Genomic DNA, 56,811 nt, shown 5'->3' with positions numbered 1-56,811 from the left:
AGGGAGAACGCCCTGCTGCGGGCACTCGGTGCGGTGCGCGGCCAGGTGCTCGGTGCGACGCTGGCGGAGGCGCTGGTCGTCGGCGTGCTGGCCTCGCTCGGTGGGTTGCTCGCCGGGATCGGCGTGGCCGCGGGGCTCAAGGCGCTGTTCTCGGTGCTCGGCTTCTCCCTGCCGACGGGCGGCATGGTGATCAGTACGGCCGCGGTGGTGTCGCCGTTGCTCGTCGGCACGCTGGTCGCGATGGGATCGGCGCTGCTGCCGGCCGTCCGGGCCGGCCGCACCGCGCCGCTGGCGGCACTGCGTGAGACCGGAGTGGACCGGGCGGCCGAGGGGTGGTCCGGCAGGGTCCGGGCTGTGCTCGGCGGACTGCTGGTCGCGGTGGGAGTCCCCGCCGCCGTCCTCGGTGCGACGGACGGGCCGTCGGTCGCGCTGACCACCGGCGGTGCACTGGGCGTCCTGGCCGGGATGGTGGTGCTCGGTCCCGTTGCCGCCGCCCTCGCGGTTCGGGTGCTGGGCGCGCCGCTGCCCAGGCTGCGCGGGGTGTCCGGCACACTGGCCCGGCGCAACGCGGCCCGTCAACCTCGTCGCACGGCGGCCACGGCGAGTGCCCTGATGATCGGCGTCGCGGTGGTCACGTTGTTCACGGTGTTCGGTGCCTCCGTCAAGGCCACCCTGGACGCCACGGTGAACTCGTCCTTCGCCGGAGATCTCGCCGTCACCGCGCCCTCGTTCGGCGCGGGCGGCAGCGGGGTCAGTCCCAAGCTGGCGGACGCGCTCGCCCAACTGCCGGAGGTGCGGCAGACGGTGGGTCTCGGCCGGGGCGTCGCACGGATCGACGGCCACGGGCGGGTGCTGGACGTCACCGACCCGGCGCGACTGGCCGGGATCGTCGATCTCGGGCGCGTCGACGGCACTCTCGACGGGCTCGGCACCGACGGTCTGGCGGTCGCGCGCAGTGAGGCGGACCAGCGCGGCTGGCGGCTCGGTCAGACGGTGAACGTCGCCTTCGCGGACGGCGCGAGCGGCCCGTTCACCATCCGAGCCCTCTACGAGAGCGAGGGTTTGGCCGGTGACTATCTGATCACCCGCCAGGCATGGGCCCCACACCGAGGGCAGGACGCGGACACCATGGTCGCGGTCGGGCTGAAGGATTCGGTGTCGCTCGGCGCGGGCCGGGCCGCCGTCGAGAAGGCCGCCGCGCCGTTCGGGAACCCGCGGGTGCAGGACCGGGACCAGTACGCGGAGAGCGCGGCCGGCGGGGTCGACATGATGCTCTCGGTGGTCTACGCGCTGCTGGCGCTGGCGGTGCTGATCGCGCTGCTCGGAATCGCCAACACGCTGACGCTGGCGGTGCACGAGCGGACCAGGGAGCTGGGGTTGCTGCGGGCGGTCGGTCAGACCCGGGCCCAGCTGCGGGGGATGGTGCGCTGGGAGTCGGTCCTGGTGGCAGCCTTCGGGACGATCGGCGGGCTCGGCCTAGGGGCCTTCCTCGGCTGGGCGCTGGTGCGGGCCTCGGACAGTGCGGGGATGGGTGCGTTCGCGATCCCGCCGGGGCAGCTCGCGGTGGTGCTCATAGCCGGGTTGGCGGCGGGTGCGGTCGCCGGTCTTCGCCCGGCGGGCCGGGCGGCGCGGCTGGACGTGCTCCGGGCGATCGCGACGGACTGAGGAACCCGTACCGAGGAAGCCGTGTCGAGCAACCCGGACCGAGCAACCCGGACCGAGGAACCGGGATTGAGGAAGCCGGCGAAGCAACCCGAACCGAGGAAGCCGTACACGAGGAACCCGGGGCAGGACCGGGCCACCCGCTCCCGCTCGGGCCCCCGGGCCCGGCCGGGGTCGGCACCCAGCGGCGGCTGGTGCTCAGCCGTCCTGGGGAAAGACCTGCCGCAGCAGCGGGTCCGGCAGGCCGCGGCGGTGCCACTCGCGCGGGTAGCCCAGCGAGACCTCCTCGAAGCGGACGCCGTCGTAGCTGGTCACCCGGGGGATGTGCAGATGGCCGTAGATCATCGCGGCGGTGTTGAAGCGCCGGTGCCAGTCGGCCGTCAGCTCGGTGCCGCACCACTGGGCGAACTCCGGGTACCAGAGGATCTCGGTGGGGTGGCGGACCAGCGGGTAGTGGTTGACCAGGACCAGCGGCAGCTCCGGGTCGCAGGCCGCCAGCCGCTTCTCGGTGAGCCGGACGCGCTCGCGGCACCAGGAGTCGCGGTCCGGGAACGGGTCCGGGTGGAGCAGTCGCTCGTCCGAGCAGACCACGCCGCTGTTGTACGCGGCTTCCAGCGATTCCTTCTTGGTGGTCGTGCCGGGGGCCCGGAAGGTGTAGTCGTACAGCAGGAAGAGCGGGGCGACGGCGACCGGTCCGCCGGCGCCTTCCCAGACCGGGTACGGGTCCTCGGGGGTGACGACACCGAGGCGGCGGCAGAGTTCCACCAGGTACTCGTAGCGGGCGACGCCGCGCAGCTGGACCGGGTCGTCGGGGTGGGTCCACAGCTCGTGGTTGCCGGGGGCCCAGATCACCCGGGCGAAGCGCTCGGCCAGCAGGCCGAGGGACCACTCGATGGTGGTGCTGATCTCGGCGATGTCACCGGCGACGATCAGCCAGTCGTCGGGGGAGTCGGGTTGCAGCTTCGCCACCAGGTCGCGGTTCTCCTGGTAGGAGACGTGCAGGTCGCTGACCGCGAGCAGTCGGCCTGCCCGCCCGGGGCCTCCCGTCCGCCCCGACTGCGCGTCACTCTGGTACTCGGTCGTCACTCCAGCCCCCATGTCGTCACCCGGCCGATGTCGCCACAGTACGGGGGCGGACGGGCTTCGCGCCGCAGGTTGGCTGGATCAGTCGTTCGAGCGGCTCGGTTCCGCCGTTGGTCCGGGCGCGTGGCCGTCGGGGCGGACCGCCGGGGCGGCCGGAGCGAACTGTCGGGCGTGCCGAAGGGCTGGCGTGCCGGAGGGCCGGAGGGCCGAGCGCACGAGCGCGCGGTCTCGGACGCCGGCTCAGTCGCCGATCTGCCAGAGCACGCCGTGGTCGGCCACCGTGGTGACGGCGAGGACGGCCAGCCCGGCGATGCCGAGGACGACGCCGAGGACGGCGCGCCCGCGGCGACGGGTGCCGCGGGCCAGGGCGAGCGTGCCGAGGGTGATGGCGAGAGGGCCCAGGACGATGTTGAAGAGCAGCAGACCGGGCAGGCCGAGGAGGAAGGAGGCGACGGCCAGGTCGTCGGCCTCGGCGGCGCGGCGGCGAGGCCGAGCGGTCGTACCGGTCGCGGTTCCCGCGCCGGTGCCGATGGGGGAGGAGGTGTTGGTGACGGTGCTCATGACGGCGGCGATCCTTCCGGGACGGTGACGCGGTGAGGGGTCAGCGGTGCCGCAGACGGGCGAGGCCCTCACGGGCGCCGAACGCCAGCAGCCAGGCGGTGATGGCGGCGGAGGCGGCGAGGAAGACCGGGAGCGAGGTGTGCGCGGCGGCGCCGACGAGGACGCCCATGGCGACCAGGGCGGTGAGCAGGATCATGGCGGGTCCTTCCGGTGGCTTCCGCCACCTTGGGTTTACAAGTGTTCGCTGAATCCTCCGTCACTCTACGCCGGGCTGGCCATTTTCGGCAAACACTTGTTTACTGAATGACGTGAGTCACACCGTTGGGGTCAGACAGGCCCAGAAGCAGCAGAGTCGGCGCGCGTTGCTGGACGCGGGGCTGCGCCTGTTGGCCGATCAGAACCTCGCGAGCCTCGGTGTCCGCGAGGTCACCCGGGCCGCCGGGTTGTCCCCGGCCGCCTTCTATCGTCACTTCCCGGACCTCGCCGCGCTCGGGGTGGCTCTGGTCGAGGAGTCGCTGGCCAGCCTCCATGTGATGATCCGCTCGGTGCTGGCCGAAGCCGGTGGGTCCGAGGAGCTGATCGACCGGGCGGTGGACGTCATCGAGCAGCATGTGCGCGAACACCGGCCGCATGTGCGCTTCCTGGCGCGGGAGCGGCACGGGGGTGTGCGGCAGGTGCGGGAGGCGATCGACGTCGAGCTCGGACGCTTCGCCGCGGAGGTCGGCGAGGCGCTCGCGCTCCAGTCCGTGTCGCGCGGATGGAGTGACGAGGACCTGCGGATGCTGGCCGAGCTGTATGTCGACCATATGGTCTCCACGGCCGCCGCCCTGCTGGAGGCCCAGGAGGGCGGCCCGGCCCGCGAGCGGCGCATCGCCACGACCGCCCGGCTCCAGCTCCGCCTGATCAGCCTCGGTCGCCGCCATTGGCAGGGTGGTTGACGGCGCCAGGGGCGTTCCGGGGGCGTTCGGGGCGTGTTCCTGGTGCGGTCGAGACACCGGCGGGCTCGGGGTGCCGAGTGTGCTCCCGCGCCCGACCTCCTCGGGTCGGTCGAACTCTTGACATCTCGTCATGTCCGCGCCAGTTTTGGTGCACCCCCACAACGAGAGGTCTCTCATGAAGAAGCCGCTCATAGGCATGTTCGCCGCGCTCCTGTTCGCCGGGGCCACCGCCCTCGCCGGTGCTCCCGCCGCGGTCGCCTCCTCACCGGCGGAAGCGCGGACCGCCCTCACACAGACCGCCGTCACACAGACCGCCCTGGCGCAGGCCGAGATCCTGGCGCAGCCCGACGCCCTGGCGCAGGCCTCGTCCCAGGACCAGCAGGCGCCGGCCGCCGTGAACTTCGCCGGGACGGTGGCGCTCAGCAACTGTTCCGGCTCGCTCGTCCGGCTCCCGAGCTCCGCCGCGACGGACCCGGCACTCATCCTCTCCAACGGCCACTGCCTGGAGACCGGCTTCCCCGGCCCCGGTGAGGTGGTCGTCAACCAGTCGTCCAGCCGCACGTTCTCGCTGCTCAACGGCGCCGGCTCCAAGGTCGCCACGCTGCGTGCGACCAAGGTGGTCTACGGGACGATGACCGACACCGATGTGTCGATCTACCAGCTGAACACCACCTACGCCGCGATCCAGTCGAGCTACGGCATCGCCCCGCTGACCGTCTCCGCGAGCCACCCCGTCCAGGGCACCTCGATCAAGGTCGTCTCCGGGTACTGGAAGAAGATCTACTCCTGCTCGGTCGACGGCTTCGTCTACCGGCTCAAGGAGGGCTCCTGGACCTGGAAGGACTCGGTCCGCTACACCTCCAGCTGCAACACCATCGGCGGCACCTCCGGCTCCCCGGTGGTCGACGCCGGTACCGGCCAGGTCGTCGCCGTGAACAACACGGGCAATGAGGACGGGCAGCGCTGCACGGACAACAACCCGTGCGAGGTCGACCAGAACGGCGTGGTGACCGTCCGCCAGGGCATCAACTACGCCCAGGAGACCTACGGCATCCCGGCCTGCTTCGCCGCCGGCAACCGCCTCGACCTCACCCGCTCCGGCTGCACCCTGCCGCGCCCCTGACCAGCACATCTTTCCCCGGTGGGCCATCCGCGATCCGCGGGTGGCCCACTCGGCCGTCTACCGGACGGCCGACTGTCCGGCGGTCGGGTGCCGACTGCCGGACAGTGTCGAACAGTTCCGTTGACCCGATGGAGAGTTGATGTCCACCAAGCTCAGAAGGCTCCTGGTCGCCGTTCTGCTGATGCCGCTGCTCGGTCTCGGCCTGGCGACGCCCGCCCTGGCGGCCGGCACCGGCGCGGAGGCCGTCGCGGTCGGAGGCTCCGCCGGAGGCTCGGCCGCCGACAACCCCGCGGCCGACATCAAGGACCGCCTGGCGGCGATCCCGGGGATGACCGTCACCGAGGAGAAGCCGACCACCACCGGCCACCGCTACTTCCTGCTCACCTACACCCAGCCGATCGACCACTTCCGCCCGTGGCTGGGCACCTTCCAGCAGCGGTTGAGCGTGCTGCACCGGGGCTACGACCGCCCGACCGTCTTCTACACCAACGGCTACACGCTCGGCACCAACCCCTCGCGCACCGAGCCGACCCGGCTGACCGACGGCAACCAGGTCTCGATCGAGTACCGCTACTTCACGCCGTCCCGCCCGGAGCCCGCCGACTGGACCAAGGCCGGCATCCAGCAGGCCGCCACCGACTCGCACCGGATCATCACCGCGCTCAAGCGGATCTACCAGCGCGCGTGGCTCTCGACCGGGGCCAGCAAGGGCGGCATGTCCTCGACCTACCACCGCCGCTTCTTCCCGGACGACGTGGACGGCACCATCGCCTACGTCGCGCCGAACGACGTCGACGACCGCGAGGACTCCGCCTACACCGAGTTCTTCCGGACCGTCGGTACGCCGGAGTGCCGCGCCACGCTCGCCGCCGCGCAGCGCGAGCTGCTCGTCCGCCGGGACCGCCTGGAGGCCCGTTACGTGGCCGACAACGCGGCGGCCGGGTCCACCTTCACCACCACCGGCAGCGCCGACCGGGCCTACGAGGCCGGCGTGCTCGACGTCGTCTGGGCGTTCTGGCAGTACAGCACCGAGGCGGACTGCGCCGCCGTGCCGGTGGCGGCGACCGCCACCGACGACCAGCTGTACGCGTGGTTCGACGCCCAGTCCGGTATCACCGGCAACAGCGACCAGTCGCTCGCCAAGTACACCGCGTACTACTACCAGGCGGGTACCCAGCTGGGTTCCCCGTCGTTCGACGTCTCGCACCTGAAGGGCCTGCAGCACTACGACTACAAGGAGCTGTACTCGCCGCGCACCTACGTGCCGAAGAGCATTCCGATGCGCTTCGACCCGTCCGCGATGCGCGACATCGACCGCTGGGTGAAGCACTCCGCCGAGCGGATCATCTTCGTCTACGGCCAGAACGACCCGTGGGGTGCCGAGCCGTTCCGCTTGGGCTGGGGCAGTGAGGACAGCTACGTCTACACCGTGGCCGGGGGCAACCACGGCTCCAACATCGGCAAGCTGAAGGCCGACGAGTCGGCCCAGGCCACCGCGAAGGTGCTGGAGTGGGCCGGTCTGGCCGACCCGGCCGCTGCCCGTTCCCTCGCCCAGGCCCAGCAGATCCCGCCGTTCGGGCCGCTGGACGAGGAGGGTCTGAAGCTGGAGCGCCACCGGCTGTAGCGCGGCCGGCCCCACCGGGGCCGCACCGCTCGGGCCGTATCGCCCGGGGCCACCCGTCGCAGGAGCGGCGGGTGGCCCTTCGGCGTCCACGCCCACCCCGTGGAAGCCGGAAGCCGGAAGCCGGAAGCCGGGAGCCGCAAGCCGGCGAGCGGCTCACGCGAACGCTGAACGGCGATCGGCCGACGGAGACCGCCGCGCGCCCCCTCCCCGAAGCAGTGAATCGGTGCTTCAATACTTTCATGGCCTACCGACGCACCCCCGCCGTACAAGCCCGTCTGGACGCCCAGCGCGAGGCGGTCCTGCAGGCTGCGGTCGGGTTGCTCGCCGAGCGCGGCTACGGCGGCTGCTCGATGGCCGCCGTCGCGGACCGCGCCGGGATCGCCACCGGCAGCCTCTACCAGCACTTCGCCAACAAGGCGGAGCTGTCGGTGGAACTGTTCCGCCGGGTGGTCACCCGGGAGATCGACGCCGTCACCGAGGCCGTGGCCCGCCACGAGACCCCACGGCGGCGGATCGCCGCCGTGGTCGAGACCTTCGCCGCCCGCGCCCTGCGTGCGCCCCGGCTCGCCCATGTGCTGCTGGTCGAGCCGGCCGACGCCGTGGTGGACGCCGAACGCCTGGTGTTCCGGCGGGCGTTCCGCGATGTGATCGCCGTCGAGATCGCCGCCGCCGTGGCGGCCGGCCAACTGCCGCGCCAGGACCCGGAGCTGACCGCCGCCGCGCTGGTCGGCGCGGTCGGCGAGGCATTGGCCGGCCCGCTCGCCGCGGCCCACGCACCCGTTTCCGGGGACACCCTGCCCGAGGTGGTCCCCGCCCTGGTCTCCTTCACCCTGCGTGCCCTGGGAGGACGCGATGACAGCGACGCCTGACCCGACCACCCCCGTAAAGGCCACCCCCACCGAGGCCACCCCCGCCGAGGCCGCTCGCACGGCCCCCCGGACGCACGAGGTCACCAATCAGGTGCCCCTGCCGTACGGGCACGACACCGCCGCCGACCCGGCCCTGCTCGCGGCCCTGCACCGCTCCGGCGCCGGCTGGGCCGAGGCCGAGCTGCACGGGCTCGGCCGCCTGGCCGGCTCCGAACAGGCCGCCGAATGGGGCCGGTTGGCCAACGAGCACCCGCCCGTTCTGCGTACCCACGACCGCTTCGGCCACCGGATCGACGAGGTCGAGTTCCATCCGTACTGGCACGAGCTGATGCGTACCGCCGTCGGCCACGGTCTGCACGCCGCCCCCTGGCGGGACGGCCGCCCGGGCGCGCACACCGCCCGGGCCGCCAAGTTCTTCGTCTGGAGCCAGGTCGAGGCGGGCCACACCTGCCCGATCTCGATGACCTACGCCGCCGTCCCCGCCCTGCGCGCGAACCCGGCACTGGCGGCCGAGTTGGAGCCGCTGCTGGCCGCCACCACGTACGACTTCGGGCTGCGCGAGCCGCGCGGCAAGCGTGGACTGATCGCCGGCATGTCGATGACCGAGAAGCAGGGCGGCTCGGACGTCCGGACCAACACCACCACCGCCGCGCCGCAGGCGGACGGTACCTACCGGTTGACCGGCCACAAGTGGTTCACCTCGGCGCCGATGTCGGACCTCTTCCTGACGCTCGCCCAGGCGCCGGGCGGGCTGAGCTGCTTCATGCTGCCCCGTGTCCTGCCGGACGGCACCCGCAACCGCCTGCACCTCCAGCGGCTCAAGGACAAGCTGGGCAACAAGTCGAACGCCTCCGCCGAGGTCGAGTACGACGGCGCGGTCGGTTGGCCGGTCGGGGAGGAGGGGCGGGGGATCCGGACCATCATCGAGATGGTCAACATGACCCGCCTCGACTGCACCGTCGGCGCCGCGGCCGGCATGCGTCTGGGGGCCACCCGGGCGGTCCAGCACGCCCTGTACCGGCGGGCGTTCGGCAAGGCGCTGGTCGACCAGCCGCTGATGCGCAACGTGCTCGCCGACCTGGTGGTGGAGTCCGAGGCGGCCACCACGGTCGCGATGCGCCTCGCCGAGGCCACCGACCGGGCGCTCGCGGGGGACGGGACCGAGGCGCTGGTGCGCAGGCTGGGGCTCGCGGTCGCCAAGTACTGGGTCTGCAAGCGCGGTCCGGCACACGCCGCGGAGGCGCTGGAGTGCCTCGGCGGCAACGGCTACGTCGAGGAGTCCGGCATGCCCCGGCTCTACCGCGAGGCGCCGCTGGTCTCGATCTGGGAGGGCTCCGGCAACGTCGCGGCCCTGGACGCGCTGCGCGCGATGGTCAAGAGCCCCGAGACCGTCGAGGCCTTCCTCGGCGAGCTGGACGCCGCGGCCGGCGCGGACCGCCGGCTGGACGCCGCCGTCGCCGAACTCCGCAAGCAGCTCACGGACCTGAGCGATCTGGAGTACCGGACGCGTCGGCTCGTCGAGGCGATGGCGCTGGCCTTCCAGGGCTCGCTGCTGGTGCGCCACGGCGACCCGGCGGTGGCCGACGCCTTCTGCGCCTCCCGCCTCGGCGGCGACCACGGCGCCGCCTTCGGCACCCTGCCCGCCGGCCTCGACGCCGGGGCGATCATCGACCGCGCCCGACCGGTGCCGGCGTGAGCACGGACGGGACGGCGGCGGCCCGGGAGGCGGAGACGGCGGAGACAGCGGAAGCGGTGGAAGCGGCGGAGGTCCGCGGCTTCTGGCAGGCCCTCGGCCTCCCCGGCCTGGTCGACGTGCACACCCACTTCATGCCGAAGAACGTCCTCGACAAGGTGTGGGCGTACTTCGACGCGGCCGGTCCGCTGGTGAACCGCCCGTGGCCGATCACCTACCGCGTTGCCGAGGCCGAACGGGTCGAGCGGCTGAGGGAGTTCGGCGTCCGGGCGTTCACGTCGATGCTGTACCCGCACAAGCCGGGCATGGCCACCTGGCTGAACGCCTGGGCCGCCGACTTCGCCGCCCGCACCCCGGACTGCCTGCACACCGCGACCTTCTTCGCCGAGCCGGGGGCGCCCGCCTACGTGGCGCGGGCGGTCGAGGAGGGCGCCCGGGTGTTCAAGGCACACCTCCAGGTCGGCGGGTACGACCCGACGGACCGGCGGCTGGACGAGGTGTGGGGGGTGCTGGCCCGGACCGGCACCCCGGTGGTCGTGCACTGCGGGTCCGGCCCGGTGGCGGGCAAGTTCACCGGCCCCGGCCCGATCGGCGAGGTACTGGACCGGCACCCGGGGCTGGTCCTGGTGGTCGCCCACCTCGGCATGTCCGAGTACCGCGACTTCCTCGACCTCGCCGAGCGCCACCCGTCCGTCCGGCTGGACACCACCATGGCGTTCACCGACTTCGTCGAGGCCGAGGACCCGTTCCCGCGCGCCGAACTGCCGCGGCTGCGCGCGCTCCGGGACCGGGTCCTGCTCGGCAGTGACTTCCCCAACATCCCCTACCGGTACGCCCACCAGCTGGAGGCCCTGGCCGGCGCCGGCCTGGGGGAGGAGTGGTTGCGGGCCGTCTGTCACGACAACGCGGCCGCGCTCTTCGGCCTCGACCCGGCGGGCTGATCACCGCACCGCCCGTGGGCAGATCACCGCACCGCCCGCAGGACCTCCAGCACGTCCGCGTGCAGCCCGGGCGCGGCGGCGAGGAAGCTGTCGGAGCGGGCCGTCCAGGCCGCCCCGGTGGTGTCCGTCACCGTCGCGCCCGCCTCGGCCGCGATCAGGGCACCCGGCAGCAGGTTGCCGGCGTCCGCCCCGTACTCCCAGAACAGCGCCAGCTGGCCGGAGCCGACCTGGGCGACCTGCAACGAGGTCGGCCCGAGGGCGCGGATCGCGGGCACCGCGCCCAGGACCGCCGTCAGCGACTCGCCCGCGCGGCGCAGCGCCACCGGGTCCGAGGCCACCAGCGGCGGCTGGGCGGTCCCGGCGACGGCCGCCGACAACTCGCGCTCCAGCGGGCCGACGGGCCGCCCGTCCAGCTCGGCGCCGCCTCCCCGCACCGCGCGGAAGGTCCGCCCGCCGAGCTCCGGGGTGTGCACCACGGCCAGCACCGCGACGCCGTCCCGGACCAGGGTGGCGGTGACCGCCCACTGCGGCTGGCCGAGCAGGTACTGCACGGCGCCGTCGGTGGCGTCGCAGAGCCACCACTCGCCCTCGGCCGGCACCGTGCCCGCCACCTCGTCCGTGGCCCAGCCGGCCCGCGGGCGCAGTGCGCCCAGCCGGGCCCGCAGCCGGCCGTCGGCCGGCTCGTCCACCTCGGCGAAGCGCGTCATCAGCTCCGCGATCGTCCGTCCGGGGGTCGGTTCGGCGGGCCGCGTCGCCGCCAGCCGTGCGCCGACCTCGCGCACCGCCGCCTCGACCCCGGGCAGCAGCGCCTTGAGCTCCTGGACCTCGTCCATGGCCGTTCTCCGATCCGTCGCGGGCCGGCGGGCTCTCCCCGGCCGTGCAGGACAAGGAGTACCGTCGCCACTGCCGAACAGGACGATCGACCGGCTGCCGATGGCGGAGAACGGACACCATGGACCTCTCGACCGCTGATCCGGACACCGTGCTGGACCTGCTGGACCGCCGCCTGGTCTGCGCCCTGCAGCTCGACGGCCGGGCCGAGACCGGCCGGATCGCCGAGGTGCTCGGCGTCTCCGCCCGGACCGTCACCCGTCGGCTGGCCCGGCTGCGGCAGGCCGGGCTGCTGCGGGTGGTCCGGCTGCCCGAGGTCGAGGACGCGGCCGTCGGTGCGCTGCTGCTGCGGGTGCGGGTGCTGCGCGGCAAGGTCGACACCATCGCGCAGGCCCTGGCCGATCGCCCGGACGTCCCGTTCGTCGACGTCATGCTCGGGGGCCAGGAGGTCGGCGCGGTGATGCTGAGTGACGCCGGCTCCCGGGACCGGCTGCTGTACGGGCAGTTGCCCGCCACCGCCGCGGTCACCGAGACCACCACGTACACGGTGCTGCACGCCTTCTCCGACGCGGGGCAGTGGCAGGCCGGCTACCTGGACGAGGCCGAGGTGGCCGCCCTGACCCCGCCCGGTCCCGGGGCCGAAGCCGCGCCCGAGCCCGAATCCGAGCCCGGGCCCGGGCCCGACCCCGCACCCGACCCCGCACCCGACCCCAGGTCCACCCCGCCTGCGGCCCGGTCCCGGGAGAATCCTCCGCCCGACGCCCTCGACCGGGCCCTGCTCGCCCGACTCTCCGTCGACGCCCGGCAGTCCCACGCCGCCCTGGCGGCCGCCGTCGGCGCACCCGAGTCGACCGTCCGCCGCCGGCTGCACCGGCTCGCCGCCGCTGGCCTGCTCCGCACCCACGCCACCGTCGACCCGCGGCTGTTGGGCATGGCCGTGGACGCCAACCTCTGGCTGGACGTCCCGCCGGGCCGGCTCGCCGAGGTCGGCGCGGCACTGGCCCGTCACCCCCAGGTGCACGGGGTCTTCGCCACCAGTGGCCCGACCAATCTGCTGGCCACGCTGTTCTGCGCGGACCACGGCGGCCTCTACCGCTTTCTCACCGACACGCTCGGCCCGCTCGGTGTGGACCGCGCCGAGACGGCGATCGTCGCCCGCGCGGTGAAGCGGGCGGGCGTCCCGTTGCGGTGTCCGCAGCCGCGCCCGCGGCAAGCGCCCCTGAGCCGCCCCTGACCCGCCCCGGCCCCGGTGCCGCCGTCCGGCGACTCCGGTCCGAGGGCTCATGGGTCCGAGGGCTCGTGGGTCCGAGGGCTCAGGCGCCGGTGGTCGAGCCCGGCCGGATCACCATCAGGACGACGACCACGGCCCAGAGCAGGTTGAACACCCCGGCCGTCATCGGCAGCAGCCGCAGGCCCTGGACGGCCTTGCCGTGCTCCGGCGCCTCGGAGCCGAGGTCGAGCGCGTCCACCGCCGCCTGCTGCGCGGGCAGGACGAACAGCAGCAGCGAGAGCGCCGCGAGCGCGGTGAGGACCATCGAGACGATCAGCCAGGACTGCCCCAGCACGTCCATCACCTGGGCGACCCCGATGCCCAGCACCGGCACGGCTATCCCGAGCAGCGCGTAGAGCTGGGTGATCCGGTGCAGCAGTCGCAGGGTGCCGGCCTCGGCGGCCCGGTCCGGGCCGCCGGCCAGCGCGGCCCGGGCCCGGCGCGGGAACATGCTCACCGCCACCGCCACCGGGCCGATGAACAGCACCGAGGCGAGGACGTGCAGGCTCAGCAGGAACTTGGCCATGGCGGGGACACCCTTTGATCCAACGGGGGCTGCGCGCCGGGGACGCGGCGCGGGCAACCGGGGCGTCCGGTTCCGAGCCCCGAGCAGGCACGCTAACACCCGCTTATCCGGGCCCCCGTCGCCCGGGTGGGGCCACCGTTCACGGGCCCCGCGGCCACCCCGGGCGCGCCCGCGTACCCGGTGGCGCTCAGCCCGCCGGCGGTGTCAGCACCTCGACCCGCGGTGCGGTGGTGCTGACCACCGAGACGACCGCCCCCAGCCGGGCGTCCGCCCAGTCGAGCAGGTGCAGGTCCTGGTGGCGGCTGCGCAGCGGCCGGTCCGCCGGGACGTCGAGCGGCAGGGCGGAGAGGTCGACGGCGGCGAGGGTGTCCAGGCCGGCCCGTCCGAGCTTGATCAGCGACTCCTTCCGGACCCACAGCCGCAGGAACGCCTTCCCGGGCTCCGGGTGCGCCTCGACCTGCCGCAGTTCGGCCGGGCTGAGGACCCGTCCGGCGACATCGAGGAGCGCGCCGCTGCGGTCCGTCAGCTCGACGTCGACGCCGACCGGCTGGTGTCCGGCGGCCGCCGCGACGACCCCGCGGGTGTGCGAGAGGCTCACCTGGACGTCCGGGTGGTCCGGCAGGTAGGGCCGGCCGTGGTCGCCCTTCCCGCAGTCGGGGCAGTTCTGGGCCAGCGTCAGCCCGGTCACCGGCACGCCGAGCAGCCGGGCGGCGCAGAGCCGGACCAGGATGTGCGCGGCGGTGAAGTCCTCCCGCCCCGACGCGAGGCGGAAGCGGGCGGCGCGCTCGCGCTCGACGCTGGTGAGCAGGTGTTCGCCGGCTTCGGGGTGCCGCAGGACATCGGCACTCGCCGAGACGGCGGCGAGCGGAGCGTGCGGGTCCTGGTCCTCGGGAGTCATGGAGCCAACCTAGCGGGGGCCGGCCGGAGCGCGGTCGCCCGGTCGCCCGGACTGCTTGGGATCGGTCCTGATGGTCTGTAGGGTATGGATCGTCCGATTTGGTGTTGGATGTACCGGATGTGTCGGGTATCGGCCGGGATCAACTGAAACGCGGCAGGTTGTGCGACCTGCCGCGTTCTCTCTGTGCGGAGGAATGTGTCGATGGATCAGGGCATGGGCTCGTCGGATCTCAGAAGAACCGCCCCGAGGACGCCGGCCGCCCGTAGGCGCCGCAACGTCCGGCTGGTGGTGGCGACCGCCGTCGCGGCGCTCCCGATGGCCGCGGTCCTGACGGTGGGCTCGGCCGCACCGCTGGCCCCGCCGCTGGGCGCCTGCTCCGGCCCCGACTGCCCGTCCACCTGGCCGCCGCCGAACAACGGGGACTTCCCCGGGCGGGACGCCACGATCAACGTCTTCACCGGTGGCGACTACACCGTGAACGGCCGGGCCGCCGAGGTCGAGGGCAAGGTCGTCACCCTGGGCGACCTCACCGTCGACAAGAGCCAGGGCGGTGGCGCCTTCAACATGGGCGTGGTCGGGGTCGGTTCGCGGGTGGTGCCGCCCAACGGCAGCGACTTCGTCACCGTCGGCGGCAACGTGGACGTGCGGACCGGCAACCAGATCCTCATCGGCGGCAGCGACTCCAAGGGGCCGGCCTTCGGCAACCTCCGGTACGCGGGCACGCTCACCGGCACCGTCAACATCGACCCCACCGGTCAGGCGATCAAGGATCCGGACGCCGCCGCGCCCTACCAGGCGGTGCTGACCCAGATCGAGGAGGTCTCCGCCTGCGTCGCCACCGCGACCGCCACCGGCACGGTCGCGGTGACCAACAGCGAGGCCACCTTCACCGGTGACGGGACCAGCATGAAGCAGGTCTTCAACGTCACCCAGAACCTGGGCTCGGCCACCCAGCAGATCGGACTGGTCTTCGCCGGCATCCCGGCCGGCGCCACCGTCGTCGTCAACATGCTGGGGGCCGCCCCGATCATCAACACCTACACCGGGACCGGCCTGCCCGGGGACCAGACCACCGAGCTGCGCTCCAGGCTGATGTGGAACTTCCCCACGTCGACCGACGCGCGGATCCTCGGCAGCGCGCAGTTCCAGGGCTCGGTCATGGCGGGCAACGTGGCCGGCACCACGACCATCGCCCAGCCCGGCATGAACGGCCGGGTGTACCTCGCGGGCAACCTGGTCCAGACCGGCAACGGCGGCTACGAGATCCACAGCTACCCGTTCGACGGGGACCTGCCGGACTGCGCCGTGACGCCCAGCCCGACGCCCACGCCCACCTCGCCGTCCCCGACCTCGCCGAGCCCCACGCCGACCTCGCCGTCGCCGACCCCGACGTCCCCCAGCCCCACGCCGACCTCGCCGTCCCCGACCTCGCCGACCGGGTCGCCCACCACTCCGGCGCCCGGCTCGTCGAGCCCGGCTCCGACCGGTCCGACCACGCATCCGACCAGTCACCGGCCCACCAGCCACCGACCGACCGGTCACCTGCCGGCCCCCGGCTCGTCGACCGGTGGCGGCGGTGAGCTGCCGTCGACCGGTGCGGGCAACGCTCCGCTGGTGTTCGGCCTGGCCGGTGTCGGTCTGCTCGGCCTCGGCGGTCTGGCCGTCCTGGCCGCCCGCCGCCGCGGTCGCCACAGTTAGTCCGGCGGCGCCTCGGCGCTGAACCACCGTCGGGGGGGGGGCGGGGGCCGCCGCCGGGGTGGGGGGGCGCCCCACCCGGTCACCGCGGCGTGCGGTAACCGGTCGTCAGCGTGCGCCCCGGGTGGCGCCACTTGGGTTCCTTGTCGAGGGTCTTCATGGTGATCGAGCGCAGCCGCCGGATCACCGCGCCGTACGCGGAGCTCGCGTTGGCCGAGATGTGCGAGCCGGGCGGCGGGTCCATGAAGGGCATGAACTTGTCGGGGAAGCCCGGCATCGTGCAGGCGATGCAGATGCCACCGACGTTGGGACAGCCGCCGATGCCGTTGATCCAGCCGCGTTTGGTGACGTTGCACTTGACGACCGGGCCCCAACAGCCCAGCCGCACCAGGCACTCCGGGGTGCCGTACTCGGTGGCGAACTGGCCCTGTTCGTAGTAGCCGCCGCGGTCGCAGCCCTCGTGCACGGTGGCACCGAAGAGCCAGGTCGGGCGCAGCTTGTCGTCCAGCGGGATCATCGGCGCGGAGCCGGCCAGCTGGTAGAGCAGGTAGGTCAGCGTCTCGGAGAAGTTGTCGGGCTGGATGGGGCAGCCCGGCACGCAGACGATGGGCAGGCCGGCCTTGGACTTCCAGTCCCAGCCCAGGTAGTCGGGCACGCCCATGGCGCCGGTCGGATTGCCTGCCATCGCGTGGATGCCGCCGTAGGTGGCGCAGGTGCCGATGGCGACGACCGCCGTGGCCTTGGGCGAGAGGCGGTCGAGCCACTCACTGGTGGTGATCGGCTGACCGGTCAGCGGATCGTCGCCGAAGCCGCACCAGTAGCCCTCCTCCTTGATGCTCTCGTTCGGGATGGATCCCTCGACGACCAGGACGAACGGGTCGAGTTCGCCGCGGTCGGCCTTGAAGAACCACTCCACGAAGTTGTCCGCGCCCTGGACCGGCCCGCACTCGAAGTCGATCAGCGGCCAGTGGACGGCGATCTTCGGCAGGCCCGGCAGTGCGCCGGTGACGATCTCCTCGATGCTCGGCTGCATGGCCGCGGTCAGGGAGACCGAGTCACCGTCGCAGCTCAGGCCCGCGTTGATCCAGAGAATGTGCACCACATCAGCGTCGGTGGCGCTCGTTGCTGCAGCACCCATGAGGATGCCTCCTCGGAACTGGGAGCCGGACAAAAAGGCTCAAACCAGTCATAGCAGCGGTTGCCGCCGTCCGCCGGTCCGCAGGGCCGGGGGAGCACTCGGACGGAGCGCAAGCCGGGGCGGCCGCTCGGAGCAACCGGGCCGGGCCGCGGACCGTGCCGTCCGGCCGGCTAGTCGGGCGTCGACACGGCCGCCGGCGCCGGCCGCTTGTGGACGAAGGCGGACCGGAGCGCGTGGTACGGCTCCCGCGGGGTGAAGAACTGACGGTGCATCACGGCCAGTTCCTCGCGGCGGTGGGCGGCGAGCGGCTTGACCAGCTCGTCCGCGTCGCGGGCGGCCTTCTTGGCGGCGATCCTGTCCTGGGCCGTCGGCGACGCGGCGAGCAGCCCGGCCAGCCGGTCCGTCTCCCGCCCGAAGTCGCGCGGGGCGCAGGGCAACACCCGGTCGACCAGCCGGGCCCGCAGCGCGGCCGCGGCGCCGATCGGGAGCGCCCGCCCGGTGAGCCGGGCGGCCTCGGCCGCCCCCACCCGACGCGGCAGGGTGTAGGTCCAGTACTCCGAACCGTGCAGACCCATCAGGCGGTAGTGCGGGTTGAGCACCACGCCCTGCCGGCACCACACCTCGTCGGCCGCCAGGGCGAGCATCACCCCGCCGGCGGCGGCGTTCCCGCCCAGGGCCGCGACCACCAGGCGGTCCGTGGTGGTGAGCACCGCCTCGACCAGGTCGTCGATGGCGTTGATGTTCGCCCAGGACTCGGCCGCCGGGTCGGGCGCGGCCTCGATGACGTTCAGATGGATCCCGTTGGAGAAGAAGTCGCGGCCACCGCCCAGCACCAGGACGGAGGTCGGCCGGTCCAGCGCGAACCGGTAGGCGTCGAGCAGCCGGCGGCAGTGCCCGGTGCTCATCGCGCCGCCGGGGAAGGAGAAGCGCAGTCGGCCGACCGGGCCGTCCTCCCGGTAGCGGATGTCCGACCAGGCGGGCGCGTCGTCCCGCTCCGGCAGCAAGGGCGCGGGCAGCTCGGGCAGGGCCGGGAGGGCGTCACCCAGCGCGAGGACGGCCGGCAGTTTGACGGTGGCGGGGCCACCCGGGTGACGGCGCCGGCGGAGCTCGGGGATCCACACCGCGCCGTCGGACGTCGCCCGGCAGACCGCCCCGGCCCGGGTCGCCAGCAGGTCGCCGGGGCGACCGCGCAGGACCGGCTCCGGGTGGCCGCCGTGCAGGTACCAGGCGGCGCCGAGCAGGTCGTCGAGCACGCCGGGCCGGGAGTCCGCCGCCCGGAGCTTGCGCAGCACGGTGTCGGTGTCGTCCCCGGCCCAGTCGATCCGCCGGACCTCCTGGCGGAGCAAGGGCCTGGTGTGGTCCGGTGCACGCCAGTCGGGGCCGCTCTGCGGGCGCGGGGTGAAGGTGCCCGAGGCGAACCGCTCCACGGCTCGGAGTACCGCCTCCACCGCGGCGTCGGAGACCTCGTTGCGGTACAGGTCGCTCTTGCCGACGGGCGGCAGCGGGCAGGCGGCCGTCGCCCAGACGGCACCGGCGTCCATCACCTCGTCGGCCTGGAGCACGGTCACGCCCCAGTCGGCCGCTCCTTCGTGGATCGCCCAGTCCAGGGAGGAGGGGCCGCGGTCCCCCGGCGGACCGGGGTGCACGATCAGGCACGGGAGCGAGGACCAGACGTCGCGCGGGAGCGCCGTCCGCAGCATCGGCGCGATCACCAGGTCCGGGGCCCAGCGCCGCAGCACCCCGCGCAACGCGTCGTCGTCCCCCGCCAGATGCAGCTCGACCGGGTGGCGCAGATCCCGCAACTCGGCGTACACCCTCTGGGTGAGGCTGTTGAACGCGCTCGCGACGAGCAGGATCCGCATGGCCGCCTCCGGCTGTGTGGGCACCCGTGAACCCGCCGATCATCCGCCCCGGACCGCCGCCGCCCGGCTCGCCGCGCCGCCGGTTCACCCGGCCGGGCGGGCCGGTGCGACACCGTCCGCGCGGCACGCCGGACCGGCGGCGCCCGATGTTCGGTCACCTTCGCACGATTGGCATGACTGAAGCCCGCTTCGAACGGGCATACCGTCAGTAGCCCGTCGACGGGCCCCGATTGAAGCTCCCCCACGAGCGCAACCGGGGCCCTGGCCGGCGGCCGGGCCTGGACGTGACTCCCCCCACGGAGCGACGGCCAGGCCCGCATGCTGTTCAACCAGCGACACGCAGCGTACATGTCATATCCACGTACCGCTACCGCACGGACGTCCGAGGATCGACCGACGGACCGTCAGCTCTCCTCCGCCGCAGGTCAGCGGCCACTCAAGGCCGTGAGCGGAAGGATACGCACCGGTTTGCCGCCCCTCCCGCCGCGCGGGCGGCGCCACCCGGCCGGCCGGTCTCGGGCCGGGGCCGCGCCGATCGGGGCCGCCTCCTGGGCCGATCCGGGCGACAGGGTCCGCGCCCCGCTCCGCTCCGGGCGCGGATCGTCCGAACCCGGCCGACGCCGCCGCCCGTCGCTCGGGCCCGGATCCACCCGACCCGGCGATGCCGCCCCGGGGACGCCCGGGAACGCCACTGGGCCCGGGTGGCGGAGTTCGACCCGGCCGGGCGGATCACCGGCCCCTGGGCGGCCACGTCGGCCCGCCGGTCGACGACCCCGCGCTCGCCGGCCTCGTCCTCCGGGTGCGCGGGTGGTCCGGCGGACAGCGCGCCGGGCGCGTTGCACCACGCGCCCGGCGCCCGGACCGCCGTCGGGAGCCGTCGCCGTCAGGCGCGCGCGGGGCTCCGGTCCCGGCGCGCCTGCCGCGTCGGGTCGGGGACCGGCAGTGCGGCGATCAGCCGCCGCGTGTAGTCGGCCCTCGGTGCGCCGAGGACCTCGGCGGCAGGGCCCGACTCGACGATCCGGCCGTGCCGCAGGACCGCCACCCGGTCCGCCACCCGCTGGACCACCGCGAGGTCATGGCTGATGAACAGGGCCGCGAAGCCCCGCTCCCGCTGGAGCCGGACGAACAGCTCCAGCACGCTCGCCTGGACCGAGACGTCCAGCGCCGAGGTCGGCTCGTCGGCGATCACCAGCCGCGGGTTCAGCGCCAACGCCCGTGCCAGACCGGCGCGCTGGCGCTCGCCTCCGCTGAGTTCGTGCGGGTGGCGGTCGGCGTAGTCGCGCGGCAGCCGGACCGACTCCAGGAGCGACTCCACCTCCGCCCGGATCGCCCGCCCACCGAGCTCACGCCGGTGGACCGTCAGCGGCTCGCCGACGCACTCGCCGATCGTCAGCAGCGGATTGAAGCTGGTCGCCGGGTCCTGGAAGACGAAGCCGATCTGCCCGGCCCGGCTGCCCGCCGTGGAGCGCCGCGCCCGCCGCAGCCGGCCCCGGGCCGCCAGCGGCTCGCCGAGCACGTCCAGCTCTCCCGCGCTGACGCCGACCAGGCCCGCGACCGCCCGGCCGATCGTCGTCTTGCCGGAGCCGCTCTCCCCCACCAGGCCGAGCACCTCACCGGGGCCGATCTCGAAATCGACCCCGTCGACGGCCCGGAAGGCCCGGCCGCCCAGCCGCGCGGGATGCTCGACGGTCAGACCGGCGGCCCTCACCACGGGCACCGCCGCTCCGGCGGCTCCGGCGGTGGCTTCGATGGTGCCTGCCGCGGCCGGGCTGCGGACGGGCGCCACCGCCGCCGTGTCGAACGCGGGTACGGCGGCGAGCAGTTCACGGGTGTAGGGGTGGGTCGGCGCGGCGAACAGGGCGCGGACGGGCGCCTGCTCGACGATCCGCCCCTCCCGCATCACCGCCACCCGGTCGGCGAGGTCCGCGACCACGCCCATGTTGTGGGTGATCAGCAGGACGGCCGTGCCGAAGTCGGTCCGGCAGCGGTGGAGCAGTTCGAGGATCTCGGCCTGCACCGTGACGTCCAGCGCCGTCGTCGGCTCGTCGGCCACGATCAGCCGGGTGCCGAGCGCCAGGGCCATCGCGATGACGGCGCGCTGCTTCTGCCCGCCGGACAGCTGGTGCGGGTAGTGGTCCACCCGGAGGGCCGGCTCCGGTATGCCGACCTGCCCCAGCATGTCGATCGCCCGGGCGCGCCGCCGCGCCCGTGAGCCGCCCCCGTGGGCCCGCAGCCCCTCGGCGAGCTGCCAGCCGATGGTGAACACCGGGTTCAGCGCGGTGGACGGCTCCTGGAAGACCATCGCGGCGCGCGAGCCGCGCAGGGCGCGCAACCGGGCCGGGGAGGCCGTCAGCACGTCCTCGGCGGGCTCGGCCCCGCCGTCCCCCAGCAGCACCCGTCCGCCGGTGGACGCCGTGGCGGGCAGCAGGCCGAGGACCGCCTTCGCGGTCACCGTCTTGCCGCTGCCGCTCTCGCCGACCAGGGCGAGCACCTCACCGGGCGCCACCGACAGGGTGACCCCGCGTACGGCGGGCGCCCGCCCGCCGTCGGCGCCGGCGAACGCGATGCGCAGGTCCTCGATCCGCAGCAGGTCAGTCATCGCCGGGGCCTCCCTCCGGTACGGGCTTGGTGAGGGGCCGTCCCTCGCCGGGCCGGCGGCGCAGCCTCGGGTCGGCCAGATCGGTCAGGCTCTCGCCGAGCAGGGTCGTCCCGAGCACGGTGAGGACCATCGCGAGACCGGGCGCGAGCGCCGTCCACCAGATCCCCGACGTGACGTCCGCGACCGACCGGTTGAGGTCGTAGCCCCATTCGGCGGCCGAGTTGGGCTCGATCCCGAAGCCGAGGAAGCCCAGGCCCGCCAGGGTGAGGATGGCCTCGGAGGCGTTGATGGTGAGGAGCAGCGGCAGGGTGCGCACCGAGTTCCGCAGGACGTGCCGGAACATGATCCGCCACGTGCCGGTGCCGATCACCCGGGCCGCCTCGACGAAGGGCTCGGCCTTCACCCGGGCCACTTCGGCCCGCACCACCCGGAAGTACTGCGGGACGAAGGCCACGGCGACCGAACAGGCCGCCGCGCCCAGGCCGCCGGCCAGGCTCGACCGGCCGCCGCTGATCACGATCGACATGATGATCGCCAGCAGCAGCGAGGGGAAGGCGTACATCGCGTCGGCGAGCCCCACCAGCAACCGGTCCAGCCGGCCGCCGAGGTAGCCGGAGAGGAGGCCGAGCAGGACGCCGGCGACCACCGAGAGCAGCAGGGTGACGGCGATGATCCCCAGCGCCGTCCGGGTGCCCCAGAGCGTTCGGGACAGCACGTCGTACCCGGCGACGGTGGTGCCGAAGGGGTGGGCCGCGCTCGGGTGCTGCTGCGAACCGAACAGCTCGTCACCGCTGCGCAGTTGGGCGTGGCCGTACGGCGCGAGCAGCGGGGCGAGGAGGGCCGCGAGCAGGAAGAGGCCGGTCAGCGCCACCCCGGTCAGCAGCATGGCGCGTTGCAGCCCGACACTGCCGCGGACCCCGGCGGGCAGCGGGAGCCGCCGGCGCGGTGCGACGCCCCGACGGGCGAGCAGGTCGTTCACCACTCAGTACCTCACTCGGGGATCGATCAGCGCCGCGACGACGTCGACCAGGAAGTTGGTCAGGGCGACGACCACGGCGAAGACCGCCACGATCCCCTGCACCGCCGCGAAGTCACGGACCGTCAGATAGTGGGCGAGCTCGAAGCCGAGACCCTTCCATTCGAAGGTGGTCTCGGTGAGCACCGCCCCGCCGAGCAGCCCCGCGATCTGCAGACCGAGGACGGTGACGACGGGGACCAGGGCCGGTCGGGTAGCGTGCCTGGTCACCAGCCGCAGTGGACCGACCCCGCGGGAGCGGGCCGCCTCCACGTAGTCGGCGGACAGCGTCCCGATCAGGTTCGTCCGGACCAGCCGCAACAGCACCCCGGCGACCAGCAGGCCGAGCGCCAGGCCGGGCAGCACCGCGTGCCGCAGCACGTCGGCGACCGCCGACAGGTCGCCGCTGCGGAGCGCGTCGACCAGGTACAGCCCGGTGCTGCCGGTCCGGTCCTGCAGTTCCAGCTGGACATCGATGCTCGCCCGACCCGAGGCCGGGAACCAGTCCAACCAGATCGCGAAGACCAGTTTCAGCAGCAGCCCGAAGAAGAAGACCGGGGTGGCGTAGGTGAGGATCGCGAACAGCCGCAGCGCGACGTCGGGCGCGCGGTCGCGATAGGAGGCGGCCACCATGCCCAGGGGCAGGCCGACCGCCAGCGCCACCAGCAAGGCGAAGGCGGACAGCTCGACGGTCGCGGCGCCGTAGGTCCGCAGCACCTGCGACACCGCCTGGTTGTCGGTGGCCGTGGTGCCGAAGTCCCCGGTGAACACGGCCCGCAGGTAGTCGAGGTACTGGGTGAGCAGCGGCCGGTCGTAGCCCGCCCGGTGCAGGCGCTCCTGCAGTTGGTCCGGGGTCAGCCGGTCGCCGAAGGCGGTGGTGATCGGGTCGCCGGTGGCGCGCATCAGGAAGAAGACGACGCTGACCAGGACGAGCACGGTCGGGACGATGAGGAGGAAGCGGACGACCAGGTAGCGGGCGAGGCCGTACCCGGCGGCGCCGCCGGCCGAGCCGACGGCGCCGGAGGTGTCCTGCGGGAGAGCGGTCACTTCTTCGAGAGCTCCGCCCAGCGGAACTGGTACGCGCTGGTGAGCTTCTCCGGCACACCCTCGATCCCGGCCCGGGTGACGATCGCGGTGGAGCCCTGGAGCAGCGGCAGCAGCGGCAGCGCGGCCGCGGTCGCGTCCTGCACCTGCTGGATCAGCGCGGTGCGCTTGGCCGCGTCGGTCTCGGTCTCCTCCTGCTTGATCAGCGCCCGCACGGCGGGGTCGGCGTAGCCGTTGTTCACCCAGTTGTTCTCGGCGTAGAAGGAGGAGAGGTAGTTGTCGGCGTCGAGGTAGTCCGCGTACCAGCCGAGCTGGTACAGCGGGTACTGGTCGGCGACGCGCTCCTTGCCGTACTGGGCCCAGGCGGTGGACTGCAGCTCCACCTTGAACAGGCCGGTGGCCTCCAGCTGGGTCTTGATCAACGCGTACTCGTCCGCCGAGGAGGAGCCGTAGTGGTCCGGGTTGTACTGCAGGTTCAGGGTGACCGGGGTACTGACCCCCGCTGCCGAGAGCCGCTGCGCCGCCGCGGCCTTGTCCGGCCCGCCCTTCTTGTCGCCGTAGAGCGACGAGAGGGAGGGGGTGGCGCCGGTGATGCCGTCGGGGACGGAGCTGTAGAGCGGCTGGAAGGTGTTCTTGTAGACCTGCGAGGCGAGCTGGGAGCGGTCGATCGAGTCGGCGACTGCCTGACGGACCGCCAGGGCCTTGGCCGGATCGGCCTGTTGGGTGGCCGATCCGAAGGGCTGGGTCTTGAGGTTGAAGACGATGAAGCGGATGCCGTTGCCGGATCCGGTGTGCACCGCCAGGCCCTGCTTGCCGGCCAGGTCCTGGAGGTCGGTGATCGGCAGGGTGCGGTAGACCACGTCGATGGTGCCCTGCTGGACGTCGAGCTTGAGGTTTCCGGCGTCCGTGTAGTACTTGAGCTGCACGTTCTTGGTCTTCGGGGTGCCGAGGTGCCCCTGGTAGACGGTGTTCGCGGTGAAGGAGACCAGCGCGTTCTTCTGGTAGCTGCGGATCGCGTAGGGACCGCTCCAGGGCTTGCCCGCGACCACGGCCGCGTCGTCGAGGATCTTGTCGGCGGGGAACACCTCCTCGTCCACGACGTAGCCGGCCGCGGTGGAGAGGACCTGCGGGAAGAGCGTGTCATTGGCCGACTTGAGGGTGAAGACCACCGTGTTCCGGTCCGGCGCCGCCACCGAGAGGAGGTTGTAGAGCAGCGAGGAGGGGCCGTTCTTGTCCGCGATCGCCAGCTGCCGGTCGAAGCTGAACTTGACGTCGGAGGAGGTCAGTTCGTGTCCGTTGGCGAACGTCAGACCGGGCTTCAGGGTGACCGTCCAGGTGGTGGGGCCGGTCAGCGCGATCGCGGAGGCGAGGTCCGGCGACACGTCGGAGGAGCCGTTCCTGGCGCTGAGCAGGGTCGCGTAGACCTCGCTCTCGATCGTCCCCGACCCCGCGTCCCAGGAGCCGGCCGGGTCGAGGCCGGTCACCTGGTCGGTGGTGCCGATGGTGACGGCCTTCGCCGCCGCGCCGCCGGCGCCGTCGGCGGACCGGGCGCTGGTGCAGGCCGTCAGGGCCACCACCGCCGCCGTACCGAGCGCGATGACGGCGAGACTGCGTCCGGTCGAGCCGGATCCGGTGGTGCTGCTGAAAGATGACATGGGAATTCCCTGCTTCCGCACGCGTGTTGGACGCGAGTGCGCCGGCCCCGGGGCCGTTCGCCGGCCTGGGGGCGTGCCCGTGCCCGTGCCCGGGCTCGGGTCGGGGGGCGCGCATCGCGAAGAGGTCGATCACTGGACCGGACCGGCCGTACGGCCGTCCGGTGGTCAGCGACGACAGAGCGCGCTGGAGACCAGCAACAGGTCGATGTGGCGGCGGCTGAACAGCCCTGCCATGTCGGCCTCCTGGTCCTGGCCCCGGACCGTGGCCGGAGCGATCGCGCTTGTGGAACGGGACGTCCACCGAGCCTTCACCTGGAGCACCCCACCGCGTCAGGGGGTTGCCGTCCGGCCAGCCAGGGCTTGAACACCGGAACTCGTGGCGCGCTGGAACCGTAGATCAACAAAAGTGCCCGCGTCAATGCCTGTTGAGGTCGGATCAGAGGAGGGGCGGTCGTGGCCCGCCTCGCCGCGGCGGTCGGTGCGGCCGGGTCCGCGCTGCTCAGCGCGGTGTGCGGCCGCCGCGGCGCGCCGCACGGTGGCCGCCGCGGGTGTCCCGACAGTCACACGTGTCACAGCGGTCGTGGGTGTCACGGCGGTCGTGCCGGTCATGGCGGCCGTACGCGTCCCATCGGTCCTCCCCCGCACGGCCGTTCCGCGACCGTCGGCCGCGGGTCACCGCTCCGGGCCCGCCGCCCAGCCGACGCGTTTGTAGCTGCGCATGACCAGGGCGGTGTCCACCAGCGCGCCGCCGGCGGCCTGGAAGGCACGGGCGGAGAAGGCGTTCAGCTCCTCCAGGGTGCGGTGGCTCGCGTAACCGAGGATGTTGCGGTTGCCGGAGGTGAGGGCGAGGTGGCGGACGGCCGGCTCGCGACCGAGCGCCCGCAGGGCCTCCGCGCGCTCGCGCGGCGCGACGGCGAGCTGGAAGCGTGACTCGACGGGGAACCCGAGGAGCTCGGGTTCCACCTGGAGCCGCAGGTGCAGCACGTGGGAGGACATCAGGCGGGCGAGCCGGCGGCGGGCGGTGGTCTCCCCGACCCGCAGTTCGCGGGCCAGCCGGGTCATCGACATCCGGGCGTCGCCCTGCAACAGGGCCACCAGCTGCTCGTCCAGCTCGTCCACGGGCACCGGCTCCGGCAGCGGGCGGCCCTCCATGACCGCACGGCGCAGCGGGGTGGGCTCGTCGTCGAAGGGCGCCCAGTCGTTGGCGGTGAGCAGGAGCTGGAGCACGACCTGGGAGTGGACGCCGACGACGCCGTCCATTCTGGCGAGCGACCCGTCGATCACCTCCAGCAGGCGCTGCTGGTCGGCGACGACCACCTCGGCGAACACCTCGGGGGCGCCGGTGGCGACCTCGACGGAGTGGGTGTCGGGCCGGCGGGCCAGCGCGAGCGCGGTCTCGTGGAGCCGGCCGGGGGCGCACCGCACGGCCAGTTCGGCGATCAGACCCTCGCCGAGGAACTCGGTGATCAGGGCGGCGGTGAACCGGACCCGGCCGGTGGCGGTCATCCGGTCCAGGCGACGGGCGACGGTCCGTTCGTGGACGCCGAGGGCGGTGGCCACGTCGGCGAGGGGCGCCCGGGGCCGGCGGCGCAGCAGCCGCAGGATGGCGTGATCGGTGGGGTCGAGGACGGTCGGGTCCGCCGTCGGGCGCGGGCTCGGGGTGGTGCCGGTCACGGTGGCTCCGTGGAGGGTCGGGGACGGGGCGCCGGACCGCGATCCCGGCGGGCCCCGGTCTGCCGGGATCCGCCGCGGAAGGCGCCCTGGATGCCGTATCCGCCCGAGTCTAACGGCAGATCTTGCCGCGTTTTCGATCCACGGGCGACATTGACAGCCTGTTTCCGCCGCCCCCACGGCGGGCTGCCCGGCCGTTCATCGAGAACAGGAACACCCCCACATGAGTGAGACCACCTCCGCGGCCGACCTGGCCGGCAGGCCTTCGAGACCGGTCACGGCCGCCGCGGTGCTGACCGCGGTCGCCGTCGTCGAGCTGACCAGCGGCATCACCCAGGGCTTCCTCTCGCCGCTCCTCAAGGCGCTGACCTCGGTGCTCCACGTCAGCGCCGCCCAGCTCAACTGGCTCAGCATCGCCAATCTGATGGCGAGCGTGGCCTTCACCCCGGTGCTCTCCCGGCTGGGCGACCTGCACGGTCACCGCCGGGTGCTGCGCTGGAACCTGGCGATCGTGCTGGCCGGTTCGCTGCTCGTCGGGATGAGCCGGTCCTTCGGGACGCTGCTGGTCGGGCAGGTGCTCCAAGGGGCGTTCGCCGGGTTCTTCCCGCTGCTGATGGGCATCCTGCGCGGACGCGGCACGGCGGCGGAGAGCCGCCGCGGGGTCAGCCTGATGGTCACCGCGCTGGTCGGCGGGCTGACCGTGGGCCTGCTCTCCAGCGGCCTGATCGCCCGGTACGTGGCGAGCCCGACCACGGCGCTCTGGCTGCCCGCGGTCGCGGTCGGCCTGGCCATGGTGGTGACCTGGCCGCTGCTGCCGGAGAGCGGTGAGCGACCGGGCGGCAGTGTCGACTGGCTCGGCGGGGTCCTGCTGAGCGCCGGGCTGGTGGCGGTCATGCTGGGCCTGGGCCAGGGCGGCCTGCCCGGCTGGGAGTGGACCTCGGTCCGGACCCTGGCCTGCCTGGTCGGCGGTGCGGCCCTGACCGCCGTCTGGGTGGTGGTGGAGCGCCGCAGCGCCGAGCCGATGATCGACGTGCGGATGTTCGCCCGACGCGGTGTGGCGGTGGTCTCCCTCGTCACCCTGGCCTTCACCTTCTGCATGATCGGCCTCCAGGTGGCCAACGCCGTGTTCCTCGGGACCAGCCCGGCGGAGGCCGGGTACGGCATGGGGTTGGACCCACTGGGCATCGCCGCGGCCTCGGCCCCCGGCATGCTGGCGCTCGCGGCCGGCGCGATGGCCGCGCCGGCCGTCGCCCGGGCGGTCACGGACCGCGGCACGCTGGTGCTCGGCTCCGTGCTGATGGCCGTCGGATACGGGGCGATGGCCTTCCGGCACGACTCGCTGCCCGTCTTCCTGCTGTGGGGAGTGGTCTCCGGGGTGGGCACCGGCTTCCTCCAGCACTCCACCCGGACGCTGGCCGTCGAGGCGGTGCCGCACGACCGGACCTCGGTCGGCTCCGGCATCAACGAACTGCTCATCAACGTCGGCGGCTCGATCGGCGCCGCCGTCGTGCTGTCGGTGTTCGTCGCCCACACCGGCGCCGGGCAGGTGTTCCCGGACCTCGGCGCGTACACCACGGCCTGGGCGCTCGCGGCGGGTGTCGGGCTCGCCGGCGCGGCCCTGGCGCTCCTCTACCGCTCCCCCGCCGACCGCTGACCGCTGCCCGCTGCCCGCTGCCCGCTGCCCGGGACGGCGCGCCGTCACCGCGGCCGCCCCGGCCCGTGCCATCGGCACCGGCCGGGGCCACCAGAACCGTCATCGCCCTCGCCCTCGCCGCCAGGAGGACTCCATGATCGCCACTCCCCCCACCGAGGCCCTGCGCGAACGCGCCAGGGCTCGGCTGACCGCGCGCCAGGACGACGCCATCGCGCTGAGCCACAGCCTCCACGCCGAACCGGAGCTCGCCTACGAGGAGCACCGGTCCGCCGCGAAGATCAGCGACCTGATGGAGGCCGCGGGCTTCGCCGTCGAACGCGGCGTCTGCGACCTGCCCACCGCGTTCACCGCCACCGCCGGCCGTGGGGACCTGGTCATCGGCATCTGCGCCGAGTACGACGCGCTGCCCGGGATCGGCCACGCCTGCGGGCACAACGTCAACGGCGCCGCCTCGGTGGCGGCGGCGCTGGCCCTCGCCGAGGTCGCCGACGAGATCGGCGTCACCGTCAAGCTGATCGGCACCCCGGCCGAGGAGTACGGCGGCGGCAAGGTCGACCTGCTCCGCGGCGGCGCGTTCGACGACGTCGCGGCCGCCATGATGGTCCACGCCGCACCGCAGGACAGTGTCGGTATGACCTCCCTGGCGATCAGCAGCTGGCAGGTCACCTACACCGGCCGGCCGGCGCACGCGGCCGCCATGCCGCACCGGGGGGTGAACGCGGCCGACGCGATGACCGTCGCCCAGGTGGCGATCGGTCTGCAGCGCCAGCAGATGATCCCGGGCGGTGTGGTGCACGGCGTGGTCACCGCGGCCGGCGACGCCCCCAACGTCATCCCGGCCCTCGCCACCGCCGCCTACGACTGCCGGGCCGAGAGCGCCGAGGACCTGCGCGCGCTCCAGGCCGCGATCCGGGCCTGCTTCGAGGCGGGGGCGCTGGCCACCGGCGCCGAACTCGACCTGCGCAGCGTCGGCAACGACTACGCCGACCTGCGCCAGGACGACCTGATGGGCCGGCTCTACGCCGAAGCGGCCGGCCTGCTCGGGCGGACCGTCGCCCCGACCGGCCCGGCCCTGCGCGGTGGTTCGACCGACATGGGAAATGTCTCCCACCTGGTCCCCACCATCCACCCGACGATCGGCTACGGCACCGGCGACACCGTCATGCACCACCCCGACTTCACCCGGTACGGCACCAGCGCCGAGGCCGACCGTGCCGTCCTGGACGGCGGCCTGGCGATGGCGTGGACGGCGATCGCCCTCGCGAGCGGCGACACCCACCGGGCGTCGCTGCTGGAGCGGTTGGGCCGGCGGCCGCGTGGCGCGGATCTCGGCTGAACCGGAGCCGGGGCCGGCCCGCCGCCGCCGCTCCGCCGGGCGGACCGTTCGCGTGAACGGTCCGCCCGGCGGGGTCGGTCGGTCGAGGGGCAGGTCGGAGCCCTGCGGTGCCGGGACAGGGCGGTGCCGGGACAGGGCGGGGCCGGGCGCCCGGGGGCGCCGAGACGGCTCCCGAGTGCCCTACGGGCGCTCCACCGCGGCGGTCCAGTCCGGGAGGCTCGCGCCCGGCTCGGTGAAGGTGGCGAAGTCCGTGGTGCTGGTGAACGCCTTCTGCTGGTAGAGATCACGGGCGTAGTCCCACAGGTGCGGGTACTCGGCGAGGCCCGGGGTGATGGCACGGGCGTGGTTGGCCCCCACGTCGAAGCGCGCCAGCGTCACCCAGAGCCGTACGTCCGCCTCGGTCAACCGGTCGCCCAGCAGGTAGCGGCTGGTGGCGAGCCGGGTGTCCAGCTCCGCGAAGGTCTCCAGCAGCGTGGCCCGGGCCGCGAGCGCGGCCTCCCCGGCCCCCGCCGCCACTCCCGCGCCCTGGTTGACGGCCGGGCCCAGCCGGGCGTCCAGCGCGTCGATCTCGGCCCGGAGGTCCTCCGGGTAGGCGTCCGCGCCGTTCCCCCACTGGCCGAACTGCGTCGCCAGGTCGATGCCGATGGTCCGGAAGTCGTTGCTCACCACCCGGCCGGTCTGCCGGTCCCAGAGCGTCGGCACCGAGATGTGCCCGTCGAACCCGGGCTCGGTCCGCTCGTACGCGTCCCGCAGCAGGGTGAACCCGTTGACCGGGTCCGCCCCGTGGGTCTCCCGGAAGGCCCAGCCCCGGCCGTCCCGCCGACCGTCGACGTAGGACACCGAGACTACGTCCTCCAGCCCGTTGAGCGCGCGCTGGATGGTGGCGCGCTGCGCCCAGGGGCAGAACCAGCCCGCGTACAGGTGGTACCGGCCGGGCTCGGCGAGGTAGCCGCTGCTGCCGTCGGCGGTGATCCGCCCGGTGAAGCGGTACAGCGGACGCTCGTCGCCGGGCACCCTGGTGATCCGGTACTCGCCGTGGAGGGCGGTGTCGGCGGGGCTGGCGTAGTTCACGGTCTGGCTCACATCGAACTCCTTGGAAGGGGTGGAACGGTGCGGTGCTGGTCCGGGGTGGTGCGGTGGTCCTGCGGTGGTGCGGCGGTCCACGGGTGCCGCGGTGGTGCGCGGTGCGGTCGGGGAGGGGCGGCGGTCACCCGCGGTGCTCCCCGTCCGGGACCCGCAGGCCCAGGAAGGTGACCCGCCGGCGCAGCCGGAACCCGAGCGACTCGTACAGCCGGATCGCCGTGGTGTTGTCGGCCGAGGTGTGGAGGAACGGCGTGTCGCCGCGGTCGCGGATGCCCGCCGCGACCGCCCGGACGAGCCGGGACCCGAGGCCCTGCCCCCGGTGCGACTCGGCCGTGCAGACGGCGCTGATCTCGGTCCAGCCCGGCGGGCGCAGGCGCTCCCCCGCCATCGCGACCAGGGCGCCCTCGCGCCGGATGCCCAGGTACCGACCGAGTTCGATGGTGCGGGGCAGGAACGGGCCGGGCCGGGCGTGCGCCACCAGGGCCAGCATCTCCGGCACGTCGGCGGGGCCCAGCAGGACGGCCTCCTCGTCGGGCGCGGCCCGGACGCCGTCGTCCACCAGTTGGACACCGGGGCCCTGCATGAGGATCTCCCAGTCGGGCGGGACGCTGTCCGGGGAGCCGGTGGCGGCGACGACACCGCCCGGTCCGTACAGCGCGGCCACGTTCCGCCAGGTCTCCCGGTCACGCCGGTCAGGGAGGGCCGCGAACGGGGACACGTCGGCCGGGTAGCGCAGGACGTCACCGTGCCGCTCGGCGAGGTGGGCGTGCGGGCCGAGCAGGGCGGCACGGGCCGGGTTGTCCAAGGGGTGACGGTGCGCGGCGTCGGGGGTGGTGTCAGTCGCGTCGGGGGTACCGCCGTCGGTGGCGTCCGGGGGTTGATCCGTTGTGCCGTCGGGGGTGAGCACGGGGTGCTGGGGCATGCGAAGTCGTTCCTCGATCTCGAACTTCTCGGTGACCTTCTCGGTGACCTTCTCGGGGCCTTGCTCGGTGTCGTCGACTCGGTGCTTCGACGGAGTTGCGACGCGGTGCTGCGGCGTGGTGGCTTTCGGCCGGGCGCCTCCGGCCGAGGCCGGACCTCGGGCAGGTGCCGGGGAGGCCGGCGCCGAAGGCCCGCGCGGCTGCGACGGGCCACGACGAGGCAGGACCGCACTGCCGGGCGCACCCGGGGCGCCAGGATCCTGGACGCGGGGGTGCGCGGCACCGGACGACAGCGGGGAGCTACGACCGGTTACGGGCAGTCATGATCAGTTACGGGCGACAGAGGCCGGTCGGGGAGCCGACCCCGTCGATCCAGCGGCGCCGCACCAGCCGGGCACCGAGGGCCGGGGCGCCGGTCAGGGCGCGGTGGGCTCCGAACCACGGGCGGAACGCCGCGCGCGACAGCGACGGGCGTCCGAAGACCACCCGCTCGTCCCGCAGTTGGCGTGCGTGCATCGCCCGTCCGTTTCGCGTCCGGCAACCGTGAAGGTCAACAGTACCGCTACGCGGGCGCGGCACCAGGGGCAATCTCGCATGGTGGTTCGCGAACACCCCACCGGACCGGCGGCGGACGGCACGGTCACGCTCCGTCAGGCCGATCCGGGCCAGGCCGGGCCGTCGGTGGTCGACGGCGGTCGACGGCGGCGCGGCCGGGGAGCGTGATCGGTGTGCCGCTCATTGGAGGATGTTGATCGCCCGGGCGATCACCAGGGTGGCCACGGCGAGGGAGAGCGCCGCTTGCGCCATCATCAACAGCTTGGCCCACCGCCTGATCGCCGAGACGTCGGTGGGACTGAAGGCCGTGGCGGTCCAGAAGGCGAGGGACAGGTAGTCGGCGAACCGCGGCACCCAGACGGCCGGCGCGAAGTCCGTGTACTGCATCTCGGGGAACACGAACGCCGTCTTCTCGTACGGCCGATGGGCCCGGGCCGCGGCCCCGCCGCGATCCAGGCTCCAGTACCAGAGCGCGAAGGCGACCACGTTCGTCACCCACACCACGCCACCGGTCGCCAGCAGCCCCGTGGCGTTGTTGGCGAACAGGCTGTTGTCGGTCAGGATGTCCGCCACCAGATGGCCGCCCGCGAACATGTTGGCCATCGTGATGAAGCCGATCAGGAGCTGGGTGACGACCCGGAGCCAGGCCTTCTGACGATCGATCCGCCCCGGGTCCCCGATGATCAGCGCCGCCAGCAGCGAGCCCGTGGCGGCCGGGAGCACCCAGGAGGGATCCACCCGGTAGCGGGCCGGCAGCGTCACGTGGAGCGTCGCGACCACCGCGACCGCCAGCACCACCGGCCACCAGTGCTCGCCCCGCAGGGCGGCCTGATCCGGCGTCACCTGCGGCGGATCCGTCGCGTCCTGGCTTGATGACATTGGCCCATTGTCACCTCGCCGCCGACGATGACGCCGACGGCTCACCAGTCGCGACCGGATCCGCCGCGGTCCGTCGGGAGGCGGCCGCGCCGGGCGACCGTGTCAGTACCCGGGCACGGGACTGGCGGCGGGTTCGCCGAGCTCCGAGCGATCGCCGACGTCCGACCGGCCCCCGAGCGCCGAGCGATCGCCGTGGTCCGGTTGTTCGCCGAGCTCCGCCAGGGCCGCCAGGACGTCGGCGCGCAGCCGGGGGTTCGCGGTGGCGCCGTCGATCACCGCCAGGGCCTGCCGCAGGCGGGCCGCGGCCTCGTCCCGCCGGTCCAGCCGGCGGTGGTGGTCGCCGAGGGCGAACAGGGTGAGGCTCTCCAGCACCGTGTCCCTGGTCGACCGGTGGCGGTCCAGTGCCCGGTGCAGGTACGTGTCGGCCTCCTCGGACCGGCCGGTCAGCATCGCCGTCGCGCCGAGGTTGGTCCAGCAGACCCCGATCGCCCAGTCGTCCCGGTGGTCGTCGGGTTGCGCCAGCAGCAGCGCGAGCGACTGCAGGAAGTACTCCCGGGCCTGCTCGTGGGCACCGGTGTGGTGACTGTGGAGACCCAGGTTCCCGATCACATGGGCCTCGCCGACCTCGTCACCGATCGAGGCCAACAGAGCACGAGCCGAAAGGAGTTCGGGCAGGGCCTCGTCGTACCGGCCGCGTGCGGCCAGCGCGGTGGCGAGGTCGTTCCGGGCGTGGCCCTCACCGTGCCGGTCGCCCGCCCGCCGGGCGGCGGCGACCGCGAGCCGGTCCGCCTCCTCCCAGTCGTCCAGGTGCGGACTGATGAAGTAGTACCCCCAGAGCACCACCGGCAGCTGCCACGCCAGGTCGTCGAGACCGTGTTCGGCCGCGGTCCGCACCGCGCCCAGCAGGTGGGCGTGCTCACCCTCGCACCAGCGCTGGGCCTCGGCCGCCGTCGCGAAGCCCTTCGACTCGTACCAGGACCCGGCGGAGGCGAGCGGGATCCGCCGCCGGTGCGGGGTGAGCAGCCGCGCCGCGGCGTCCGCGTGGTGCAGGTACCAGGTGTAGAGACGCTCGCGGGCGGCGGTGCGCTCGGCCGGGTCGGTCTCGGCCGTGGCGCGCTCGGCGGCGTACAGGCGCAGCAGGTCGTGCATCCGGTACCAGTCCCGGCCCTCGTGGGTGAGCAGATGGGCGGTGGCCAGCTGCTCCAGCACCGGGCGGACGGCCACGACGCGTTCGCCGCAGAGCGCGGCGGCGGCCGCCGTGCACAGGTCGGCGGCGGGGGCGAGGGCGAGCAGCCGGAAGACGTTGCGGGCGCGGGCCGGCAGGGCGCGGTAGGAGAGGTCGAACGCGGCCCGGACGGCCGAGGCGGCGTCACCCTCGATCTGCAGGGCGGTGAGCCGGTCCTCCGCGTCGCGCAACTCGGCGGCGTGGTCCGCGACGGTGAGGTCCGGGCGTTCGGCCAGTCGGCTCGCCGCGATGGCCAGGGCGAGCGGCAACCGGCCGCAGACGGCGGCCAGTTCGGCACAGGCCGCAGGTTCGCTGAGGGCCCGGCGCCCCCCGATGACGCGGTCGAGCAGGGCGACGGCGTCCGAGGCCGGCATGAGGTCGACGACCAACGGGCGGGCGCCGTCGCGCGCCGTGAGCCCGGCCAGCCTCGTCCGGCTGGTGACCACCGTGACGCAGCGCGGCGTGCCCGGCAGCAGCGGCCGGACCTGCTCGGCGCTGCGCGCGTTGTCGAGGACCACGAGGACCCGCCGGTCCGCCAGCAGCGAGCGGTAGAGCGCGGTGGCCTCCTCCGGCACACTGGGCACCTGCTCACCCGGTACACCGAGGGCGCGCAGGAAGCGCGCCAGGACGGCGTGCGCCGGCAGCGGCGGGCCGGCCGAGAAGCCGTGCAGGTCGGCGTAGAGCTGGCCGCCGGGGAACCGGTCCCGGACCCGGTGGGCCCATTGGACGACCAGGCTGCTCTTGCCGACCCCGGCGCTGCCGGAGATCGCCCAGATCGGGGCGGCCGCCGTGGCGGCGAGCTCCCCCGGGACGGTGGGCATCCCCGGGCCGGTGGGCGCCCCCGGGACGGCGAAGGCTGACGCGGCGAACTCGTCGAGCGCCGCCAGCTCCGCCCGGCGTCCGGTGAACGTCCTCAGCGGGGGCGGCAGTTGGGCGGGCGGCGGGACCGTCGACGCGGGCCCGGCCTCGGTTCGGCCGCGCTCCGCCCCCTCGGCCCTCGTTCTCTCCGGCACCTCGGGTCTGCTTGCCGCACCTCCGACCGCCGGGTGTTCGGCGGCCCGGTCATGCGCGGCCCGGCGGGCGGCCCGACGGGCGGCCGCCGTCTGCTCACCCGCCGCCCGTGCACCCGCCGTCCGTTCGCCCGCCGCGCGCTCGGCCGCCGTGCGCTCGGCCGCCGTGCGTCGATCGGCCCCGGAAGGCTCGATGGTGAGCAACTCCAGGTGCTGGCGCTTCAGTTCGGGGCTAGGGTCGAGGCCCAGCTCGTCCGCCAGGCGCCCGACGAAGAGCTGGTGGACCGCCAGGGCGTCGGCCGTCCGGCCGGAGAAGTGCAGGGCCCGCATCAGCTGACCGACGAACCGCTCCCGCAGGGGCTGCTCCGCCACCAGGGCGGTCAGCTCGGGGATGGTCGAGCGGTGCCGGCCCAGCGCCGCCTCCAGGTCGAGAAGGTCCTCCCAGGCGGTCAGCCGCAGTTCGTCCAGGGCGACCGCGCCCGTCGCCGGCAGGCGCCCGGGGAGCCCGTCGAGCACGGGACCGCGCCACAGCGCGAGCCCTTCCCGCAAGCCGGCCGCCGCGGCGGCGAGTTCTTCGGCCGCGGCCGCCCGGCGGGCCGACGCGACCCGGTCGGTGAAGATCCGGGCGTCCAGCCGGTGACCGTCGAGCGGGATCCGGTACCCACCGCCGTCGGTCAGCAGCACCGGCGGCCCGGCCGGGTCGGCCCGAGCGAAGCGTCGACGTAACACGCCTGCCAGATTGCGGACTTGACGGTCCGCGGTGGCCGGTGGGCGCTCGTCCCACACGGCGTCGATCAAGCGGGCCACCGGTACGGGGCTTTCCGCGTTGAGCAGCAGGGCCGCGAGCAGCCGCTCCTGCCGGACACCTTCCAGCGGGACCCGGTTCCCCCCACCGTCCCGCACCTCCAACGGTCCGAGAATCCCGAACTCCATGCGTTCCCCTCCCCAGGGCGCTGCACGTCGCCGTCGGATCATCACGGTTGGTGATGGTCCGATGACCAGATCATGCCAGATCTGTGCGGCCGGTTGAGAGAGTCGGTCCGTACCGGAACGGCAAGGTACCGATCGCATTCCCACGACGTTTCACCAGCCCCTGGAGGCACACCCATGACCCGTACCAAGCGCCTCGCGGCAGCCGCGGCGGCCATCGCCGCGGCCGTCCTGGTTCCGCTCACCGCCGTACCCGCGCACGCGGCGACCGGACCCGCCACGCACTACGGAATGACCTGGGAGGTCCTCAACTACGGACCGGACGACAGCGTCCAGGTCGGCGGCCCCGGCGGCACGTCGAGCGACGCCTACCACGGCGACACACCGCCGTCGGCCTCGCTCCCCGTCCTCTGCCTCAACGTGGACGGCAGCCCGGTCCCGGTCGGCATCAACCCCGGCTTCTACACCGGCTGGGCCCAGGGCACCGTGGCCCTCAGCCGCCCGGTCAAGGGCTCCCGCCTCAACAGCCGCGCCGCCGCCGACACCATCTGCCAGGCCACCTTCGGCAGCGGCTGGCGCGAGGCCGAGTTCCACGACGGCCACTTCGGCCCTGACCTCTCCCAGACCGGCGGCTGGACCTTCTGGGCCTACGGCAACATCCCCAACAACACCCGCTTCTGGACCGCGATCATCGGCCAGCCGGCCAACCCCTGGGACTGACACCGCTGCCCCGGCCGTCCCGCCGCGACGGACGGGCAGCCGGTCCCGGTCAGCGCCTTCGCCCCCGTCCCCGCCTTCGCGGGGGCGGGGGCGGGGGCGCCTCCGGTCTCAGCCCTCCGACCCCTCAGGCCTCCGACCCTTCAGGCCTCAGGCCTCAGGCCTCAGGCCGACTGCAGCCGTTCGACGATCAGCTCGCAGAGCTCGTGCGTGCGCAGGGCGTCGTGGGCGTCGATCGCCTTTCCGGTGCGGACGGCGTCGAGGAAGGTCAGGACGACCTGCTCGATGCCGCGCTGGCGGGCCACCGGGACCCAGTCACCGCGGCGGCGGACGGTGGGCTGGCCGCGGTGGTCGACGACGTCGGCCAGGTTGTGGACCTCGCGCTTGGAATCGCCGCCGGAGACCTGGAGGACCTCCTCGGTCGAACCGGAGACGCGGTTCATGATGCCCAGCGCCGTGAACCCCTCGCCGGCGAGGGTGAGCACGACGTGCTCGACCAGGCCGTCGCGCACCCGGGAGCGGACGTCCACGTGCTCGATCTCGCCCGGCACCAGGAAGCGGAGCACGTCCACCACGTGGATGAAGTCGTCGAAGATCATCGGGCGCGGCGCCTCGGGGAGGCCCTCGCGGTTCTTCTGCAGGACGATCAGGTCGCGCGGGCGCTCCTTGGCCTGGACGTAGCCGGGCGCGTAGCGGCGGTTGAAGCCCACCATCAGGGAGCGCCCGGTGCGGTCGGCGAGCTCGACCAGCCGGCGGGCCCCGTCCAGGGTGTAGTCGAGGGGCTTGTCGACGTACACGTCGACCCCGGCGGTGAGCAACTGCTCGACGATCGGGACGTGCTGGTCGGTGGCCGCGTGCACGAAGGCGGCCCGGATGCCGCTGTCGATCAGCGCGTCCAGGTCGGTGAAGCGGTGTTCGGGCGCGATCCGGTGGGTCTCGCCGAGCCGGTCGAGCTTGGCCCGGTCCCGGGTCATCAGCCGCAGGTCGAGGCCGGGCAGCGCGGTGAGGACCGGGAGGTAGGCCTTCTGGGCGATGTCACCGAGCCCGATCACCCCGACCGGAAGGAGCGCGTCAGGGGCAGGGGTCAGGCTCATCGGGTACTCCAGTGGTCCAGACAATCATCGGCCGGACCCACCCTACTCGCCGACCGCCCGCGGCCCGCCCGACCAGCCGCTCACCACGCGGACCCGACCGGCCGTGCGCACGGTCGTGCGCGAGTCCGCCTGACGCCCCGGGGCATCCGAACGGCGGCCCGGTACGGCGGTGGTGAGGACGGCCGACCGGCCGACCGGCGCCACCCAGCGGTGGCGGCGCCGGCCGGTCGGGGGCCGGACCTCAGCTGGCGATGGCGGCCACCGGCTCCAGGCCGTACGTCCGGGCGTAGCCGTTCTCGGTCCCCACCAGCAGGTCCACGACCTCGAAGTAGCGGTCCCAGAAGGGGGTTTCGCGCAGCGCGTCGATCAACAGTCGGTAGGAGTCATGGTCGTCCGCCTCCCAGACCCAGATGTCGGTGACCCGCGCCGAGTAGAACTCGGTGTCGTAGAACCGGGAGCGGACGCCCCGGGTGCGGGCCTCGACCACCGGGACGACCTGAGTGGTGAAGGCGTGGACGCGTTCGGCCACGGGCATCGCCAGCCACTCGGGCGTGGTCTTGACCAGCATGAACGCGGTCACCGGCGGTTCGGTGCGGTCAGCGGGCATCGGCTGCCTCCGGCGCGGCGGCGAGGACGGCGGGCTTGAGGGTCTGCGCGCACCACTGCGCGAACCCGGTGGCCGGGACCGCCTGCGGCGTGCGGTCCACGCCCGCGTCCAGGCCCCGGTCCTTGGCGCGCTTCATCGCGACCATGCCGTCGACGAACGCCGCGTCGAGGCCGTGGCCGAGCATGGCGGACCGCAGGTCGTCGAGCGACTCGCGCCAGTAGCGCACCGGACGGCCCAGCTCCTCGGTCATGATGCGGGCCATATCCTCGGGCGACAGGTCCTGCGGGCCGAGCACCGGCACGTCGCCGACGCCGGTCCAGGAGCGGTCGAGCAGCAGGGCGGCCGCCGTCGCGGCGATGTCGGCGACGGCCACCATGGGCGCCGGCCGGTCCGCGGCGGCGGTGTCGGTGAAGACGCCGTCCTCGCGGATCGAGCCGGCCTCCTCCAGCAGGTTCTCGAAGAAGGACGGGTTGGCCAGGGCGCGGTAGGCGACGCCGGAGTCGGCGATCAGGTCGTCCATCGCCAGCGAGGCGGTGACCAGCCCGGCCTCGGCGGCCTGCGGGGTGCCGCGCCCGAGCGCCGAGACGCCGACCACGTGGCCGACGCCGTGGGTGGCGAACGCCCGGGCGGCCGGGCGGGTGAACCCGCTGTACGCCTCCTCGGGCGTCACCGAGGCGTCCGGGGGCACCAGCCAGAAGACGGCGTCGGCCCCGGCGAAGGCGCGCTCGACGGTCGCGGCGTCACCGTGCGAGCCGGTGATCACCTCGACCCGTCCGCGCACGGCCCCGGGGAGCCGGGCGGGGTCGCGGACCACGACCCGCAACTCCTCGCCGTGCGCGGGCGCGGCCTCGACCAGCAGCGACAGCAGCCGCCGGCCGATGTTCCCGGTGGGGGCGGTTATGACGATCATGAAATCCTCACGGTCTGTAGCGGATCGGTACGACCCCTTCATCGTGCGGATCCGCACCGCATTGCCACAATGGGAACTTCAGCAACCCATCATTGCCCGAAACGGAATAATGCCGGTGACCAGCTCCGACCCGAAGCTCGACGCCTCCCTCGACGCCAATCTCGCCGTCGCCCTCGACGCCCTGCTGGCCGAGCAGAGCGTCACCCGTGCCGCCGCGCGACTGCGCACCTCCCCCGCGGCGATGAGCCGCACCCTGGCCCGGCTGCGCCGGGTGCTCCAGGATCCGCTCCTGGTACGGGCCGGACAGGCGATGGTGCCCACCCCCCGCGCCGAAGCACTGCGGGACGAGGCCGCCGCGGTGGTGCGCCGGCTGGAGGCCCTGCTCACCCCGAGCGGCGGGACCGACCCCGCCACGCTGCGGCGCACCTTCACCGTCCAGGCCGCGGACCTGGTCGGCGCGGCGCTGGCGCCGGGTCTGCTCGGGCTGGCCCGACGTCGGGCGCCCGGCGTCTCGTTGCGGGTGCTGGCCGAGGAGTGGGAGGCGGGCCCGGCCCTGCGCGAGGGACGGATCGACCTGGAGATCGGGGCCATCGACCACGTCGACCCGGAGACCAGGGTCGAGGAGCTGGTCACGCTGCGGATGGCGGCCGGGGTCAGGGCCGGGCACCCGCTCGCCGAAGGGAGTCTCACGCCGGCCCGGCTGGCCGCCGCCGAGCACGTGGCGGTCAGTCGCCGGGGTCGCCTCACCGGCCCGCTGGACGCGGCCTTGGCCGACCAGGGGCTCAGCCGGCGGGTCAGCGCCGTACTGCCCGGACATCTGGCGGCGATGGCGCTGGCCGCGACCGGCGACGTGGTCTGCCTGGTACCGACCGCGCTGCCGGGCGAGCCCCCTTCACCGCTCAGCGACGCGGCGCACGCGCTGGGACTGCGCCTGCTGGAGATCCCGCTGCCGCTGCCGCCGTTGACCGTCGGCATGGCCTGGCACCCGCGGCACACCGCCGACGGGGGCCATCAGTGGCTGCGCGGCGCCGTGCGCCGGGTCCTCCGTCCGCCGGCCGGGAGCGGTGGCGCGCCCGCCCGGGAGCGGTAGCGCGCCCGCCCGGCCCCTGGTGCCCCGGCGGCTCCGGACACCTGCCCCGACCGGTCGGTCGCCACAGGCCCGGACAGTCGTGCGTCCCCGGGGCCGCACGGCCCCGGGGACGCCCCGGGTCGGAGTTCGAACAGCGGTTCAGAGCTTGAACATGGCGGTGTACGGCTGGGTGATCCGCTCCTGCCGTGAACCGAAGTCGACGAGTACCGCGATGTCGCCGTCGCCCTCGACCGCGATGGCTCGACCGAGGCCGTAGGTGTCATGGGTGACCCTGTCGCCCACGGCGAACCGCTTGAGTGGTGCTTCGGCCTTGGCCTTGAAGGGGCTGGTGGGCAGGGTGCGCCGGACTGCTGCTGATTTCGTCATCTCCCCCAGTATGCGCCGGTCCATGCGGCCGTGGGCCGTTCGGAAGGTCTCGAATTCGCACATAAACGGAATCGGAACGGTGCCCTTCGCCGCTGCGCCGACCGGAATTGCGGCCGCGGGCGGGCCGGCGCCCGAGCGGGCCGCGCCGGCGCCGGCCCCCGTGACGACGGCCCCGCACCCGCCTCCGCCGGTATTTATGGAGCGCCTACAGCCCGGACCGCTCTGCCGGCCGGTCGCCAACTCCCCGGGACCGACCGCCCCTTGGGTGGGCCGGCGCGGTCGCGGAGCCCACCGCCGAGAGGCCGTCCGGGACCGTCGGGGGTGAAATCCTTCACCACGGCGACCACCGGCCTGCTAGAGTCGATTGAGTTGCAGTAGTGGTTCCCATGAACTTTGTGTGCGCCTGCTGAGGTATCGCAGGCACATTTTCTGTTTCCCGGCTCTTCCCCGGGTGGGTCATCATCGCGGCATCTCGGAGCACGCACGGTGCGCGCTCCGGACAGCCCCTTGAAGGAGATTTCTTTTATGGCTAATGGCACTGTGAAGTGGTTCAACGCGGAAAAGGGCTTCGGCTTCATCGAGCAGGAGGGTGGCGGCCCCGACGTCTTCGCCCACTACTCGAACATCAACGCCAACGGCTTCCGTGAGCTGCTCGAGGGCCAGAAGGTCGAGTTCGACGTCACGCAGGGCCAGAAGGGCCCGCAGGCCGAGAACATTCGTCCGCTGTAGTTTTCGCCGCGGCACCCGCCCGGCAGCGAGGGGCCCGCACCGCGTTCATGCCGGTGCGGGCCCCTCGGCATTCGCACGACCACTGACGCCCGGTCACCCGGGCCCACCCGGCTCCGCCACCGGCGGCCTTCCCCACGCGAGTCGCTCCGCGCCGCGACCGGTTCGGCCCCCCGCCGTGACACTCACGGTTCGAGGTTCTTCGCTCCCGCCCCGCGCGCCGAGCTCAGACCGTAGGTGACGTGCCGCACGGTTTCACCGTCCACGCCCCGCTCGTCCCTGTTTCCGGCCCGTTCCTTGCAGCCTCCGCCCGGGTATCCGTGGGCGCGGAGCCTTCCTCGTGACGTGCCACCTTGAGGAAGGTCTCCGTATGAACCGTTCCAGTCGCTCCTCCTACCAGAATGCCGAATCCCGCTCCGGCGGCGGCTCGTACGGCTCCCGCTCGGGCGGTGGCTCCTACGGCTCCCGCTCGGGCGGTGGCTCCTACGGCTCCCGCTCCGGTGAGGGCTCCTACGGCTCCCGTTCCGGCAGCGGCTCCCGCTCGGGCGGTGGCAGCGGCTACGGCTCGCGCTCCGGCGGGCCGTCGCGCTCCGGGGGCGGGCCGCGGCGGCGCCAGGGCTCCTCCGTGCAGGGCGAGTTCGCGATGCCGGTCAGCACCACCCCGGCGCTGCCGGCCGTCGAGTCCTTCGAGGAGCTCGACATGCCCAGGGCCCTCCTGTCGACGCTCACCCGCCAGGGCGTCACCTCGCCGTTCCCCATCCAGGCCGCGACGCTGCCGAACTCGCTGGCCGGCCGTGACGTCCTCGGGCGCGGCCGGACCGGGTCCGGCAAGACCATCGCGTTCGGGCTCGCCGTGCTGGCCCGCACCGCCGGCCGGAGGGCCGAGCCCGGCCGCCCGCTGGCGCTCGTCCTGGTCCCGACGCGTGAGCTCGCCCAGCAGGTCACCGAGGCGCTCACCCCCTACGCCCACGCGGTGCGGCTGCGGATGGCGACCGTGGTCGGCGGCATGTCGATCGGCCGCCAGGCTCAGCTCCTGGGTCGGGGCGCGGACGTCGTCGTCGCCACCCCCGGTCGGCTCAAGGACCTGATCCAGCGCGGCGCCTGCCGGCTCGACAGCGTGGGGATCACCGTGCTCGACGAGGCCGACCAGATGGCCGACATGGGCTTCCTGCCCCAGGTCATCGAACTGCTCGACCAGGTCGAGTCGGACGGCCAGACGATGCTGTTCTCCGCCACCCTGGACCGCAACGTCGACCGTTTGGTGCGCCGGTTCCTCAAGGACCCGGTCACCCACTCGGTGGACCCCTCCGCCGGCGCGGTCAGCACCATGGAGCACCACGTCCTGCACGTGCAGAACAGCGACAAGAACGCCACGATCGCCCACATCGCCTCCCGCGAGGGCGGTGTGATCATGTTCATCGACACCAAGCACGGCGCCGACCGGCTGGTGGACGAGCTGCTCGCCAGCGGGGTGAAGGCGGCCGCGCTGCACGGCGGGAAGTCCCAGCCGCAGCGCAACCGCACCCTCCAGCAGTTCCGCGACGGCCAGGTCACCGCCCTGATCGCGACCAACGTCGCGGCCCGGGGCATCCACGTCGACGGCCTCGACCTGGTCGTCAACCTGGACCCGCCGACCGACCACAAGGACTACCTGCACCGCGGCGGCCGCACCGCCCGGGCGGGCGAGTCCGGGACCGTCGTCACGCTCGTGCTGCCCAACCAGCGCCGTGAGACGGCCCGCATGATGGCCACCGCCGGCATCACCCCCGAGTCCACCCGGGTCCACCCCACCGACCCCGAGCTCGCCCGGATCACCGGGGCGCGTGTGCCGACCGGCGTGCCGGTCGTGATCGCCGACCCCGTGGTCGAGCGGCCCCGCCGCGGTGGCTCGGCGGGTCGCAACCGCCGGGGCCGCCCCGAATCCTCGGACCGCACGTCGCAGGGCCGCACCTCGCAGGGCGGTGGTTCGCAGGGCCGTACGTCGGGCACCTCGCAGGACGGCACGTCGCAGGGCCGTTCGTCGCAGGGCGGCAACCGCCCCCGCCGCGGCGGGTCGAGGCGCGTCGACCTGGCCGCGTAGCACGCCGGACCAGCCGTGGCGGCGGTCGTCCCGAGGGACGGCCGTCCCGCGGCTCCCGGGCCGGCCGGCTCAGCCGGCGGCCGCGGCCACCTCGGTGAGGGCCGCCAGCACCGGGCGGATCAGCGGGTGACCGTCCGCACCGGCCCGGACGGCGGCGAAGACCCGCCGGGTGGCGAGGGCACTGTCCACCGGCCGCACCGCGACCCGGCCCAGCTCCACCCCGAGCAGCGCGGAACGCGGCACCAGCGCCACCCCAGCACCGGCCGAGGCGAGGGCGACGACGGCGCGGAAGTCGTCCGAGGAGTGCACCAGACGCGGCTGGAACCCGGCGTACTCGCAGGCCAGCAGCACCACGTCGTGACACGGATTGCCCGGGTAGGGCCCGATCCACGGCTCGTCGGCCAGGTCGGCGACGGCGATCGGGCCCGCGCCCCCGGCGAGCGGATGGCCGAGCGGCAACACCGCCTCGAACGGCTCGGCGTACAGCGGTACCCGGGTGAGCCGGGCGTCGTCGGCCCGCGGCGCACCCCGGTACTCGACGGCCACCGCCAGGTCGGCGCGCCCGTCCAGGACCATCGGCAGACTGGCGTCGCCCTCCGCGTCCAGCACCTTCAGCCGGACCCCGGGCGCCCTGGCGGCGAGCGCGCCGATGGCGGGCGCCAGCACCAGGGAGATCCCGGTGGCGAAGGAGGCCACGGTGACCTCACCGGCCACACCCGCGCTGTAGGCGGCGAGATCGGCCTCGGCCCGCTCCAGTTGGGCGAGGACGGCGTCGGCGTGCCCGAGCAGGATCTCGCCGGCCGCGGTCAGCCGCACCCCCCGGCCCTCACGGGCGAGCAGGTGGTGGCCGGTCTCCTGCTCCAGCGCGGCCAGTTGCTGGGAGACCGCCGAAGGGGTGAGGTAGAGGGCGGCCGCCGCGGCGGTCACGGTGCGGTGGTCCGCCACGGCCCGCAGGGTCCGCAGCCGTCGTGCGTCGATCACACGCCAATTCTGCCAGCGCGCAGCGGGGCGCCGGACCACCGGAGGACCGGCCGCCGGGACGGCGGGGTGCGAGCAGCGGGCGGGAGCGCGTCCGGAACGGCGGCGGCCCGGTGGGCATGGTGGGCATGGTGGAAACACTCCAAGCCCGGCTCATGATCATTGTTCCGGACGGTGCCACTGCCCGTGTCCGCGCTGTCGCAGACTTGCGGGACGCGGCGGCCCGACCGGTCGCCGCGTCCCTCTCCCGGCCGACCCAAGGACCGCACCCGTGACCGAGCGCGTTCTCACCCCCCGCAACCGGGGCTTCCTCTTCCTCGACTCCCACCCGGCGGGCTGCGAGCGGTCGGTGACGGACATGTGGCAGGCCTGCCCCGACCCCGCCGACGCACCCGAGGGTGCCGGGCCGGTGGCCCTGGTCATCGGCTCCTCGGCCGGGTACGGCCTGGCGGCCACGCTCGCCGGGCTCAAGCGCGCCGGCATCCGGGGCGTCATGGTCTCCTTCGAGAAGGCCCCGACCGGGCGGCGGACCGCGACGGCCGGCTGGTACCGCACCGCGGCCACCGCCGAGCTGGCCCGCGCCGCCGGGCGGGATCTGGTCTTCCTCAACGGCGACGCGTTCTCCGACGCGATGAAGGGCCAGGTCGCCGATGTCGTCGAGCGGCGTTTCGGCGGCAGGCTGGACTACCTGATCTACTCGGTGGCCGCGCCCCGGCGCACCGATCCCGACACCGGCCTCACCCACTCCTCCGTCCTCAAGCCGATCGGCCGGGCGCACCGCACCAAGACCCTCCTCTTCGACGACCAGGGCCTTCCCGAGGTCCGCGAGGTCGAGACCGGGCCGGCCGAGGGCGACGACGTCGAGCAGACCGTGGCCGTGATGGGCGGCGCGGACTGGGAACGCTGGATCGACCACCTCGCCGGCCGGGACCTGCTCGGCGCGGGCTTCACCACCGCCGCGCTGTCCTACATCGGATCGCCGCTGACGGCGGCGATCTACCGGCAGGGCACCATCGGCCTGGCCAAGGCCCACCTGGAGGCCACCGCCCGCACGCTGGACGAACGACTCGCCAGGACGGTGGGTGGGCGGGCCGTGACCTCCGTCAACGGCGCCGCCGTCACGCAGTCCTCCACCGCCATCCCGGGCATCGGCCTCTACACCGGCCTGCTGCGCGGCGTCCTCGGCACGGGCCTGGTACCGCCGGTGCACCAGCTCGCCGCCCTGTGGGACCAGCTCACCGGCGCGGCCCCGCTCGCGCTGGACGAGGAAGGCCGGATCCGCCTGGACACCTGGGAATTCGCCGACGGCGTCCAGGCGGCCGTCGCCGAACGCTGGGCGGACGCCGCCACCGACAGCATCGCCGGCCTCGCCGACCTCGACTGGTTCCAGGCCGAAGTCCGCCGGCTGTACGGATTCTCCGTGCCGGGCATCGACTACGCCGCCGCCGTCGCCACCGACGTCCCCTGGCCCGACCACGCGTCCTGACCGGCCGGGCTTCCAGACCCGCCACGCGTCCTGACCGGCCGCGCCGTCCGCGACCGGGCGGTGTCCAGGTCGGCGCGTCCCCTCTCCGGGCCGCCGCGGAAGTGTGCCGCCGCAGGCCCCTCCTCGACCGAAGCCCCGGAGCGGGACGTCGGTCGGGCCGACGTCCCGCTCCGGGGCGGGAGGGTGGGGCGGTTGGTCTGTGGTGGTGCGCCGTGCGGCGGAGGCGGTCCGGGCCGGCCCCCGCCGCACGGCGGTCGGGGTGCCCGTGGCGCGTCCGGTTCCGAGCGGACGTGCCACGGGCGGTCCTCGGGGCGGTCCGGGAGTGCCGGGGCGCTCGGGGCGGGCTCCCGGGCCGGATCAGCGCGCCGGGCGTGCCCGGCCCGGGCTCCCGGCGCGTGGTTCCTCGCCGGGACCGCCCGGTGGGGCTACTCCCCCAGCGCGGCGCGCGCGTCGACGAAGGCCGCGACGGCGCGCTCGACGTCCTCGGTGGAGTGCGCGGCCGACAGCTGCACCCGGATCCGGGCCGCGCCGTGCGGCACGACCGGGAAGGAGAAGCCGATCACGTAGACACCGCGCTCCAGCAGCAGCTCGGCGAGCCGGCCGGCCTTGGCCGCGTCGCCGATCATGACCGGCGCGATCGGGTGGTCGCCGGGCAGGATCTCGAAGCCGGCCTCGGTCATCTTCGACCGGAACAGCGCCGTGTTGGCGGCCAGCTTCTCGCGCAGCTCGGTCGAACGCTCGACCAGGTCGAGCACCTTCAGCGAGGCGGCGGCGATCACCGGGGCGAGCGAGTTGGAGAACAGGTAGGGCCGCGAGCGCTGGCGCAGCAGCGCGACGATCTCGCGCCGCGCCGCGACGTAGCCGCCGGAGGCGCCGCCGAGGGCCTTGCCGAGGGTGCCGGTGATGATGTCGACGCGGTCCATCACCCCGTGCAGCTCGGGGGTGCCGCGCCCGTTCGGGCCGACGAAGCCGACCGCGTGCGAGTCGTCGACCATGACCATGGCGTCGTAGCGCTCGGCCAGGTCGCAGATCTCGCGCAGCGGGGCCACGTAGCCGTCCATCGAGAAGACGCCGTCGGTGACGACCAGTCGGCGGCGGGCGCCCTGGGCCTCCTTGAGCTGCTGCTCCAGGTCGGCCAGGTCGCGGTTGGCGTAGCGCAGCCGGCGGGCCTTGCAGAGGCGGATGCCGTCGATGATGCTCGCGTGGTTCAGGGCGTCGGAGATGACGGCGTCGCGCTCGTCGAGCAGGGTCTCGAAGACCCCGCCGTTGGCGTCGAAGCAGGAGGAGTAGAGGATCGTGTCCTCCTGGCCGAGGAACCCGGAGAGGCGGTCCTCCAGCTCCTTGTGGACGTCCTGGGTGCCGCAGATGAAGCGGACCGAGGCCATGCCGTAGCCCCAGCGGTCCAGCGCGTCCTTGGCGGCGGTGAGCACCTCGGGGTGGTCCGCGAGGCCGAGGTAGTTGTTGGCGCAGAAGTTCAGCACCTCTCCGGGCCGGCCGCCGGCGGTGACGGTGACGGCGGCGCTCTGCGGGGTGCCGATCACCCGCTCGGGCTTGAAGAGACCGGCCTCGCGGATCTCGTCGAGGGTGGCGGCCAGGTCGTCGCGCACGTTGTCGAACACGGTGTCTCCCTAGAGGGGGTCAGACGGTCTCAGACGGTCCAGTCGAGGATGATCTTGCCGCAGCGGCCGCTCGCGGCCTCGTCGAAGGCGGCCTCGTAGTCCGCGGCGGCGTAGCGGCCGGTGATCACGGGGCTGAGGTCGAGCCCGCCCTCCAGCAGGACGGACATCGCGTACCAGGTCTCGAACATCTCTCGGCCGTAGATGCCCTTGATGGTGATCATCGACGTGACGATCGAGGCCCAGTCGACGGGGAACTGCTCGGCGGGCAGCCCGAGCATGGCGATCTTCCCGCCGTGGGTCATGTTGGCGATCATCGACTGCATCGCCTCGGGGCGGCCGGACATCTCCAGGCCGACGTCGAAGCCCTCGCGCAGGCCGAGCTTCTGCTGGCCCTCCTCGATGGTGTGCTCGGCCACGTTGAGGGCGAGCGTCACACCGACCTCACGGGCCAGGTCGAGGCGGTACGGCGAGACGTCGGTGATCATCACATTGCGGGCACCGGCGTGCTTGGCGACGGCGGCGGCCATGATGCCGATCGGGCCGGCGCCGGTGATCAGCACGTCCTCGCCGACCAGCGGGAAGGAGAGCGCGGTGTGCACGGCGTTGCCGAAGGGGTCGAAGATCGCCGCGACGTCGAGGTCCACCGGGACCCGATGGACCCAGACGTTGGAGGCGGGCAGGGCCACGTACTCGGCGAAGGCGCCGTCGCGGCCGACCCCGAGGCCGACGGTGTTGCGGCAGAGGTGGCGGCGGCCGGCCAGACAGTTGCGGCACTTGCCGCAGACCAGGTGTCCCTCACCGCTGACCAGGTCGCCGACCGAGATGTCCGCGACGGCCGCGCCGATCTCGGCCACCTCGCCGACGAACTCGTGACCGAGCACGAGCGGGGTCCGGATGGTCTGCTGGGCCCAGCCGTCCCACTTGCGGATGTGCAGGTCGGTGCCGCAGATGCCGGTGCGGAGCACCTTGATCAGCACCTCGCCGGGGCCGATGGCAGGCTTCGGGACGTCCATCAGCCAGAGTCCGGGCTCGGCCTTCTGCTTGACGAGTGCCTTCACTGCGGCGGCTCCTGACGCATGGTGGGGCGGCCTGGTGTGGGCAGGCCGACGGGGCCCGGCGGGGTGGCTGCTCCTGCCTCCTCGCACCGGGCATGGAGCAATCTGCCTGGTGGGAGGGGGTGCGGTCCATCGAGGAATTCTTAACGGGCGCCACAGCTGGGCTGAACGATCGTGCCCGAGCCGGGCCCGGCGGCCGTCGCGGCATGCCGGTGGCCACCCGTTCGGCGCAGCGCCCGGGGCGCGCCCGGGCTCGGGCTCGGCCTGTCGGGGCGCGCCCGGGCCGGGCTCGACACGCGGGGAGCGGGGAGCCCGTCCGGTCCGGCGGGCGGCCGTCCGTGCGCACGGGCGGGCGCCGGACCGCGCGGGGCGATCGGGGGTGGGGCCGTTCGGGCCAGCGGCGCGGCGGCCCGCGCGCGGGGCGGTCAGGGCGCGCATACCGTGGCGATCGCTCCCCCACGGCCTCGTGGAGCGCCGCTCCGGGGCCGTCCGGCCCAGAGAGGCACCTCGATCATGACGAAGACACGACGGCTGCTCGCCCCACTGCCCCGCCGTCGCGGGCGGGCGGCCACCGCGGCACTGGCCCTGACCGGTCTGCTGGCCGCCGCCGGCTGCTCCGGCGGGGCGGCCTCCGACGCGCCGGCCGCCGGCGCGATCACGGCGGTGCCGGCCGCGCTCAGCCCGTCGGCCACCACCCCCGGCCCGTCGAGCGGGTCGGCCGGCGGGTCGCCGAGCGGGTCGGGCACGCCGGGCACGAGCGCGTCCGGCTCCACGCCCTCCTCCGGCGGCACCGTGGTGGCGCTCACCCCGGACGTCACCGCGCGGCTGGACTCGGCGGTGCAGCGGGTGCTGAGCGAGGCGTCGGTGCCCGGTGTGATGGTCGCGCTGACCACGCCCGACGGCGCCTATCTGAAGGCCTTCGGCGTCTCCGACAAGGTCGCCGGCACGCCGATGGTCACCGGGCTGAACATGCGGATCGGCAGCGAGACCAAGACCTTCACCGTCACCGGGCTGCTGCGGCTGGTCGACCAGGGCAAGGCCGGTCTGGACGACCCGGTCGGCACCTACATCGCGGGCGTGCCCGGCGGGGACGTGATCACCCTGCGCCAGCTCGCCGACATGCGCAGCGGCCTCTTCAACTACTCGGCGGACCCGGACTTCCAGCAGGCGGTCATCACCGACCCCCAGCGGGTCTTCACCCCGCAGCAGTTGCTGGGGTACGCCTTCAAGCACCCCGCGGACTTCGCCCCGGGTACCCAGTTCGAGTACAGCAACACCAACACCGTGCTGCTCGGCCTGGTGGTGGAGAAGCTCGCGGGGCAGCCGCTCGACGTCTTCCTGAAGCAACAGGTGTTCGACCCGGCCGGGTTGGGCCGGACGGTCTTCCCGACCGACGCCTCGTTCCCGCAGCCGCACGCACGTGGCTACACCAACCAGACCCCGGACGGCACGATCGCGGACGCGACCGACTGGAACCCGTCCTGGGCCTGGGCGGCGGGCGCGATCATCTCCGACCTGGCCGACATGCAGAAGTGGGCGAAGGTCCTGGCCACCGGCACGCTGCTCACCCCGGCCACCCAGGCCCAGCGGCTGGTGACGCCGCCCTCGCCGCTGCCGGGCGTCGGCTACGGGCTGGGGCTGTTCGTCAACCACGGGTGGATCGGGCACAACGGCTCGCTGCCGGGGTACCAGAGCGCGGTGGTCTACCTGCCGTCGGCGCAGGCCACCCTGGCGGTGCTGCTGAACACCGACATCTCGTCCCAGGGCGAGGAACCGTCGACGCTCTTCGCCCAGGCGATCACCGAGATCGTCTCACCGGGGAACGTCTACTCGTTCCCGCCCGCGGGCGGAAGCTCCTCGCCCTCCGCGACCGGGAGCTCCTCGCCCTCCGCCTCGGTGGCCTGAGCGGCCCGCCGGAGAGCGGGAGCGTCGAACGCCGAAGCGCCGCCGCCCGGGGATCCGTTCGCTCCCCGGGGCGGCGGCGCTGCCGTGCGGTCAGCCCCCCAGCACCCGGGCCAGGTCGTAGGAGACCGGCTCCTCCAGCTGCCCGTAGGTGCAGCTCTCCGGGGTACGGTCCGGGCGCCAGCGGCGGAACTGGGCGGTGTGCCGGAACCGGGTGCCCTCCATGTGGTCGTACGCGACCTCGACCACCCGCTCGGGGCGCAGCGCGACCCAGGAGAGGTCCTTGCCGCCGGTCCAGCGGCTGACCGCGCCGGGCAGCCGGGCGTCGGCGTGCGCGGCCTCGTCCGCCCAGCCGCCCCACGGGTGGGCCGCGACGTCGGCCATCCGCAACGGCGCGAGTTCCTCGACGAGTTCACGCCGCCGGGCCATCGAGAAGGCGGCGCAGACTCCGACGTGCTGCAGCCGCCCCTCGGCGTCGTTGATGCCGAGCAACAGCGAGCCGACCACCGGGCCGCTCTTGTGCTCGCGGTAGCCGGCCACCACGCAGTCGGCGGTGCGCTCGTGCTTGATCTTGAACATGGTCCGCTCGCCCGGCCGGTACGGCTGGTCCAGCGGCTTGGCCACCACCCCGTCCAGTCCGGCCCCCTCGTACTCGGCGAACCAGCTCTGCGCCAGGTCGCGGTCGGTGGAGGCGGGGGCGGTGAAGACCGGGTCGGCCGCCTCGGCGAGCGTCGTCTCCAGGGCCGGGCGCCGCACCGAGAGCGGCGCGTCGAGCAGCGAGACGTCGTCGAGCGCGAGCAGGTCGAAGGCCACGAAGGAGGCGGGCGTGCGCTCGGCCAGCAGCCGCACCCGGCTGGCCGCCGGATGGATCCGCTCCAGCAGTTCCTCGAACCGCAGCCGGCCCTCCCGGGCGATCACCACCTCGCCGTCCAGCACGCAGCGCGGCGGCAACTCCCGCTTCAGCGCCTCCACCAGTTCGGGGAAGTACCTGGTCAACGACTTGCCGGTGCGGCTGCCGAGCTCGACCTCGTCGCCGTCGCGGAAGACGACGGTGCGGAAGCCGTCCCACTTCGCCTCGTACTGCATTCCCGGCGGGATCTTGGCCACCGACTTGGCGAGCATCGGCGCCACCGGCGGCATCACGGGCAGGTCCATGGCTCCGATCCTCGCGCCAACCGTTCCGGGGCGCGCGCCGGGCGGAGCGCGTCTAGCGTGAGAGGCATGGGCTCAGCCGTGGAACTGGATGTCGCCGGGCGCAGCGTCCGGCTGTCGAATCCGGACAAGGTGTACTACCCCGAGCGCGGCTTCACCAAGCTGGACGTCGCGCGGTACTACCTGGCCGTCGCGGACGGCGTGCTGCGCGGGCTGCGGGACCGGCCGACCACGTTGCAGCGCTTCCCGGACGGGGTCGAGGGCGAGTTCTTCTACCAGAAGCGGGCGCCCAAGGGCCTGCCGGAGTGGCTGCCGACGGCCCGGATCAACTTCCCGAGCGGGCGGTCCGCCGACGAGATCTGCCCGACCGAGCCGGCCGCCGTGCTCTGGGCGGCCAATCTGGGCTGTCTGACCTTCCACCCCTGGCCGGTGCGCCGCTCCGACACCGACCACATCGACGAGCTGCGGATCGACCTCGACCCGCAGCCGGGCACCGACTTCCACGACGCCGCGACGGCCGCCCACGAGCTCCGCGCGCTCCTTGAGGAGCACGGGCTGCGCGGCTGGCCGAAGACCTCCGGCGGGCGCGGGGTGCACGTCTACGTGCCGCTGGAACCGCGGTGGACGTTCACCGACGGCCGGCACGCGGTGATCGCGCTCGGCCGGGTGCTGGAGCAACGGATGCCGGGCCGGGTGACCACCGCGTGGTGGAAGGAGGAGCGCGGCGAGCGGATCTTCGTCGACTACAACCAGATGGCTCGGGACCGGACCATCGCCTCCGCCTACTCGCTGCGCGCCCGCCCCCGGGCGACCGCCTCGACGCCGCTGCGCTGGGAGGAGCTGGACGACGCCGCCCCGGAGGACTTCGACCTGCGGACGGTACCGCCCCGGCTCGCCGAACTCGGCGACCTTCAGGCGGAGATGGACGACGCGGCGTACCGGCTGGACGGGCTGCTGGAACTGTACGAGCGTCAACTGCGGGACGAGGGGCTGGGCGAGCTGCCGTACCCGCCGGACCACCCGAAGGCCCCCGGCGAGCCGAGCCGGGTGCAGCCGAGCCGGGCGCGGAAGGCATGAGCACGTAGGCTGACGGCCTTCGGTTGATCATGCGACGGGGTGGAGGGGTTCGGGGTGGGCCGGCGAGGGGTGCGGGAGATTCTGGCGGACGCGGCGGGCGGGGTGTTCCCGCCGTCGGACGGATCGGTGACGGTGGTGCCGCAGCCGTCGGCGCGCGAGGCCGGGGTGCTGTCGTTCTCCGCGCACGCCGTGGTCTTCACCGACGAGGACCCGGCCTGGGTGCACGCCGTCCTGGCCGCCGTGCCGAGCGACCCGCCGGCCGCTCCGCTCTGCCCGCCCTTCCTGACCGCGTTCGCCGAGCGGACCGGCCGGGTGGTCAACAACATCGACCTGCTGACAGTGGCGGGCCGGCTGCCCGGCGACCCGCCCCTGCCGCTGGAGCCGGTGGCGGACCGTGAGCACCCCCGGGTGGTGCGCGCCCTGCGCTACCGGGAGGACGTCCGGGTGTTCACGGTCGACGGCGGGGTGCTGGTGCTCGGCCGCGGGGTGGCCGGGCGGTGGGAGTGCGCGATCGAGGTGGATCCGCGGGCCCGGGGCCTGGGGCTCGGCCGGCAACTGGCGCTCGCCGCCCGGCACCTGCTGCCGGCGGGCGAGTGGATCTGGTCGCAGCAGGCGCCGGGCAACGCGACCAGCGTGCGGGCCTTCCAGGCGGCCGGCTACCGGCCGGTCGGCGCCGAGACGCTGCTGGTGGTGGGGCAGCCGTGAGCGACCTGACAGCCGTCCCGGCCGAGGCACGGGCCCGGCTCACCGTCCGGTTCGGGCCCTCGGCCGAGGCCTGGTGCGACGAGCTCCCCGCGCGGGTGGCGGAGCTGGCCGGGTCCTGGGGTCTGACCGTCCGCTCGGCCGGCGGCGGCGGCACGTCCCGGGTCTTCCGCTGCACCCGGGCCGACGGGACGGCGGCCTGGCTGAAGCTGACCCCCGACGCCGAGGTGGCCCGGCAGGAGGCGGCGGCGCTGCGGGCGTGGGCCGGACTGCCGTCCGTGGTACGGCTGCTGGCGTACGACCCGGCGGCGCGCGCGCTGCTGCTGGCGGACGTGGCGCCGGGGCTGCCGCTGCGGCGGCGGGACCGGCGGCCGGCCGAGGTGGCGCCGCTGCTCGGCGCCCTGCGCTCGGTGCCGGTGGACGGGCTCGCCCTGCCGCCGCTCGGCGACCGGGTCGAGTTCCTCTTCGATCTGACCGAGCGCCGGGCGCCCGGCGCGGTGCCGCCCGGGGCGCGGGCGTCCGCCCGGGAGCTGGCCGCGGGCGGACCGGTGGCGCTGGTGCACGGGGATCTGCACCCGGCCAACGTTCTGGACGGCCCGGCCGGACCGGTGGCGATCGACCCCCGGCCGTCGCTCGGGGATCCGGACTTCGATCTGGTGGACTGGGTGCTCGACGACGTGACCGACCGGGCCGCCCTGGAGCGGCGGATCGCCGGGCTGACCGCGCTCGTGCCGGACTCCGATCCGGCACGGGTGCTGGCCTGGTGCCGGACGCTCGCCGTGGTCGTGGCCGCCCCGCGCGCGGCGGCCGGGCGGCGGGACGCGGAGACGACGTTCCTGCGGGAGCTGGCGGGGTTCTGAGGCCGCGCGGGCCCGCGCGGGACGTCGGACCCGCCGACTTCCCGCTCATGGACGTGTCCGAGCATGGAACATGTCCACATACGGAGCGTGTCCCTGCGGGGAGCTGAGGCCGGGGAGTTCGGGGAGCAGTGACCGGGGAGTAGGGGCACGCGCAGGGCGGAGCGGCCTCCCGGTCCAGGCCTCGGGGGGCGCCCACGATGCGGCCTCAGCCCGCCGTGAGGCGCCGAGGGGACGGCGAAGGGCCCGGCGCGCAGACCGTCGGTCGCATCCGCCGACCCGCCTCACCCCGCCGCTCGCCGGCAATCCGCTCCGCCCCCCGGCGGAGCGCACTGCCCTCCGGTCGGTACGCGGACCGGCGGGCCCGCGGTTGCGGTCAGGCGGTGTGCGCCCCCACCGGGGCGAGCGAGGCGATGATCCTCACCGCGTCGGTGATCTGGGCGTCCGTCAGGTCACCGCGGGCGGTGAGCCGCAGGCGCGAGATGCCGTCCGGAACGGAGGGCGGGCGGAAGCAGCCGACGGCGAGACCGGCCCGGCGGCAGTCGGCGGCCCAGGCGACGGCGGCCTCGGGGCCCGGCGCGCGGACCGAGACCACGGCCGCGTCCGGGTCGGAGGCGTGCAGCCCGGCGGCGGTGAGCCGGTCGGCGAGGGAGCGGGCGACCTCGCGGGCGCGCTCGGCGCGGTGCGGCTCGGCCCGCAGCAGGCGCAGCGCGCCGAGGGCGGCACCCGCGGCGGCCGGGGCCAGGCCGGTGTCGAAGATGAAGGTGCGGGCGGTCTCGGTGAGGTGGCGGATCACCCGGCGCGGTCCGAGCACCGCGCCGCCCTGGGAGCCGAGCGACTTGGAGAGGGTGACGGTGGCGACGGTGTCCGGCGCGCCCGCCAGGCCGGCGGCGGCCAGGGCGCCGGCACCGCCGGGGCCCAGGACGCCCAGCCCGTGCGCGTCGTCGACCAGCAGGGCGGCGCCGTGGGCGCGGGCCGCGGCGGAGTGACCGGCCAGCGGGGCGGCGTTGCCGTCGACGGAGAAGACGGAGTCGGTGACCACCAGGGCCCGGCGGTGGGTGCGCCCGGCGAGTGCGGAGCGGACCGCGTCCGGGTCGCTGTGCGGGGCTCGGTGGACGTCGCCCCGGGCGAGCCGGCAGCCGTCGATCAGCGAGGCGTGGTTGTAGGCGTCGGAGACGATCAGGGTGTCCGGGTCGCTGAGCGCGGTCAGCGCGGCCAGGTTGGCGGTGTAGCCGGAGGAGAACACCAGTGCGGCCTCCACCCCGCAGAACTCGGCCAGCTCGCCCTCCAGTTCGGTGTGCAGGGCGGTGGTGCCGGTGACCAGCCGGGAGCCGGTGGCGCCGCCGCCCCAGCGCAGCGCGGCGTCGGCGGCGGCCCGGGTCACGACCGGGTGGCGGGTCAGCCCGAGGTAGTCGTTTCCGGCGAGGTCGAGCACGGCGTCCTCGGCGGGCCGGCTGCGCAGCGTGCGGGTGAGGCCCGCCCGGGCGCGCAGGTCGGCCGTCTCGTCGAGCCAGTCGAAGACGGCGCCGGGGGCGGGGGCGGCCGTCGAGGCGAGGACGGGCGGTTCGGACGCGGTGCGGTGGGCCATGTCCGGCACTCTGGCACGGCGGGCGCGGGACGGGCAACGTGCGGAACGGCACATGTTCGGCCTGCCATTCACGAGGCCAACGACCAGGGGGCCACGGCCGCCGCCAACTCCAAGCACGGGGCGCAGAAGGCCGCGCTGGAGGCCTTCGACCGGGCGACCGCGGACAGCGGTCTCGACCCCGAGTACCTCAAGCTGCTGCGGCGCCAGGCCGGCCAGGTCTCCGACGAGGGCTACACCTCGGGGGCCACGGCCCGCGGGGAAGCCACCAAGGGGGTCGGCAAGGATGGCTGAGCCCCCGCCGGCCAGACCGGCCCGCCGGGGCACCGGCGCAGTCCGCACCAACCGCCCGCCCGCCCTTCCGGAGAGCTGAGCCATGGTCGACGTCGCGCATCTCACCCCGCCGTGGGCCGGCGGGGCCCCCCCGCCGCCGCACGCCAACCACCCCAGGCCCCGGGCGGGGGCCCCGGGGGACGCCCCCCCCCCCCCGGGGTGGATACGCGCCCGGCACCCCAGGG

At 74.1% G+C, this 56,811-nt stretch carries 48 protein-coding genes and 1 riboswitch (1 of these 49 only partly in view); of the genes, 21 read left to right on the top strand and 27 right to left on the bottom strand.

The window, feature by feature from the left end; translation table 11 throughout:
- Window positions 1–1,665: the 3' portion of an ABC transporter permease gene (locus ACFXHB_RS00440; RefSeq protein ID WP_380571037.1), read on the top strand. It extends 915 nt beyond the left edge of the window; 1,665 of the gene's 2,580 nt are visible here — the last part of the coding sequence; the start codon falls outside the window, past its left edge; the stop codon is at window positions 1,663–1,665.
- 195 nt (window positions 1,666–1,860) lie between these two features.
- Here the strand turns inward: ACFXHB_RS00440 and ACFXHB_RS00435 are convergent, their stop codons facing one another.
- The 3 genes from ACFXHB_RS00435 to ACFXHB_RS00425 form a co-directional block, all read right to left on the bottom strand.
- The gene (locus ACFXHB_RS00435; RefSeq protein WP_380571036.1) at window positions 1,861–2,748 is read right to left on the bottom strand and encodes a metallophosphoesterase family protein; all 888 of its coding nucleotides are present in this window, start codon (window positions 2,746–2,748) and stop codon (window positions 1,861–1,863) included.
- 237 nt (window positions 2,749–2,985) lie between these two features.
- Window positions 2,986–3,306 carry a DUF4190 domain-containing protein gene (locus tag ACFXHB_RS00430; RefSeq protein ID WP_380571035.1) on the bottom strand — a complete coding sequence of 107 codons (321 nt, stop codon included), beginning with the start codon at window positions 3,304–3,306 and terminating at the stop codon, window positions 2,986–2,988.
- Between the two features lie 40 nt (window positions 3,307–3,346).
- Entirely contained in the window at window positions 3,347–3,502 is a 156-nt protein-coding gene (locus tag ACFXHB_RS00425) for a hypothetical protein (RefSeq protein WP_380571034.1), read from the bottom strand.
- A 112-nt stretch (window positions 3,503–3,614) separates the two neighbouring features.
- On the opposite strand from ACFXHB_RS00425, the gene ACFXHB_RS00420 reads away from it, so the two are divergent.
- The 6 genes from ACFXHB_RS00420 (at window position 3,615) to ACFXHB_RS00395 (ending at window position 10,494) form a co-directional block, all read left to right on the top strand.
- Entirely contained in the window at window positions 3,615–4,244 is a 630-nt protein-coding gene (locus ACFXHB_RS00420) for a TetR family transcriptional regulator (RefSeq protein ID WP_380571033.1), read from the top strand.
- Window positions 4,245–4,419: 175 nt separating this feature from the next.
- Complete coding sequence (locus ACFXHB_RS00415) at window positions 4,420–5,367, top strand: serine protease (RefSeq protein ID WP_380571032.1); 948 nt, start codon at window positions 4,420–4,422, stop codon at window positions 5,365–5,367.
- Between the two features lie 139 nt (window positions 5,368–5,506).
- Window positions 5,507–6,991 (top strand): S28 family serine protease, encoded by a 1,485-nt coding sequence (locus tag ACFXHB_RS00410; protein WP_380571031.1) that lies wholly within the window; start codon window positions 5,507–5,509, stop codon window positions 6,989–6,991.
- A 239-nt stretch (window positions 6,992–7,230) separates the two neighbouring features.
- Entirely contained in the window at window positions 7,231–7,860 is a 630-nt protein-coding gene (locus ACFXHB_RS00405; RefSeq protein WP_380571030.1) for a TetR/AcrR family transcriptional regulator, read from the top strand.
- Window positions 7,844–9,556 carry an acyl-CoA dehydrogenase family protein gene (locus ACFXHB_RS00400; RefSeq protein WP_380571029.1) on the top strand — a complete coding sequence of 571 codons (1,713 nt, stop codon included), beginning with the start codon at window positions 7,844–7,846 and terminating at the stop codon, window positions 9,554–9,556. Before ACFXHB_RS00405 ends, ACFXHB_RS00400 begins: the two co-directional genes overlap by 17 nt.
- Complete coding sequence (locus ACFXHB_RS00395; RefSeq protein WP_380571028.1) at window positions 9,553–10,494, top strand: amidohydrolase family protein; 942 nt, start codon at window positions 9,553–9,555, stop codon at window positions 10,492–10,494. The genes ACFXHB_RS00400 and ACFXHB_RS00395 overlap by 4 nt, the downstream gene beginning before the upstream one ends.
- 23 nt (window positions 10,495–10,517) lie before the next feature.
- On the opposite strand, the gene ACFXHB_RS00390 is transcribed toward ACFXHB_RS00395, so the two are convergent.
- Window positions 10,518–11,327 (bottom strand): inositol monophosphatase family protein, encoded by an 810-nt coding sequence (locus ACFXHB_RS00390; RefSeq protein ID WP_380571027.1) that lies wholly within the window; start codon window positions 11,325–11,327, stop codon window positions 10,518–10,520.
- 119 nt (window positions 11,328–11,446) lie between these two features.
- On the opposite strand from ACFXHB_RS00390, the gene ACFXHB_RS00385 reads away from it, so the two are divergent.
- Window positions 11,447–12,559, top strand: coding sequence for an Lrp/AsnC family transcriptional regulator (locus ACFXHB_RS00385; RefSeq protein ID WP_380571026.1), 1,113 nt, complete (start codon window positions 11,447–11,449; stop codon window positions 12,557–12,559).
- A 79-nt stretch (window positions 12,560–12,638) separates the two neighbouring features.
- On the opposite strand, the gene ACFXHB_RS00380 is transcribed toward ACFXHB_RS00385, so the two are convergent.
- Both ACFXHB_RS00380 and ACFXHB_RS00375 read right to left on the bottom strand, forming a co-directional pair.
- Window positions 12,639–13,121 carry a DUF2269 family protein gene (locus ACFXHB_RS00380; RefSeq protein WP_380571025.1) on the bottom strand — a complete coding sequence of 161 codons (483 nt, stop codon included), beginning with the start codon at window positions 13,119–13,121 and terminating at the stop codon, window positions 12,639–12,641.
- Window positions 13,122–13,308: 187 nt separating this feature from the next.
- Complete coding sequence (locus ACFXHB_RS00375) at window positions 13,309–14,019, bottom strand: 4'-phosphopantetheinyl transferase family protein (RefSeq protein ID WP_380571024.1); 711 nt, start codon at window positions 14,017–14,019, stop codon at window positions 13,309–13,311.
- 285 nt (window positions 14,020–14,304) lie between these two features.
- Here ACFXHB_RS00375 and ACFXHB_RS00370 point away from each other — a divergent pair, with 285 nt between their 5' ends.
- Window positions 14,305–15,717, top strand: coding sequence for a choice-of-anchor A family protein (locus tag ACFXHB_RS00370; protein WP_380571023.1), 1,413 nt, complete (start codon window positions 14,305–14,307; stop codon window positions 15,715–15,717).
- 79 nt (window positions 15,718–15,796) lie between these two features.
- Here ACFXHB_RS00370 and ACFXHB_RS00365 read toward each other — a convergent pair whose 3' ends face one another.
- From ACFXHB_RS00365 to ACFXHB_RS00335, 7 genes are all read right to left on the bottom strand, one after another.
- Complete coding sequence (locus tag ACFXHB_RS00365) at window positions 15,797–16,852, bottom strand: hydrogenase expression protein HypE (protein WP_380571022.1); 1,056 nt, start codon at window positions 16,850–16,852, stop codon at window positions 15,797–15,799.
- Between the two features lie 170 nt (window positions 16,853–17,022).
- A complete protein-coding gene (locus ACFXHB_RS00360; RefSeq protein ID WP_380571185.1) occupies window positions 17,023–18,714 on the bottom strand; it encodes a hydrogenase maturation protein in 1,692 nt (563 codons plus the stop codon).
- Between the two features lie 883 nt (window positions 18,715–19,597).
- A complete protein-coding gene (locus ACFXHB_RS00355; RefSeq protein ID WP_380571020.1) occupies window positions 19,598–21,313 on the bottom strand; it encodes a dipeptide ABC transporter ATP-binding protein in 1,716 nt (571 codons plus the stop codon).
- Entirely contained in the window at window positions 21,306–22,292 is a 987-nt protein-coding gene (locus tag ACFXHB_RS00350) for an ABC transporter permease (protein ID WP_380571019.1), read from the bottom strand. Before ACFXHB_RS00350 ends, ACFXHB_RS00355 begins: the two co-directional genes overlap by 8 nt.
- A gap of 3 nt (window positions 22,293–22,295) precedes the next feature.
- Window positions 22,296–23,375, bottom strand: coding sequence for an ABC transporter permease (locus ACFXHB_RS00345; protein WP_380571018.1), 1,080 nt, complete (start codon window positions 23,373–23,375; stop codon window positions 22,296–22,298).
- A complete protein-coding gene (locus tag ACFXHB_RS00340; RefSeq protein ID WP_380571016.1) occupies window positions 23,372–25,027 on the bottom strand; it encodes an ABC transporter substrate-binding protein in 1,656 nt (551 codons plus the stop codon). Before ACFXHB_RS00340 ends, ACFXHB_RS00345 begins: the two co-directional genes overlap by 4 nt.
- Window positions 25,028–25,299: 272 nt before the next feature.
- A riboswitch (SAM riboswitch) is annotated at window positions 25,300–25,409 on the bottom strand.
- 290 nt (window positions 25,410–25,699) lie between these two features.
- On the bottom strand, window positions 25,700–26,701 hold the full coding sequence (locus ACFXHB_RS00335) for an Lrp/AsnC family transcriptional regulator (RefSeq protein WP_380571015.1): 1,002 nt from the start codon (window positions 26,699–26,701) through the stop codon (window positions 25,700–25,702).
- 220 nt (window positions 26,702–26,921) lie between these two features.
- Here ACFXHB_RS00335 and ACFXHB_RS00330 point away from each other — a divergent pair, with 220 nt between their 5' ends.
- Window positions 26,922–28,352, top strand: a complete 1,431-nt coding sequence (locus ACFXHB_RS00330) for an MFS transporter (RefSeq protein WP_380571013.1) — start codon at window positions 26,922–26,924, stop codon at window positions 28,350–28,352.
- A 133-nt stretch (window positions 28,353–28,485) separates the two neighbouring features.
- Window positions 28,486–29,688, top strand: a complete 1,203-nt coding sequence (locus tag ACFXHB_RS00325; RefSeq protein ID WP_380571011.1) for a M20 family metallopeptidase — start codon at window positions 28,486–28,488, stop codon at window positions 29,686–29,688.
- A gap of 180 nt (window positions 29,689–29,868) precedes the next feature.
- Here ACFXHB_RS00325 and ACFXHB_RS00320 read toward each other — a convergent pair whose 3' ends face one another.
- From ACFXHB_RS00320 to ACFXHB_RS00300, 5 genes are all read right to left on the bottom strand, one after another.
- A complete protein-coding gene (locus ACFXHB_RS00320; protein ID WP_380571009.1) occupies window positions 29,869–30,771 on the bottom strand; it encodes a glutathione S-transferase C-terminal domain-containing protein in 903 nt (300 codons plus the stop codon).
- 124 nt (window positions 30,772–30,895) lie between these two features.
- The gene (locus tag ACFXHB_RS00315) at window positions 30,896–31,693 is read right to left on the bottom strand and encodes a GNAT family N-acetyltransferase (RefSeq protein WP_380571008.1); all 798 of its coding nucleotides are present in this window, start codon (window positions 31,691–31,693) and stop codon (window positions 30,896–30,898) included.
- 328 nt (window positions 31,694–32,021) lie between these two features.
- Window positions 32,022–32,207 carry a hypothetical protein gene (locus tag ACFXHB_RS00310; protein ID WP_380571007.1) on the bottom strand — a complete coding sequence of 62 codons (186 nt, stop codon included), beginning with the start codon at window positions 32,205–32,207 and terminating at the stop codon, window positions 32,022–32,024.
- Between the two features lie 219 nt (window positions 32,208–32,426).
- Window positions 32,427–33,125 carry a hypothetical protein gene (locus ACFXHB_RS00305; protein ID WP_380571006.1) on the bottom strand — a complete coding sequence of 233 codons (699 nt, stop codon included), beginning with the start codon at window positions 33,123–33,125 and terminating at the stop codon, window positions 32,427–32,429.
- A 102-nt stretch (window positions 33,126–33,227) separates the two neighbouring features.
- Window positions 33,228–36,293, bottom strand: a complete 3,066-nt coding sequence (locus ACFXHB_RS00300; protein WP_380571005.1) for a BTAD domain-containing putative transcriptional regulator — start codon at window positions 36,291–36,293, stop codon at window positions 33,228–33,230.
- A 174-nt stretch (window positions 36,294–36,467) separates the two neighbouring features.
- On the opposite strand from ACFXHB_RS00300, the gene ACFXHB_RS00295 reads away from it, so the two are divergent.
- Window positions 36,468–37,010 carry a hypothetical protein gene (locus ACFXHB_RS00295; protein WP_380571004.1) on the top strand — a complete coding sequence of 181 codons (543 nt, stop codon included), beginning with the start codon at window positions 36,468–36,470 and terminating at the stop codon, window positions 37,008–37,010.
- A gap of 161 nt (window positions 37,011–37,171) precedes the next feature.
- On the opposite strand, the gene ACFXHB_RS00290 is transcribed toward ACFXHB_RS00295, so the two are convergent.
- From ACFXHB_RS00290 to ACFXHB_RS00280, 3 genes are all read right to left on the bottom strand, one after another.
- Window positions 37,172–38,101, bottom strand: a complete 930-nt coding sequence (locus tag ACFXHB_RS00290; RefSeq protein ID WP_380571003.1) for a Gfo/Idh/MocA family protein — start codon at window positions 38,099–38,101, stop codon at window positions 37,172–37,174.
- Window positions 38,102–38,342: 241 nt separating this feature from the next.
- The gene (locus tag ACFXHB_RS00285) at window positions 38,343–38,708 is read right to left on the bottom strand and encodes a darcynin family protein (RefSeq protein ID WP_380571001.1); all 366 of its coding nucleotides are present in this window, start codon (window positions 38,706–38,708) and stop codon (window positions 38,343–38,345) included.
- Window positions 38,698–39,618 (bottom strand): NAD(P)H-binding protein, encoded by a 921-nt coding sequence (locus tag ACFXHB_RS00280; protein ID WP_380571000.1) that lies wholly within the window; start codon window positions 39,616–39,618, stop codon window positions 38,698–38,700. The genes ACFXHB_RS00285 and ACFXHB_RS00280 overlap by 11 nt, the downstream gene beginning before the upstream one ends.
- A gap of 109 nt (window positions 39,619–39,727) precedes the next feature.
- On the opposite strand from ACFXHB_RS00280, the gene ACFXHB_RS00275 reads away from it, so the two are divergent.
- A complete protein-coding gene (locus tag ACFXHB_RS00275; protein WP_380570999.1) occupies window positions 39,728–40,708 on the top strand; it encodes a LysR family transcriptional regulator in 981 nt (326 codons plus the stop codon).
- 138 nt (window positions 40,709–40,846) lie between these two features.
- Here the strand turns inward: ACFXHB_RS00275 and ACFXHB_RS00270 are convergent, their stop codons facing one another.
- Complete coding sequence (locus tag ACFXHB_RS00270; RefSeq protein WP_380570998.1) at window positions 40,847–41,074, bottom strand: hypothetical protein; 228 nt, start codon at window positions 41,072–41,074, stop codon at window positions 40,847–40,849.
- Window positions 41,075–41,599: 525 nt separating this feature from the next.
- Here ACFXHB_RS00270 and ACFXHB_RS00265 point away from each other — a divergent pair.
- Entirely contained in the window at window positions 41,600–41,803 is a 204-nt protein-coding gene (locus ACFXHB_RS00265; protein WP_030918248.1) for a cold-shock protein, read from the top strand.
- A 367-nt stretch (window positions 41,804–42,170) separates the two neighbouring features.
- Window positions 42,171–43,880: a DEAD/DEAH box helicase gene (locus ACFXHB_RS00260; RefSeq protein WP_380570997.1), complete on the top strand. Its 1,710-nt coding sequence runs from the start codon at window positions 42,171–42,173 to the stop codon at window positions 43,878–43,880.
- A 69-nt stretch (window positions 43,881–43,949) separates the two neighbouring features.
- On the opposite strand, the gene ACFXHB_RS00255 is transcribed toward ACFXHB_RS00260, so the two are convergent.
- A complete protein-coding gene (locus ACFXHB_RS00255; protein WP_380570996.1) occupies window positions 43,950–44,861 on the bottom strand; it encodes a LysR family transcriptional regulator in 912 nt (303 codons plus the stop codon).
- Between the two features lie 268 nt (window positions 44,862–45,129).
- On the opposite strand from ACFXHB_RS00255, the gene fabV reads away from it, so the two are divergent.
- On the top strand, window positions 45,130–46,344 hold the full coding sequence (gene fabV, locus ACFXHB_RS00250; RefSeq protein ID WP_380570995.1) for an enoyl-[acyl-carrier-protein] reductase FabV: 1,215 nt from the start codon (window positions 45,130–45,132) through the stop codon (window positions 46,342–46,344).
- A 425-nt stretch (window positions 46,345–46,769) separates the two neighbouring features.
- Here the strand turns inward: fabV and ACFXHB_RS00245 are convergent, their stop codons facing one another.
- A complete protein-coding gene (locus tag ACFXHB_RS00245; RefSeq protein ID WP_380570994.1) occupies window positions 46,770–47,963 on the bottom strand; it encodes a glycine C-acetyltransferase in 1,194 nt (397 codons plus the stop codon).
- A gap of 29 nt (window positions 47,964–47,992) precedes the next feature.
- Window positions 47,993–49,021: an L-threonine 3-dehydrogenase gene (gene tdh, locus ACFXHB_RS00240; RefSeq protein ID WP_380570993.1), complete on the bottom strand. Its 1,029-nt coding sequence runs from the start codon at window positions 49,019–49,021 to the stop codon at window positions 47,993–47,995.
- A 510-nt stretch (window positions 49,022–49,531) separates the two neighbouring features.
- On the opposite strand from tdh, the gene ACFXHB_RS00235 reads away from it, so the two are divergent.
- A complete protein-coding gene (locus tag ACFXHB_RS00235; RefSeq protein ID WP_380570992.1) occupies window positions 49,532–50,923 on the top strand; it encodes a serine hydrolase domain-containing protein in 1,392 nt (463 codons plus the stop codon).
- 90 nt (window positions 50,924–51,013) lie between these two features.
- Here the strand turns inward: ACFXHB_RS00235 and ACFXHB_RS00230 are convergent, their stop codons facing one another.
- The gene (locus ACFXHB_RS00230; RefSeq protein WP_380570991.1) at window positions 51,014–52,075 is read right to left on the bottom strand and encodes an ATP-dependent DNA ligase; all 1,062 of its coding nucleotides are present in this window, start codon (window positions 52,073–52,075) and stop codon (window positions 51,014–51,016) included.
- Window positions 52,076–52,141: 66 nt separating this feature from the next.
- Between ACFXHB_RS00230 and ligD the strand changes: the two genes are divergently transcribed.
- The 3 genes from ligD to ACFXHB_RS00215 all read left to right on the top strand — a co-directional run bounded on the left by ligD (window position 52,142) and on the right by ACFXHB_RS00215 (window position 54,711).
- Entirely contained in the window at window positions 52,142–53,149 is a 1,008-nt protein-coding gene (ligD, locus tag ACFXHB_RS00225) for a non-homologous end-joining DNA ligase (protein WP_380570990.1), read from the top strand.
- Window positions 53,150–53,218: 69 nt separating this feature from the next.
- Window positions 53,219–53,854 carry a GNAT family N-acetyltransferase gene (locus tag ACFXHB_RS00220; RefSeq protein WP_380570989.1) on the top strand — a complete coding sequence of 212 codons (636 nt, stop codon included), beginning with the start codon at window positions 53,219–53,221 and terminating at the stop codon, window positions 53,852–53,854.
- Window positions 53,851–54,711, top strand: a complete 861-nt coding sequence (locus ACFXHB_RS00215; RefSeq protein WP_380570988.1) for an aminoglycoside phosphotransferase family protein — start codon at window positions 53,851–53,853, stop codon at window positions 54,709–54,711. Before ACFXHB_RS00220 ends, ACFXHB_RS00215 begins: the two co-directional genes overlap by 4 nt.
- Before the next feature lie 373 nt (window positions 54,712–55,084).
- Here ACFXHB_RS00215 and ACFXHB_RS00210 read toward each other — a convergent pair whose 3' ends face one another.
- Window positions 55,085–56,296: an 8-amino-7-oxononanoate synthase gene (locus ACFXHB_RS00210; RefSeq protein ID WP_380570987.1), complete on the bottom strand. Its 1,212-nt coding sequence runs from the start codon at window positions 56,294–56,296 to the stop codon at window positions 55,085–55,087.
- On the opposite strand from ACFXHB_RS00210, the gene ACFXHB_RS00205 reads away from it, so the two are divergent.
- Window positions 56,288–56,587, top strand: coding sequence for a hypothetical protein (locus ACFXHB_RS00205; protein ID WP_380570986.1), 300 nt, complete (start codon window positions 56,288–56,290; stop codon window positions 56,585–56,587). The two genes, ACFXHB_RS00210 and ACFXHB_RS00205, sit on opposite strands and share 9 nt — an antisense overlap.
- The last annotated feature ends 224 nt before the right edge of the window (window positions 56,588–56,811 follow it).

The organism is Kitasatospora sp. NPDC059327, from assembly GCF_042752535.1.
In the GTDB taxonomy this organism is placed as follows: domain Bacteria; phylum Actinomycetota; class Actinomycetes; order Streptomycetales; family Streptomycetaceae; genus Kitasatospora.
The sequence above is the reverse complement of the archived record's forward strand: the minus strand, read 5'-3'. Positions and strand labels throughout refer to the sequence as shown.

Coding starts and splice junctions, on each gene's coding strand:
- ACFXHB_RS00355 (WP_380571020.1), bottom strand. CDS start 21,313: ATGACTGACCTGCTGCGGATCGAGGACCTGCGCATCGCGTTCGCCGGC.
- ACFXHB_RS00430 (WP_380571035.1), bottom strand. CDS start 3,306: ATGAGCACCGTCACCAACACCTCCTCCCCCATCGGCACCGGCGCGGGA.
- ACFXHB_RS00230 (WP_380570991.1), bottom strand. CDS start 52,075: ATGGACCTGCCCGTGATGCCGCCGGTGGCGCCGATGCTCGCCAAGTCG.
- ACFXHB_RS00365 (WP_380571022.1), bottom strand. CDS start 16,852: ATGGGTGCTGCAGCAACGAGCGCCACCGACGCTGATGTGGTGCACATT.
- ACFXHB_RS00385 (WP_380571026.1), top strand. CDS start 11,447: ATGGACCTCTCGACCGCTGATCCGGACACCGTGCTGGACCTGCTGGAC.
- ACFXHB_RS00270 (WP_380570998.1), bottom strand. CDS start 41,074: ATGACGAAATCAGCAGCAGTCCGGCGCACCCTGCCCACCAGCCCCTTC.
- ACFXHB_RS00375 (WP_380571024.1), bottom strand. CDS start 14,019: ATGACTCCCGAGGACCAGGACCCGCACGCTCCGCTCGCCGCCGTCTCG.
- ACFXHB_RS00325 (WP_380571011.1), top strand. CDS start 28,486: ATGATCGCCACTCCCCCCACCGAGGCCCTGCGCGAACGCGCCAGGGCT.
- ACFXHB_RS00360 (WP_380571185.1), bottom strand. CDS start 18,714: ATGCGGATCCTGCTCGTCGCGAGCGCGTTCAACAGCCTCACCCAGAGG.
- ACFXHB_RS00265 (WP_030918248.1), top strand. CDS start 41,600: ATGGCTAATGGCACTGTGAAGTGGTTCAACGCGGAAAAGGGCTTCGGC.
- ACFXHB_RS00235 (WP_380570992.1), top strand. CDS start 49,532: ATGACGAAGACACGACGGCTGCTCGCCCCACTGCCCCGCCGTCGCGGG.
- ACFXHB_RS00290 (WP_380571003.1), bottom strand. CDS start 38,101: ATGAGCCTGACCCCTGCCCCTGACGCGCTCCTTCCGGTCGGGGTGATC.
- ACFXHB_RS00285 (WP_380571001.1), bottom strand. CDS start 38,708: ATGCCCGCTGACCGCACCGAACCGCCGGTGACCGCGTTCATGCTGGTC.
- ACFXHB_RS00330 (WP_380571013.1), top strand. CDS start 26,922: ATGAGTGAGACCACCTCCGCGGCCGACCTGGCCGGCAGGCCTTCGAGA.
- ACFXHB_RS00295 (WP_380571004.1), top strand. CDS start 36,468: ATGACCCGTACCAAGCGCCTCGCGGCAGCCGCGGCGGCCATCGCCGCG.
- ACFXHB_RS00400 (WP_380571029.1), top strand. CDS start 7,844: ATGACAGCGACGCCTGACCCGACCACCCCCGTAAAGGCCACCCCCACC.
- ACFXHB_RS00280 (WP_380571000.1), bottom strand. CDS start 39,618: ATGATCGTCATAACCGCCCCCACCGGGAACATCGGCCGGCGGCTGCTG.
- ACFXHB_RS00405 (WP_380571030.1), top strand. CDS start 7,231: ATGGCCTACCGACGCACCCCCGCCGTACAAGCCCGTCTGGACGCCCAG.
- ACFXHB_RS00425 (WP_380571034.1), bottom strand. CDS start 3,502: ATGATCCTGCTCACCGCCCTGGTCGCCATGGGCGTCCTCGTCGGCGCC.
- ACFXHB_RS00260 (WP_380570997.1), top strand. CDS start 42,171: ATGAACCGTTCCAGTCGCTCCTCCTACCAGAATGCCGAATCCCGCTCC.
- ACFXHB_RS00410 (WP_380571031.1), top strand. CDS start 5,507: ATGTCCACCAAGCTCAGAAGGCTCCTGGTCGCCGTTCTGCTGATGCCG.
- ACFXHB_RS00340 (WP_380571016.1), bottom strand. CDS start 25,027: ATGTCATCTTTCAGCAGCACCACCGGATCCGGCTCGACCGGACGCAGT.
- ligD (WP_380570990.1), top strand. CDS start 52,142: ATGGGCTCAGCCGTGGAACTGGATGTCGCCGGGCGCAGCGTCCGGCTG.
- ACFXHB_RS00210 (WP_380570987.1), bottom strand. CDS start 56,296: ATGGCCCACCGCACCGCGTCCGAACCGCCCGTCCTCGCCTCGACGGCC.
- ACFXHB_RS00300 (WP_380571005.1), bottom strand. CDS start 36,293: ATGGAGTTCGGGATTCTCGGACCGTTGGAGGTGCGGGACGGTGGGGGG.
- ACFXHB_RS00315 (WP_380571008.1), bottom strand. CDS start 31,693: ATGCCCCAGCACCCCGTGCTCACCCCCGACGGCACAACGGATCAACCC.
- ACFXHB_RS00305 (WP_380571006.1), bottom strand. CDS start 33,125: ATGTCATCAAGCCAGGACGCGACGGATCCGCCGCAGGTGACGCCGGAT.
- ACFXHB_RS00415 (WP_380571032.1), top strand. CDS start 4,420: ATGAAGAAGCCGCTCATAGGCATGTTCGCCGCGCTCCTGTTCGCCGGG.
- ACFXHB_RS00275 (WP_380570999.1), top strand. CDS start 39,728: ATGCCGGTGACCAGCTCCGACCCGAAGCTCGACGCCTCCCTCGACGCC.
- ACFXHB_RS00310 (WP_380571007.1), bottom strand. CDS start 32,207: ATGCACGCACGCCAACTGCGGGACGAGCGGGTGGTCTTCGGACGCCCG.
- ACFXHB_RS00380 (WP_380571025.1), bottom strand. CDS start 13,121: ATGGCCAAGTTCCTGCTGAGCCTGCACGTCCTCGCCTCGGTGCTGTTC.
- ACFXHB_RS00390 (WP_380571027.1), bottom strand. CDS start 11,327: ATGGACGAGGTCCAGGAGCTCAAGGCGCTGCTGCCCGGGGTCGAGGCG.